This window comes from Klebsiella sp. JN_Kp126, assembly GCF_033843325.1.
Taxonomy (GTDB): domain Bacteria; phylum Pseudomonadota; class Gammaproteobacteria; order Enterobacterales; family Enterobacteriaceae; genus Klebsiella; species Klebsiella michiganensis.
In genome coordinates this window covers 114,608-158,664 of sequence record NZ_JAWXQV010000044.1, presented here as the reverse complement: position 1 = coordinate 158,664, position 44,057 = coordinate 114,608, and the positions used below count along the sequence as shown (strand labels likewise).

Genomic DNA, 44,057 nt, shown 5'->3' with positions numbered 1-44,057 from the left:
TCGGTTCGTAGCCGAGTACTCTATCCAGCTGAGCTACGGATGCATCGGGAAACTTACTTTACTGCAGATTTTGATACTGCTGCTAAAGCTGTATCAAGTAAGATGGTGCATCCGGGAGGATGACTCGCCTTGCGGCTTGCCCTTCGGGCCGTTGCTAAAGCAACGTTATCCTCCCTGGTGCTTGCGGCTAATACCGCCACCTCATTCACACCTTCGTTGCTGAAGGTATGGAGAATATGGTGCATCCGGGAGGATTCGAACCTCCGACCGCTCGGTTCGTAGCCGAGTACTCTATCCAGCTGAGCTACGGATGCAAAATGGCGGTGAGGCGGGGATTCGAACCCCGGATGCAGCTTTTGACCGCATACTCCCTTAGCAGGGGAGCGCCTTCAGCCTCTCGGCCACCTCACCACACGCCTCTTACGAGTGCTTCGAAGAACTTGTTTCTGCTCTTCGTCGCTGCGATGGCGCACATATTACTTTCTGGTACTTATAAGTCAAACCTTTTTTCGAGACCTTTTTTTCGTTTGCACACTTCCCGCGCAATTAGCCTGTGAAAACGGCAAAAAGAGTATTTTATCAACAAGAAATTGCTGATTACGCCGCGGCTAACGCAAAAGATAACTGTCGCGGATGCGGAGAAAGAGACAAAAATGAGAGGCTATCGGAGAGGAAAATTGGCAAAAACGGCGGGTGGAAGGAGGCGCCTCACAAAATAGCGAGGCGCGAAAACCTTAGTAACTGGACTGCTGGGATTTTTCAGCCTGGATACGCTGGTAGATCTCTTCACGATGCACAGAGACTTCTTTAGGGGCATTAACGCCAATACGTACCTGGTTACCCTTCACCCCTAAAACTGTCACAGTGACCTCATCTCCAATCATGAGGGTCTCACCAACTCGACGAGTCAGAATCAGCATTCTTTGCTCCTTGAAAGATTAAAAGAGTCGGGTCTCTCGTATCCCGGCATTATCCATCATATAACGCCAAAAAGTAAGCGATGACAAACACCCTACGGTGTAAGCAGTCACGGCATCACATTCTGTTAAACCTAAGTTTAGCCGATATACACAACTTCAACCCGACTTTATCGTTATCAGTGCTTCTCGCGCAAGATGCTGTAATCCGAGAATCACAGCATCTATGCAATTATAGTTATTACAGTTTTGCGCTTACCCAGCCTTTCACACTGGCTAACGCAGCAGGGAGAGCAGACGCATCGGTACCGCCGGCTTGCGCCATATCCGGACGACCGCCCCCTTTACCGCCCACCTGCTGGGCGACCATACCAATCAGTTCCCCGGCTTTCACGCGGTCTGTCACATCCTTAGACACACCTGCAATCAGAGAAACCTTACCTTCTGCGACCGTGGCCAACACGACAATCGTTGAACCCAGCTGATTTTTCAGATCGTCAACCATAGTACGCAGCATTTTCGGCTCAACGCCGGCCAGCTCGCTGACCAGCAGCTTAACGCCGTTAATCTCTTCCGCTTTGCTGGAGAGATTTGCGCTCTCCTGCACGGCAGCCTGCTCTTTCAGCTGCTGCAGCTCTTTTTCCAGCTGACGGCTGCGTTCTAACGCGGCGCGGACTTTGTCACCAAGGCTGTGGGTATCCCCTTTCAGCAGCTGTGCAATATCGCCCAGCAGATCGCTCTGCGCGTGCAGCATCGCCATCGCGCCTTCCCCGGTCACCGCTTCGATACGGCGCACGCCCGCGGCGGTACCGGATTCAGAGGTAATGCGGAACAGGCCGATATCACCGGTGCGCGAGGCGTGCGTACCGCCGCACAGCTCGGTGGAAAAATCGCCCATGCTCAGCACGCGAACGCGATCGTCATACTTCTCGCCAAACAGCGCCATCGCGCCGGATTCACGCGCAGCGTCAATATCCATGATATTGGTTTCGATCGGCAGGTTGCGACGAATTTGCGCGTTCACCAGATCTTCTACCGCACGGATCTCCTCCGGCTTCATCGCTTCAAAATGCGAGAAGTCGAAGCGCAATGCTTTGTCGTTGACCAGAGAGCCTTTCTGCGCAACGTGCGTACCGAGAACCTGGCGCAGCGCCGCGTGCATCAGGTGCGTCGCGGAGTGGTTCAGGCGGATACGCTGGCGGCGAGCCTGATCGACATCGGCCTGCACGGCGTCGCCGACTTTAAGCGAACCGCTGGTCAGTTTACCAATATGGCCAATTGCCTGGCCGTACTTCTGCGCGTCGCTGACCTGGAAGGAGAAACCGGCGCCCTTCAGTTCGCCTTTGTCACCCACCTGGCCGCCGGATTCGGCGTAGAACGGCGTCTGGTCGAGGATAACAACCGCTTCCTGGCCGGCGTTCACCGCGTCAACCGCTTTACCATCGATAAACAGCGCGGTGACTTTGCCATTCAGTTCCAGGCTGTCATAGCCTTTAAACTCAGAGGCGCCGTCGACGCGGATCATCGCATTGTAGTCCGCGCCAAAGCCGCTGGATTCGCGCGCGCGACGGCGCTGCTCTTCCATCGCGGCTTCAAAGCCGGCTTCGTCAACCTTGATGTTGCGTTCGCGGCAAACGTCCGCGGTCAGGTCAACCGGGAAGCCGTAGGTGTCGTACAGGCGGAAAGCGGTTTCGCCGTCCAGCGTGTCGCCCTGCAGTTTAGCCAGCTCTTCATCCAGCAGCGCCAGTCCGCGCTCCAGCGTACGGGCAAACTGCTCTTCTTCGGTCTTCAGCACCTGCTCAACCTGAGCCTGCTGCTGTTTCAGCTCTTCGCCGGCGGAACCCATCACGTCAATCAGCGGGGCAACCAGTTTCCAGAAGAAGGTCTCCTTCGCGCCCAGCATGTTGCCATGGCGAATTGCGCGACGAATGATGCGGCGCAGCACGTAGCCGCGGTTTTCATTCGACGGGATAACGCCATCGGCAATCAGGAACGCGCAGGAACGAATGTGGTCAGCGATAACGCGCAGCGACTTGTTCGAGAGATCGGTCGCGCCGGTAACCTTCGCCACGCTCTTAATCAGATCGCGGAACAGGTCGATATCGTAGTTGGAGTTGACGTGCTGCAGCACGGCGGCAATACGCTCGAGGCCCATACCGGTATCTACGGACGGCTTCGGCAGCGGCTCCATGGTTCCGTCAGCCTGACGGTTGAACTGCATGAAGACGATATTCCAGATCTCAATATAGCGATCGCCGTCTTCTTCCGGCGTTCCCGGAGGGCCGCCCCAGATATGGTCGCCATGGTCGAAGAAGATTTCGGTGCATGGACCGCACGGCCCGGTGTCACCCATCTGCCAGAAGTTATCGGAAGCAAACGGCGCGCCTTTGTTGTCGCCGATGCGGATAATACGCTCGCGCGGTACGCCAACTTCATTTGCCCAGATATCGAACGCTTCATCGTCGGTTTCGTAGACGGTCACCCACAGTTTTTCTTTCGGCAGGGCGAACCAGTTTTCACCGGTCAGCAGTTCCCATGCGTATTTGATGGCATCCTGCTTGAAGTAATCGCCGAAGCTGAAGTTACCCAGCATTTCAAAGAAGGTGTGGTGACGCGCGGTGTAGCCGACGTTTTCCAGATCGTTGTGCTTACCACCCGCACGAACGCAACGCTGCGCGGTGGTCGCGCGCGAATAATTACGTTTGTCGAGACCAAGGAAAACATCCTTGAACTGGTTCATCCCGGCGTTGGTAAACAGCAGGGTCGGGTCGTTATGCGGCACCAGGGAGCTGCTCGCAACTACCTGATGTCCTTTACTATGGAAAAAGTCGAGAAACGCCTGACGGATCTCAGCGGTGCTCTTGCTCATAATTATCCTGAAATCAAGCTAACGAAATGTCGCTGGCAGCCACTACCCAGTATCGACCGGCAGGCTACTCACGAAAATAAAGTGGGAATAAGATAAGTTTTCTTCACGGGGAAGTAAAATCCCGGATGGGTCAATCTGCAAAATTTCGCCAGATTTCCTGAATATCCTCCATCAGATAGCCGCGGTAGAGCAAAAAGCGCTGAATTTTAACTTTTTCTGCAAATACGCTGGGCAGGGGTTCGCCATATTTTCGCTGCGCCTGCTCTTTGGCAAGCCGCGCCCAGTCGATTTCGCACTCGCGCATGGCTGCCTCTGTCGTCTCGCGGGAGATCCCCTTCTGCTTTAGCTCCTGGCGGACGCGCGCCGGGCCGTACCCCTTGCGGCTGCGGCTGGCAATGAACTGACGGACAAAGCGTTCGTCGTCCAGATAGCGGTTCTCAATGCACCATTCAACGACTTTATCGACCTCTTCCGGCGTCACATCTAACGCTTCAGGGCCGTTTTTGCTCATGACCGGTGCAGCCAGCTTTCGCCTTAGCTCCTGTTCGCTGTGGTCGCGCATTGCCAGAATGCGAATCGCGCGATCCAGCAGCCTGGCGTAGTCAGAGCGGCGGGATGAAGTTTCAGTCACGGTCAGCCTCGCTAATCAAAAAAAGCAAAAGGGCCGCATAAGCGGCCCCTTGTTAGTCTGTTCAGACGATATCAGAAATCTTGTTCGGTTTCCGCTTCGCTGTTGCCATCAACCGCGAAGTCCGGCGTGGAGTCCTGATTGCTCAGCAGCAGTTCTCGAACTTTCTTCTCGATCTCTTTTGCCGCAGCCGGGTTCTCTTTCAGCCAGGAGATGGCGTTCGCTTTACCCTGACCGATTTTATCGCCGTTATAGCTGTACCATGCGCCGGCTTTCTCAATCAGCTTCTCTTTCACGCCGAGATCGACCAGCTCACCGAAGAAGTTAATCCCTTCGCCGTAGAGAATCTGGAATTCAGCCTGTTTAAACGGCGCGGCAATTTTGTTTTTCACCACTTTAACGCGGGTTTCGCTGCCGACAACGTTGTCGCCCTCTTTCACCGCACCGATACGACGGATATCCAGACGCACGGAGGCGTAGAACTTCAGCGCGTTACCGCCGGTGGTGGTTTCCGGGTTACCGAACATCACGCCAATTTTCATACGAATCTGGTTGATGAAGATGAGCAGGGTGTTGGACTGCTTCAGGTTGCCCGCCAGTTTACGCATCGCCTGGCTCATCATACGCGCCGCGAGGCCCATGTGAGAGTCGCCGATTTCGCCTTCGATTTCCGCTTTCGGCGTCAGCGCCGCAACGGAGTCAACGACGATAACGTCTACCGCACCGGAACGCGCCAGCGCGTCACAGATTTCCAGAGCCTGTTCGCCGGTATCCGGCTGGGAGCACAGCAGGTTGTCGATATCGACGCCCAGCTTGCGTGCGTAAACCGGGTCCAGCGCGTGTTCCGCATCGATAAACGCACAGGTTTTGCCTTCGCGCTGCGCGGCGGCGATAACCTGCAGCGTCAGCGTGGTTTTACCGGAAGATTCAGGCCCGTAGATCTCGACGATACGGCCCATCGGCAGGCCGCCTGCGCCCAGGGCGATATCAAGGGAAAGCGAGCCGGTGGAGATAGTTTCCACATCCATGGAACGGTCTTCACCCAGGCGCATGATGGAGCCTTTACCGAATTGTTTTTCGATCTGGCCCAGTGCTGCCGCCAACGCTTTCTGTTTGTTTTCGTCGATAGCCATTATTACTCCTCTCATGCCGGGTGTAACCGGGTAGTGAATTCTGTTCTGTTGAAGCAATTATACTGTATAGTCATACAGTATCAAGTATTTTGTAGAAATTGTTGCCAGAGGAGATTTAGCGCGTAGGCCGTGGCCTGGCGGCGTACCGACTCGCGGTCTCCGGCAAAGCATTCGCACCGGGTTACGCCCTGTCCGCTGGCGCTGGCCACGCCAAACCAGACGGTTCCCACCGGCTTTTCCGCGCTGCCGCCGTCCGGCCCGGCGATGCCGCTGACCGAAATGGCATAGTCCGCGCGAGCCGCACGCAGCGCGCCGATGGCCATCTCCACCACCACCGGTTCACTCACCGCGCCATGGCTAAGCAGCGTCGCTTCGCTGACGCCAATCATCTGCGATTTCGCTTCATTGCTGTAAGTGACGAAACCGCGCTCAAACCATGCCGAACTGCCGGCGATATCGGTAAGGGTTTTGGCGACCCAGCCGCCGGTGCAGGACTCCGCCGTGGTCACCGTCGCACCGCGCGCTTTCAGCGCCATCCCCACCTGCTCGCTCAGCTGCATTAATTCCGAATCTGTCATTCGTCGCCCCACGTAAGCTGTACAAAGAGGCCATCAAAGATAGCACTTTCAACGAAGATATGGGGACGAGGTAACGAATTTACGAGTCGGCTGGCGAAAAACATCGGCTATAGCCAACGCTGCATTTTCGGATAGCCGCCCGGGGGCGCCGGTGTCACAATTCACCGCACATATAAGGAAGAGTTAAATGAGAGGTTACCAGGAATGGCCAAAGCAACGCTTACCTCAGAGCAGAACGTGAAAAAAATTCGCCAGGTGCGCCTGTGCCTGTTTGTATGCGGCACAGTTTCACTGCTAACCGCGCTACTGCATATTTTCACCCGCTCATTCAACCCGCTGTTCGAAGGCGTACAGATCCTGCTGGGCGTGGGCTGTATTGCCAGTGGATTCACATTGAACAAGAAAATCAAGCAGATACTCGCAGAACCATAGCGGCGGGTAACCGGCCCATCGCGGGCCGGTTTTTATTTATTTCATACTCGCCGCGATCAGCTCCACGTTGTGACGCAGCATTTTCACGTAGCTGTCCGCCACGCCGCCCGGTTGAGAGAGGGCTTCAGGGTAGAGCTCTCCTCCCGGCTGCGCGCCCGTCGCGCTGGCAATCTGTTTAACCAGTCTTGGATCCAGCTGATTTTCCATAAACCAGGTATGCACCTCGTCGGCTTTAATTTGTCGAATTAATGCCGCCACCTGCGCCGCGCTGGCCTCACTTTCCGAAGATAGCCCCTGTGGCGCGAGGAAGGTCACGCCATAGGCGCGGCCAAAATAGCCGAAAGCATCATGGCTGGTCAGAACCTTACGCTTTGCCTGTGGAATGGCGGTGAACTGGCTTTTAGCCCAGCGTTCGATCTCGTTAAGCTGGCTGATATAGCGTTTGCCGGAAGCCTCCAGCGCCAACTTATCTTCCGGGTCGGCTTTCACCAGGCCGTTGAGGATATTCTGCGCGTACAGCGCACCGTTCGCGGCGCTGTTCCACGCATGCGGATCGGTTACCGTTGCGCCATCTTCTTCAAGCGTGTGGGTTTTGACTCCGCGGGAAGCCACCACCAGCTCGCCTTTGAACCCGGATGCTTTAATCAGCCGGTCCAGCCAGCCCTCCAGCCCCAGGCCGTTGACCACCACCACATCGGCGTTGTTCAGCAGCGCGCTGTCTTTCGGCGAGGGCTCGAAGGTATGCGGATCGCCGTCCGGCCCCACTAGCGTATCCACATGCACATGTTCGCCGCCAATCTGCTGCACCATATCGCCCAACACGGAAAAACTGCTCACCACGTTTAGCGTTTTCGCCATCACCCCGTGCGATGCCAGACCCAGCGCCAGCGCCAGCCATATCCCGGTACGTTTCATCATTGTCCTTACCCCATTAATTTACGCCAGCCGACAACCAGCCGGCTGCGCGAGCCAAAAAACACCGATACAAAAAAGAGGCCGCTGGCGGTCAGCACAATGGCGGGTCCGGCAGGCAAATTCGCCGCCCACGACAGGCTCAGCCCCATCCACGCGCAAAAACCGCCCATCAGCGCCGCCAGCAGCAGAATGCCCGGCAGCGTCCGCGCCCAGCAGCGCGCCGCGACCGCGGGCAGCATCATGACTCCCACCGCCATCAGCGTGCCGAGCACCTGAAACCCGGCCACCAGATTGAGCACCAGCAGGGCGAGGAACAGGCCGTGCAGCAGCGCAGGCACTCTTCGCGCGTTCACCTGAAGCCAGACGCTGTCGAAGGCTTCGCTGACCAGGCCGCGATAAAACAGGGCGATGCAAATCAGCGTCAGGCTGGCAACGCCGGTCACAAACAGCGCCGAATCGCGGTCTACCGCCAGAATCGAGCCGAACAGCAGATGCAGCAGGTCGACGTTAGAGCCGCGCAGCGAGACCAGCGTGACGCCCAGCGCCAGGGAGCCGAGATAAAATCCGGCAAAGCTGGCATCCTCTTTTAAAAGCGTGCGTCGGCTGACCCACCCCGCCACCAGCGCCACCGCAATGCCGGCAATAAAACCCCCGACGGTCATCGCCAGCAGCGACATCCCGTTAAGCAGGTAGCCCACCGCCACGCCGGGCAAAATCGCATGCGAGAGCGCATCGCCCATCAGGCTCATGCGGCGTAAAAGTAGGAAGACGCCGAGCATGGTCGTGCTCAGCGAGAGCGCCAGGCACACCACCAGCGCGCGGCGCATAAAGCCAAACTCGATAAAGGGCTGAATGAAGGTGTGCCAGATCATGCCAGCCTCGCGGAGTGAAAGGCGGGCAGCACATCAGGCGTACTGCCCCAACGGGCGCGCTGCGGCGTCAGCAGCATCGTTTCCGGGAAATAGTCGGCGACCCGCTGGTTATCGTGCAGCACCGCCAGAATCGTCTGCCCCTGCTGATGCATTTCCAGGATCAGCGCCATCAGCTCACGGCAGGTGGCTTCGTCGATGCCGGTAAACGGTTCGTCGAGCATCACCAGCGGCGCGCGCTGCACCATCACCCTCGCGAAGAGCATGCGCTGAAACTGGCCGCCGGAGAGCGCCTCAATCGGCGTTTTCGCCATCGCTAGCAGCCCCACCCGCGCTATGGCCGCGACGATACGCTGGCGCACCTCCCCCCCGAGCCCGCGCAGCAACGATACCTGCGGCCAGGCCCCCTGGCTGACGACATCCTGCACCGTGAGCGGAAACTGCGACTCCAGCGCATGCCGCTGCGCCAGCCAGCCGATAACCGGCCGTCCGTCGCGCCAGTGCAGTCGGCCGCTGACCGGCGGGATAAATCCGGCCAGCGTCTTTAACAGCGTCGATTTCCCGCAGCCGTTCAGGCCGACGATAGCCGTCATACTCCCCGTTGCAATCGTGCCGCTAAGGGACGGCGCGATCGCCAGCCCTTCATAGCCAGCCACCAGATGATCGAGCTCTATCATGGCAGCGATACCGCCCACCAGGTTGCCAGCCACAGGGCGGCCAGCAGCACGCCGGCCATCGCCAGCCGGGCGATGCCTGAAGTCATCAATAAGGAAGTCAATGTTTACGCCTCAATAAAACGTTATAACATAACAATATTAAAAGAGGCGCGGAATGTAAATTGGCGTCAACAAAAGGAAATGCTGCAAAATGTTACAGACTCCTCTCCGGACGGAGAGGAGCACAGAAGATGGGGTTACTGCATCCGGGCCTGAGAAACCGCCAGACCGAGCTGCCAGACGGCCATCGCGTAATGGGTGCTGTGGTTATAGCGGGTAATGGTGTAGAAGTTCGGCAGACCGTACCAGTACTGGTAGCCTGTGCCGATATCCAGACGCAGCAGGCTCGCCTGCTGGTGGTTACCCAGCGGCTGAGTCGGGGTAAGTCCCGCCGCCGCCAGCTGCGAGACGCTGTATTTGGTTTTGAACCCATTGTTCAGCCCAGGCGCCTGGCCCAGCGCCTGTACCGCCACCAGATCGCCGCTCACCCAGCCGTGCTGCTTGAAGTAGTTCGCTACGCTGCCGATCGCATCGACCGGATCCCACAGGTTGATATGCCCGTCGCCGTTAAAGTCCACCGCGTACTGCCTGTAAGAAGAGGGCATAAACTGACCGTAGCCCATCGCGCCGGCGAAGGAGCCTTTCAGATCGAGCGGGTCATCCTGTTCGCTGCGCGCCATCAGCAGGAACGTTTCCAGCTCGCTGGAGAAGTACTCGGCGCGGCGCGGATAGTTAAACGACAGCGTCGCCAGCGCATCAAGGATGCGGGTTTTCCCCATCACCCGGCCCCAGCGGGTCTCGACGCCAATAATCCCGACGATAATTTCCGGCGGCACGCCGTAAACCTGGTACGCGCGGTTGAGCGCATCCTGATACTGGTTCCAGAACGCCACGCCGTTCTGCACGTTATCCGGGGTAATAAACTGTTTTTTGTAGCGCAGCCAGGCGCCGTTTGGCCCTGACGGCGGCAGCCCGGTGGGCGCCTGACGGTCCATCAGACGCAGCACATAGTCCAGGCGTTTGGCCTGGGAGAGAATTTGATGCAGCTGCTGTCGGTCGAAGCCGTGCTTGCTCACCATTTTATCAATGAACTGTTCCGCCGCCGGGTTATTGGCGAAATCGCCGCTCATCTCCATCACGTTATGCTGCGGCTCGAGTAAAAAACCGCCCGTGCCGCCCGCCATTTCCTTTTCCGCAGGAGTTTGAGGTTTGCTGCTGCAGGCAGCGAGGAGAACGCACAGGGGGAGTAAAGCCAGGGAACGACGCTTCAACATGGGACATCCATTTAACAAATCGGCAAGGGGTAATTATGGTAAAGCATGCGCCCGCTCACAAGGAAGCGGCGGCAATGTAAATTCTTTTTTATCGCCCTTTTTCCTCTCTCCCCGCCGGATCCTTCGTTCACTCCAGCCACAATCTTTCAAAATAAAATATTTATCTTTCATTTTGCGATCAATATAACAATTTCAAACCTTTTAAAATGATTAAAATTAGCTGCCAGTTAGCAAGAAAAATAACACGCTGAAGGAGAGAACAATGATTGAAGTCGTTACCCACGGCGCCGAATGGTTTATCGGCCTGTTTCAGAAGGGAGGCGAGGTGTTCACCGGTATGGTCACCGGGATCCTGCCTTTGCTGATCAGTCTGCTGGTGATCATGAACGCGCTGATCAACTTTATTGGTCAGCAGCGGATCGAAAAGCTGGCGCAGCGCTGCGCCGGTAATCCGATCTCCCGCTACCTGCTGCTGCCCTGCATCGGCACCTTCGTTTTCTGTAACCCGATGACCCTGAGCCTTGGGCGCTTTATGCCCGAGAAATACAAACCGAGCTACTACGCGGCGGCCTCCTACAGCTGCCACTCAATGAACGGCCTGTTTCCGCACATCAACCCCGGCGAACTTTTCGTCTATCTGGGGATTGCCAACGGGCTAACCACCCTCGGTCTGCCGTTAGGGCCGCTGGCGGTGAGCTATCTGCTGGTGGGCCTGGTGACGAACTTCTTCCGCGGCTGGGTGACCGACCTGACCACGTCGATTTTTGAGAAAAAAATGGCCATCCAGCTTGAGCAGAAAGTGCATCTGTCAGGAGCGACATCATGACTCGTATTCGCATTGAAAAAGGCGCCGGCGGCTGGGGCGGCCCGCTCGAACTGGACGCCGTTGCCGGTAAAAAGATTGTCTATATCACCGCGGGCACCCGCCCGGCGATCGTCGATAAAATCGCCCGCCTCACCGGCTGGCAGGCGGTCGATGGCTTCAAAGAGGGCGAACCGCCGGAAGCGGAAATCGGCGTGGCGATTATCGACTGCGGCGGCACCCTGCGCTGCGGTATCTACCCGAAGCGCCGCATCCCGACCATTAATATCCACGCGACCGGCAAATCGGGTCCGCTGGCGCAGTACATCGTCGAAGACATTTACGTTTCCGGCGTCAAAGAAGAGAACATTTTCGCGCTGGAAGAGGGGCTCTCCCCGGCCCCGCAGGCCTCGCCAGCCCAGCCGGCGGCCCGCGACTATGACACCAGCAAGAAAATAACCGAGCAGAGCGACGGCCTGCTGGCCAAAGTTGGTATGGGGATGGGCTCGGTCGTGGCGGTGCTGTTCCAGGCCGGGCGCGATACCATCGATACGGTGCTGAAAACCATTCTGCCGTTTATGGCCTTCGTCGCGGCGCTGATCGGCATCATCATGGCCTCCGGCATCGGCGACTGGATTGCCCACGGCCTGGCGCCGCTCGCCAGCCATCCGCTGGGCCTCGTGACCCTGGCGCTGATCTGTTCTTTCCCGCTGCTGTCGCCGTTTCTCGGCCCCGGCGCGGTCATCGCCCAGGTTATCGGCGTGCTGATTGGCGTACAGATTGGCCTTGGCAATATTCCGCCGCATCTCGCCCTGCCCGCGCTGTTCGCCATTAACGCCCAGGCCGCCTGCGACTTTATCCCGGTTGGCCTGTCGCTGGCGGAAGCGCGCCAGGACACCGTGCGCGTCGGCGTACCGTCGGTACTGGTGAGCCGCTTCCTGACCGGCGCGCCAACGGTGCTGATCGCCTGGTTCGTTTCCGGATTTATTTACCAATAAGAGGTGCCTGAAGATGACCGTGATTTACCAGACCACCATTACGCATATCGGCGCCAGCGCGGCGATGGCGCTGGACGAGCAGATGCTGATCACCTTCCGCGAAGGCGCCCCGGCCGATATCGAAGAGTACTGCTTTATTCACAACCACGGCGAGCTCTCCGGCGCGCTGGTGCCGGGCGCTGAGCTGCAGCTCGGCGAGCTGCGCTACCCGGTCACCGCCGTCGGCGACGTCGCCGAGCAGAACCTGCGCGAGCTGGGCCATATCACGCTGCGCTTTGACGGCCACCGCGAAGCGGAATTCCCCGGAACCGTACACGTGGCGGGGCCGGTGCCGGAAGGCATCGCCGCCGGCTGCGTACTGAAATTTGTTGCTTAAGCTGTAAGGAGAAAATTATGAATCAGGTTGCTGTTGTCATCGGTGGGGGACAAACCTTAGGGGAGTTTCTGTGTCGCGGGCTTGCCGCAGAAGGCTATCGCGTGGCGGTGGTCGATATTCAGAGCGATAAAGCGACCCGCGTCGCGCAGGCCATCAATGCAGAACATGGCGAAGGCACGGCGTGGGGCTTCGGCGCGGACGCCACCAGCGAAGCCAGCGTGGTCGCCCTCGCCCGCGGGGTAGACGAAATATTTTCCCGCGTCGACCTGCTGGTCTATAGCGCCGGGATCGCTAAAGCGGCGTTTATCAGCGACTTCGCGCTGGGGGATTTCGACCGTTCGCTGCAGGTGAATCTGGTGGGCTACTTCCTCTGCGCCCGCGAGTTTTCCCGCCTGATGATCCGCGACGGCATTAAAGGTCGCATCATCCAGATCAACTCTAAATCCGGCAAAGTGGGCAGCAAGCATAACTCCGGCTATAGCGCGGCGAAGTTCGGCGGCGTGGGGCTGACGCAGTCGCTGGCGCTGGACCTCGCGGAGTACGGGATTACCGTGCACTCCCTGATGCTCGGCAACCTGCTGAAGTCGCCGATGTTCCAGTCTCTCCTGCCGCAGTACGCCACCAAGCTGGGGATACCGGAGGAGCAGGTCGAGCAGTATTACATCGACAAAGTCCCGCTGAAGCGCGGCTGCGATTACCAGGACGTACTTAACGTGTTGATGTTTTATGCCAGTCCGCAGGCTTCATACTGCACCGGGCAGTCTATCAACGTCACCGGCGGGCAGGTGATGTTTTAAAACAGGATTCCCGGATTGCGCTGCGCTTACCCGGGCTACAAAACCGGCAACCCGCGCCGGTCCGTAGCCCGGGTAAGGCGCACGCGCCGCGACCCGGGTCTTCCCTACACCACACTTTATGGAGACTTTTATGGTTACCGCACTTATCACCGTCGCCGCCATCGCCTGGATAACCCAGCTCGCCTTTGGCGGCTGGCAAATCCGGCAGTTCAATCGCGCGTTCGACCGGCTGTGCCAGCAGGGCCGCGTCGGCGTGGGCCGTTCCTCGGGGCGGTTCAAGCCGCGGGCCGTCGTCGCCATTGCCGTCGACGAAGACGACCGCATCCGCGATACGCTGTTAATGAAAGGCCTCACCGTCTTCGCCAGGCCGCAAAAAATTCCCGCCCTCACCGGTAAGCATCTCAAGGAATTGCAGCCTGATGTGATCTTTCCCAATGATCCGCTCTGTCAGAATGCACTATCATTAGCGCTTAATCCGAAACATGGATAATTTCGTTGTGAACGTTAATATCTTGCGAAATTATCATTTCGAAACTTTAAACGCAGGATACAACGCCTATGAAACCACGTCAGCGCCAGGCAGCCATTCTCGAGCACCTGCAATCGCAGGGCAAATGCTCGGTCGAAGAGCTGGCGCAACACTTCGACACCACCGGCACCACCATCCGTAAGGATCTGGTGATCCTTGAGAATGCCGGTACCGTTATCCGCACTTACGGCGGCGTGGTGTTAAATAAAGACGAGGCCGATCCGCCCATCGACCACAAAACGCTGATCAACACCCATAAAAAAGAGCGGATTGCCGAAGCCGCGGTCAGCTTTATTCACGATGGCGACTCGATCATTCTTGACGCCGGCAGTACGGTGCTGCAAATGGTGCCGATGCTCAGCCGCTTCAATAACATTACCGTGATGACCAACAGCCTGCATATCGTCAACGCCCTCTCCGAACTGGATAACGAACAAACCATCCTGATGCCGGGCGGCACGTTCCGCAAAAAATCGGCCTCCTTTCACGGCCAGCTGGCGGAAAACGCCTTCGAACACTTCAGCTTCGATCGACTGTTTATGGGCACCGACGGCATTGATTTAATCGCCGGCGTCACCACCTTTAATGAGGTTTATACGGTTAGCAAAGCGATGTGCAATGCCGCCCGCGAAGTTATCCTGATGGCTGACTCGTCAAAGTTTGGCCGCAAAAGTCCCAATATCGTCTGCGGCCTCGAGAGCGTGGACAAACTGATTACCGATGCCGATATCAGCCCGGAATTTAAGCGGGCGCTGGAAGACAAAGGCATCGAAGTCATTATTACTGGAGAACATCATGAGTAACTTTCTGTTAGAAGCCGGACGCCAGACCCTAATGCTGGAGCTTCAGGAGGCGAGCCGCCTGCCTGAACGCCTGGGCGACGACTTCATCCGCGCAGCGGAAACCATCATCCACTGCGAGGGCAAACTGGTGGTCTCCGGTATCGGCAAATCGGGCCATATCGGTAAAAAGCTGGCCGCCACCTTCGCCAGCACCGGCACCCCGGCATTTTTCGTCCACCCGGCGGAAGCGCTGCACGGCGATCTCGGAATGCTCGACAGCCGCGACGTGATGCTGTTTATCTCCTACTCCGGCAGCGCCAAAGAGCTGGATCTTATCGTCCCGCGCCTGGAGGAAAAATCCATTCCGCTGCTGGCGATGACCGGTAAATCCACTTCGCCGCTGGCGCTGGCGGCTAAAGCGGTGCTTGATATTGCCGTAGAGCGTGAAGCCTGTCCGATGCACCTCGCGCCGACCTCCAGTACCGTCAATACCCTGATGCTCGGCGACGCGCTGGCCATGGCGGTGATGCAGGCCCGCGGCTTTAACGAAGAAGATTTCGCCCGTTCGCACCCGGCCGGCGCGCTGGGCGCGCGGCTGCTGAACAAAGTTCACCATCTGATGCGCCGCGACGGCGACGTGCCGCGCGTCGCCAACGACACCAGCGTGATGGACGCGATGCTCGAACTCAGCCGCACCGGCCTGGGGTTGGTGGCAGTCTGCGATGAACGTAATCACGTGCAGGGCGTGTTTACCGACGGCGACCTGCGCCGCTGGCTGGTGGGCGGCGGCAGCTTACAGGATATCGTCAGCCAGGCGATGACCCGCAACGGCGTTACTCTGCAGGCGGAAAGCCGCGCGATAGAAGCCAAAGAGCGCCTGATGAAGCACAAAATCAGCGCCGCTCCGGTGGTGGATGAAAACGGCCAACTGGTCGGCGCGATTAACCTGCAGAATTTTTATCAGGCCGGGATCCTTTAAGCCCCAGACGCTTCGCCAGCCGGTGCAGGTTGGCGACATCGAGCCCCAGCGCGCGGGCGGCGCCGGCCCAGCTGCGGCCATTAGCCGCCAGCGCGCTGGCTATCGCTTCGCGCTGGAACGCCTCCGTCGCCTCGCGCAGGCTCACCGCTTCCGCCGCCGGATGCGGACTGACGCTCGGCAAGACCGGCGCTTCCCCGGCCAGTTGAAAGTGCTGCGGCTCCAGCGCGATGTCATTACCCGCCTGCGTCGCCCGCGCCAGCACCACCGCCCGATGAATAGCGTGCTCCAGCTCGCGCACGTTGCCCGGCCATGGCCAGGCCAGCAGTCTGGCCCGCGTCGCCTCGCTTAAAATCACCTGCGCCAGCCCCATGCGTAAACGGCACTGTTCGCAGAAATAACCAGCCAGCAGCACCACGTCATTTTCCCGTTCGCGCAGCGCCGGAACCGACAGCGGAAACACGCTCAGACGATGATACAGGTCGGCGCGAAAACGCCCCTCCACTACCTCCTGACGCAGGTCGCGGTTGGTGGCCGCCAGCACCCGCACATCAACCCGCAGGCTGCGATCGTCGCCGACGCGCTGAATATCGCCATACTGCAGCACCCGCAGCAGCTTGGCCTGCAGCGCCAGCGAAAGCTCGCCGATTTCATCGAGGAACAGCGTCCCGTTGTCCGCCATTTCAAATTTGCCGCTGCGGTTGCTGATCGCCCCGGTAAACGCCCCTTTGACGTGGCCAAACAGCTCGCTCTCCGCCACGCTCTCCGGCAGGGCCGCGCAGTTGAGATAGACCAGCGGATTGGCCGCTCGTGGCGATCCCTGATGTACCGCTTTCGCCACCAGCTCTTTGCCGGTGCCGGTCTCGCCGCTAATCAGCACGTTTAAGTCGGAAGCCGCGACGATGTCGATCTCCTTCTTGAGCTGCAGCATCGGCGCCGACAGGCCAATGATCTCCTGACGTTCGGCCGGCGGGTAAACGATAGCCTGCTCCGGCAGCACGTTTTGGTTCTCCAGCCGGGCGATCAGCAGCGCGTTATTGAGCGCCCCGGCCACCAGGGCGGCAATCAGGCGCAGCTCCTCGTCGCTGAAGCTGTCAAAACGGTCCGCATCCATGCCGTCGAGGGTGAGCGCGCCAATCAGGGTTTGCCCGGCAAACAGCGGCAGGCCGACGCAGGCGTGTACCTTCAGGCTCTCCTGACCGGGGATCAGGCCATCGTAAGGGTCCGGTAGATCGCTGTCCGCCGGGAAACGCACCACGTCCCCCGCGCGGGCAATCGCCTCCAGCCGCGGGTGGCCTTCAAGGGCAAAGCGCCTGCCAAGCACGTCCTGGGCCAGGCCATCAATCGCCAGCGGCACAAACTGGTGCGCTTCGTAGCGCAGCAGCGCCGAAGCATCACAGCCAAGTATCTGCCGCAGGGTGGTAATCAGCCGCGAAAAACGGTCGGCGTGGCCGAGATCGCTTTGTAAATCAATGGCTATTTTCGCCAGGGCCTCGACGGAGAAACTCATTGTCGCCTCATAGTCATTCTGACAACCTACATAGTCATATCGACTATTTTAACCATTGTCATTTTGACATCAACAGATTTAACAAAAAACATAAAATACCTTAAATTCAATTGGTTAAAAATTTGGCACGCAACTTGATATAAGCAAAACAACTTATTTGAACACTGCTGAATTAATTGAGGTTGCTATGTCTATTCTGGTTAAAAATAACATTCATTGGGTTGGCCAGCGCGACTGGGAAGTGCGTGATTTCCACGGGACGGAATACAAAACGCTGCGCGGCAGCAGCTACAACAGCTATCTCCTCCGCGAAGAGAAAAATGTGCTGATCGATACCGTCGATCATAAATTCAGCCGCGAATTCGTGCAGAACCTGCGCGGCGAAATCGATCTCGCCGATATCGATTACATCATTATTAACCATGCGGAAGAGGACCATGCCGGCGCGCTGACCGAACTGATGACGCAGATCCCGGACACCCCGATTTACTGTACTGCCAACGCCATCGACTCTATCAACGGACACCATCATCACCCGGAGTGGAATTTTAAGGTGGTGAAAACCGGCGACAGCCTGGATATCGGCAACGGCAAACAGCTGATTTTCGTGGAAACCCCGATGTTGCACTGGCCGGATAGCATGATGACCTATATGACCGGCGACGCGGTGCTGTTCAGCAATGACGCCTTCGGCCAGCACTACTGCGATGAGCATCTGTTTAATGATGAAGTTGATCAGATTGAACTTTATGAGCAGTGCCAGCGCTACTATGCCAACATTCTGACTCCGTTCAGCCGCCTGGTGACGCCGAAAATTACCGAAATCCTCGGCTTTAATCTGCCGGTGGATATGATTGCGACCTCCCATGGCGTGGTCTGGCGCGATAACCCGACGCAGATCGTCGAAAAATATCTCGAGTGGGCGGCGGATTATCAGGAAGACCGCATCACCATTTTCTACGACACCATGTCCAACAACACCCGCATGATGGCTGACGCGATAGCCCAGGGCATTACCGACGTGGATCCGCGCGTGGCGGTGAAAATTTTCAATGTCGCCCGCAGCGATAAAAATGAAATCCTGACTAACGTGTTCCGCTCGAAGGGCGTGCTGGTCGGCACCTCAACCATGAATAACGTGATGATGCCGAAAATCGCCGGGCTGGTGGAGGAGATGACCGGCCTGCGTTTCCGTAACAAGCGCGCCAGCGCCTTTGGCTCCCACGGCTGGAGCGGCGGTGCGGTTGACCGCCTGTCCACGCGTTTACAGGATGCGGGCTTTGAAATGTCCCTGAGCCTGAAGGCCAAATGGCGCCCGGATCTCGACGCGCTGGAAGTGTGCCGCGAGCACGGCCGCGAAATCGCCCGCCAGTGGGCCCTCTCCCCGCTGCCGGCGAGCCCGGCTAAACACGCCGCGCCTGTGGCAACGCCTTGCGCCGCGCCAGCGGCAGCCGATCTCGGCCCGAAAATGCAGTGCAGCGTTTGCCAGTGGATTTACGACCCCGAACAGGGCGAACCGAACCAGGACGTCCAGCCGGGTACGCCGTGGAGCGAAGTCCCGGATAACTTCCTCTGCCCTGAGTGTTCGCTGGGTAAAGATGTGTTTGACGTTCTGGCATCGGAGGCAAAATGAGTGATGGCATCGTCATCATCGGCTCGGGCTTCGCGGCCCGTCAGCTGGTGAAAAATATTCGCAAGCAGGACCCGAATATCCCGCTGACCCTGATCGCCGCCGACAGCATGGATGAGTACAACAAACCGGATCTCAGCCATGTGGTCAGCCGCGGGCAGAACGCCGACGACCTGACCCTGCAAACGGCGGGCGAGTTTGCCGAGCAGTACAATCTGCGCCTGTTTCCGCATACCTGGGTCAGCGATATCGACGCCGATAATCAGGTTGTGAAGAGCCAGGACCGCGAGTGGCGCTATGACAAACTGGTGCTGGCCACCGGCGCAACGCCGTTTATCCCACCGGTGCCGGGCCGCGAACTGATGCTGACCCTCAACAGCCAGCGGGAATACGGTGCGGCGCAAAGCCAGCTGCGCGATGCAAAAAGAGTGCTGATCGTCGGCGGCGGGCTGATTGGCTGCGAGCTGGCGATGGATTTCTGCCGCGCCAGCAAAGCGGTGACGGTGGTGGATAACTCCGCCAGCGTACTGTCGGCCCTGATGCCGCCCGAGGCCAGCAGCCGACTGCAGCATCGTCTGACCGACATGGGCGTGCATCTGATGCTGAAGTCCCAGCTGGAAAGCCTGGCGCAGAGCGCCGACGGGATTCGCGTCACTCTTGACCGCCAGCGTACGGTGACGGTGGATGCGGTGATCGCCGCCGCCGGTTTACGCCCGGAAACGGCGCTGGCGCGGCATGCGGGTCTGAAAACTCACCGTGGCGTGGTAGTGAACAGCCAGCTGCAAACCAGCCATCCGGCGATTTACGCCCTCGGCGACTGCGCGGAAATCAACGGCATGGTCCTGCCTTTTCTGCAGCCGATTCTGCTAAGCGCCATGTGCCTGAGTAAAAATCTGCTGGCCCAGCAGGGAGAACTGAAGCTGCCGCCGATGCTGGTGAAGGTCAAAACGCCGGATTTACCGCTGCACCTGGCGGGCGATACCCGGCGCGAGGATCTGACGTGGAATATCGTTGCCGCCAAAGACGGCCTGGTCGCGAAAGGCGTTGACGCCGAGAACCAGCTGCGCGCTTTTGTGGTCAGCGAGGATCGCATGAAAGATGCTTTTGCCCTGCTCAAGCAGCTGGTGAGTTAACCTCGATGAAATGAGGTTATTCCCGGGTCGCGGCGTAAACGCCTTACCCGGGCTACCCAACTTGCGAGGCGCTCGGGTTTGGTAGCCCGGCTAAGCGCAGCGCAAGCCGGGGAAATGCCCAACCTACCGCGCCAGATTATCGTACCCGCGCCAGCGGTAGTTGAGCACCGACAGCACCCAGCAGGCCACGAACAGCCCGACCACCACAAAACCGGCGTCGCCGAGATGGTCGTTCAATGCGCCGACCCAGCGCCAGACGCCTCCGCTGAGGGAGAACTTATCCATCAACAGACCCAGCGCTTCCAGACCGCCGATAAACAGCGCCACCACCACCGAGGTGCCGGTAATGGTCATATTGTAATAGAGCTTACGCTGCGGCTTACTGAACGCCCAGCCGTAGGCGCCGACCATCAGCACGTTGTCGAGCGTATCCACCAGCGCCATCCCGCTAGCGAACAGCGCCGGAAAAATCATAATCGACCAAATCGACATCCCGCTCGACGCGCTGGCCGCCGAAATCCCCAGCACGCCGATTTCCGTCGCCGTATCAAAGCCGAGGCCAAACAGAAAGCCCACCAGATACATCTGCCAGCTGCGGCTAATCAGGCGGAAGGTTTTACCGAACAGCCAGCTCATCATGCCGCCGCCGGTCATGACCTCATCGCTCACCTTTTCGCCCTGCTTCCACGCCCGAAAGCTGCGCCAGACGCTGCGCAAAATAACCAGGTTGATAAAGGCCATCACCAGCAGGAACAGCGCCGATACGGCGGTACCGATAACGCTGCCGGTCTCGTGAAACCAGCTCATCTGCTGACCAAACGCGGTGGCGGTCGCGGCAATCGCCGCCGACGCCAGCACCACAATCGACGAATGACCCAGCGAGAACCACGCGCCAACGGCAAAAGGTCGCTTCCCCTGCTGCATCATTTTGCGGGTCACGTTGTCGATCGCCGCGATATGGTCGGCGTCCACCGCGTGGCGCAGACCGTAACCCCAGGCCAGCAGGCTGGCGGCCATCAGCGCGCCGCTACCGCCGAACGCCGCAAATGCCCAGCCCCAGGTCAGCAAATTGGCGGCAATCAATGCCAGCACCAGCGCCGCTGCGCGCGGCTGCTGACGCAAAATCGTCACTATCATATCGGTGTCCTTTAAGCCTGCAGGCGGGCCGCAGCGATAACCGCCTGACCGAGGGCAATCGCGCCATCGCCTGCGGGCAGCTGCTGCGGAAAGAGCAGAGTAAAATCGGCCAGATAAAAGGTCAATCGCGCCGTCAGCAGGCGGTTGTGCAGTACCCCGCCGCCGAAGGCCAGCGTGTGAATATTCCGCGCGTTCGCGCAATCGCGCATCATCGCCGCCAGCCCGCGGGCCAGCGCATCATGAAAGGCCCACGCTTTTTGCGCCGGGCTCGCCTGCCAGCTCAGCCACTGCTGCCAGAACGTCGCCAGATCCAGTTTTCCATCGCGCCACGGCAGGGTCACCGGATGATCCACGCCTTCGCAGGTCGCCGCCAGCGCCTCCAGACGGCACGCCGCTTCCCCCTCATAGCTCAGAGTTAGCGGCGCGCAGCCCAGCGCGCAGGCGACGGCGTCAAACAGACGGCCGCACGACGATGCCTGCGGCGCATTAATACCGCGCTCGATTGCCCGCGCCAGCAGCGGCCAGCTTTGCTGGCGCAGCGCGGCGGTGTCGGCATAATTCTGCCACTCGGGGACGAAGGCCAGGCAGTGGGCGAGCAGATTGCGCCACGGCTGACGCGCCGCGAGGTCGCCGCCGGGCAGCGCCACCGCCGGCAGACCGCCGAGATGCTCGCACTCGCGATAGTTGACCCGCAGGCACTCGCCGCCCCACAGCTCGCCGTTTTCCCCCATCCCGATACCGTCGAGGATAAGGGCAATCACGTCGCCTCCCTCCCGCGGCCAGCGGTGCTCGGCCAGGCAGGCGGCCGCGTGGGCATGATGATGCAACACGCGGTCCACCGGCAGCATAAGCGACGCCGCCCACCGCGAAGCGCGGTAGCCGGGATGGGCGTCGGCAACCATCCGCTGCGGGGTAAAAGCGTAAATCTCCTGCATCAGACGCAGCGCCTGCCGCCACTGCGCCTCGACGCCCTCCTCGTCGAGATCGCCAAAATGCTGGCTGAGCACCGCTTCATCGCCGCGCAGCAGGCAGAACGTATTTTTCATATCCGCGCCGAGAGCCAGCAGCGGCGGTACGTCGTGGAAACCCGGCGGCAGCGCCAGCGCGTCAGGCACGTAGCCGCGGGCACGGCGCAGCATCTCACCGCTTTGCCGCACCACGGAATCATCCATCCGCTGCACAATCTCGCGATTATGCAGCAGAAATCCGTCGGCAATTCCGGATAAATCCGCCAGCGCCTCGGCGTTGGTTAACGCCGGCGGGCGGCCGCTGAGGTTGCCGGAGGTCATCACTAATGGGCGCGCCAGCGCCTGCGAAAGTAAATGCTGCAGTGGATTAGACGGCAGCATCCCCCCTACTTCCGCAAGCCCTGGCGCAATCTGGTCGCACAGGCCGGCCACCTGCGTTTTCTCCAGCAGCACGATCGGCGCGGCGGGAGAGGTCAGCAGCGTCAGCGCCGGTTCATCGAGACCCGCCGTTGTCGCCAGCATCACCGCCAGCGGTTTCGCCGGGCGATGCTTACGCGCCCGCAGCTTCGCCACGGCCTCGCGGTTTCCGGCGTCGCACAGCAGATGGAAACCGCCCAGCCCCTTCACCGCCACAATATCGCCCGCCAGCAGGCGAGCAATCGTCGCATCTAAGGCGGCCTCGCCAAATAAATGCTCCTGCGGGCCGCGCCACTCCAGCTGCGGGCCGCACTCGGCGCAGGCTACCGGCTGCGCGTGAAAGCGGCGATCGGCGGGATCGCCATATTCCGTCGCGCAGGCGGGGCAAAGAGGAAACGGCGACATAGAGGTCAGCGGGCGGTCGTAGGGCATAGCGCGAATAATGGTAAAGCGCGGCCCGCAGTGGGTGCAGTTGATAAACGGATAGCGGTAGCGGCGCTCCCGCGGGTTGTTCATCTCCGCCAGGCATGCCGGGCAGGTAGCGGCATCGGGCACAATCTGCGTGCGCATGCTTCCGGCCCCGCTTTGGCGGATGGTAAAGCCCGGCGGCGGCGCGGCCCAGACAAAAGGCGCCGCTGCCGCGCTGTCGATACGCGCCAGCGGCGGGCAGCGCCGGGTTAACGCGGCGAGAAATGGCGCATCATCGCCGACAAGGCGCACCAGCACGCCGTCGCCGTCGTTGCACACGTCGCCGCGCAGCTCCAGCTGCTGCGCCAGCTGCCAGACGAAGGGGCGGAATCCCACCCCCTGCACTTTACCGCGAATGCGGATTTGCACCCCGTTCATTGCGCGACCGGCTTACCAGGCCAGCGCGGTGCGGCGGCGTTTTTCGATATTCATCTGTTCGAGCTTGTTGCGGTCGACGCAAATCAGCGCGTGGGTCGGACAGGCATCCATACAGGCCGGGCCTTCCTCACGGTGGTGGCAAAGGTCGCATTTGTTGGCTTCGGCTTTTTCCGCCATCACGTTCAGCCCCGCGCCGCTGTGGCGGATAACCGGGCGCACCACCACTTCCATGGCGCCGTAGGGACAGGCCACCACGCAGGTTTTGCAGCCGATGCAGCGCTCCTGCATCACGTGGACGAAGCCCCGATCGCGGCCGATCGCGCCGTTCGGACAGACGTTGGCGCACGGGGCGTCCTCGCACTGACGGCAGGCGGTGGCCGTCGACACGTTGACGCCTTTGATCACGTGAATACGCGGTAAAAAGCTTTTTGGCGTCAGCGCGGCGCAGTCCTGATTTTCCTGATGAGAGACCACGCAGGCCACTTCACAGGTGCGGCAGCCGATGCATTTGCTCGCGTCGGCGATAATGAAACGGTTCATCCATTTCTCCAGCTGTAAGAAGGTTACGCGCCGGAGTATGCATAATGCGTTCCAACTTTTATCTAACTGATATTAAAGAAGATAAATACGGGAGATGCTGTCATCGTCAGTTGTGACGATGACAGCTGACGACGTCAGGCGTGCGGGCCGGGAACCATCGAGTCGCGTTCAATCAGCTCGCCGGAAAAGGTTTGCTGAAATTTAAAATCGCCGCCGTCGAGCATAAAGATCAGCCGGTTGATGCTCTCTTTGATCATCTCCGTCACCGGGACTTTGACGCTGGAGAGCGCCGGCACCATAAACGGCGCCAGCGCGATATCGTCAAAGCCCACCACCGAAACCTGCTCCGGGACCTTGACGCCGAGCTGGTGCAGCTGCTTCATCGCGCCAACCGCCATATCGTCGTTGCTCGCCACCAGCGCGCTGTAGCCGACGCGGCGCTGGCGCAGCGTCTCGACTCCCGCCGCGCCGGTTTCCGGCGTCCAGCGGCCTTCGACGACCAGATCGTTATTCAGGGCAATGCCGCCGCGGGCCAGCGCGTCTTTATAGCCCGAGAGGCGCTCTACGCCGGTTGGCGAATCCAGCGAACCGGTAATAAACGCGATTTCCCGATGGCCCAGCGCGATAAGCTTTTCCACCGCCATCATCGCCGAGGCCTTTTGATCGGACCAGACGCAGTGGCTGGCGTTGCGGCGCAGGCGGCGGTTGAGCACCATGATTGGCCGCTCATGATTTTCGATAATCTCATCCATCTCATCAACGCTGAGAAAGCGCGGATAGATAATAATCGCATCGCAGCGCAGATCGAGCAGATACTGAATCGCCTCGCGCTCCTCCTCCGCGCTGTGCTTGCCGTCGGCGAGGATCAGCTGCCGCCCTTTGTCTTCGGTCATCCGCGCCACGTGGTAAAGCAGTTCGCTGAAATAGACGCCGTGATAAAGGGTGTTGGTCACCACCAGCCCGAGGGTCTGGGTCTTTTTCGTCGCCAGGTTGCGCGCCAGCAGATTCGGCCGGTAGCCGCTTTCGGCCACCGCCTGGAAGACGCGATCTTTGGTCTCCTGGCTGACATAGCCGTTCCCCGACAGCACCCGCGAAACGGTGGCCTTTGACACCCCCGCGCGCTTCGCTACCTCCAGCATCGTTGCCATGTGGTTATTCCTGTTGCCAATGTTGCCCGCAGTGTACTGCACGCGCTGCGCTTTTTCAGCATTTGCGCGTCGCCCGCGCTGATGCGCACACAGCGATCAAAATCACAAAATCGAGATCTTATTTTTTTATTTCTTGTATGCATTCATGAAACTAATCATGATTTTGTGGAACCGGTTTCCTATGTATGCATGATGCCGCTCCGCTTTCCGGCGCGGCGACAAGCCAGTACCCCATTGATAAACAGGATAAAATCCGATGTCTAAAAATTATGCAGCTCTGGCGCAGCAGATTATCGCGGCAATTGGCGGCGCAGATAACGTTGCCGCCGTCACCCACTGCATGACCCGCCTGCGTTTCGTGGTCAAAGACAACGAGCGGGTCGACAGCGCCACCCTCAAAGGGCTGAAAGGCGTGCTCGGCGTCGTGCGTAGCGATAACCAGTGCCAGGTGATCGTGGGCAATACCGTCTCCCAGGCGTATCGTGAAGTGGTTGCGCTGCTGCCGGGGGATCTGCGACCCGCCGAACCGCAGGGGAAACCGCCCATTACCCTGAAACGCATCGGCGCCGGGATCCTCGACGCGCTGATCGGCACCATGTCGCCGCTGATCCCGGCGATTATCGGCGGATCGATGGTTAAGCTGCTGGCAATGATCCTCGAGATGACCGGCGCGCTGCCCAAAGGCGCGCCAACGCTGACTATTCTGACGGTGATCGGCGACGGCGCGTTCTTCTTCCTGCCGCTGATGGTCGCGGCCTCCGCGGCGGTGAAGTTCAAAACCAATATGTCGCTGGCGATTGCGATTGCCGGGGTACTGGTACACCCGAGCTTTATCGAGCTGATGGCCAAAGCCGCCCAGGGCGAGCACGTGGAGTTCGCCTTTATTCCGGTGACGGCGGTGAAATACACCTATACCGTGATCCCGGCGCTGGTGATGACCTGGTGTCTCTCCTATATCGAACGCTGGGTCGACCGTATCACCCCGGCGGTGACAAAAAACTTCCTTAAACCGATGCTGATCGTGCTGATCGCCGCTCCGCTGTCGATTCTGCTGATTGGCCCGCTCGGCATCTGGATCGGTAGCGCCATTTCCGCGCTGGTCTATACGATCCACAGCTATCTCGGCTGGCTGTCGGTGGCGATCATGGGCGCGCTGTGGCCGCTGCTGGTGATGACCGGGATGCACCGGGTCTTTACCCCGACTATCATTCAGACCATCGCCGAAACCGGCAAAGAGGGCATGGTAATGCCGTCGGAAATCGGCGCTAATCTGTCGCTGGGCGGTTCGTCGCTGGCGGTGGCGTGGAAAACCAAAAACCCGGAGCTGCGCCAGACGGCGCTGGCGGCCGCGGCTTCCGCGATTCTGGCGGGGATTTCCGAACCGGCGCTGTACGGCGTGGCGGTGCGGCTGAAGCGACCGCTGATCGCCAGCCTGATCAGCGGCTTTATCTGCGGCGCGGTGGCCGGTATTGCCGGGCTCGCCAGCCACTCAATGGCGGCGCCGGGGCTGTTTACCAGCGTCCAGTTTTTCGACCCGGCCAATCCGATGACCATCGTCTGGGTCTTCGGCGTCATGGCGCTGGCGGTAGTGCTGTCGTTTGTCCTGACGCTGATGCTTGGCTTTGAAGATATTCCGCAAGAAGAAGCCGCCGCCGACGCCAGACAGCGCCAGGCCGGCACCCAGGCTTCTCACGCCTGAACACCATTTTGTTAACGAGGTAACGCATGGCGACTTTTCCACAGGGATTTTTATGGGGCGGCGCACTGGCCGCCAACCAGTCCGAAGGGGCATATCTGGAGGGTGGCAAAGGGCTGACCACCGTCGATATGATTCCCCACGGCGCGCACCGCCTGGCGGTCAAGCTGGGGCAGGAGAAACGCTTCGCGCTGCGCGACGATGAGTTCTACCCGAGCCACGAGGCGATCGATTTTTATCATCGTTATAAAGAAGATATCGCCCTGATGGCGGAGATGGGCTTTAGCGTCTTCCGCACCTCTATCGCCTGGAGCCGTCTGTTTCCTGAGGGCGATGAGCTGGAACCGAACCCGGAAGGGATCGCCTTTTATCGCTCGCTGTTCGAGGAGTGCAAAAAGCACCGCATCGAGCCGCTGGTGACGCTGTGCCATTTCGACGTGCCGATGCACCTGGTCACCGAGTACGGCTCCTGGCGCAATCGAAAAATGGTGGAGTTCTTCACCCGCTACGCCCGCACCTGCTTTGAAGCCTTTGATGGCTTGGTGAAATACTGGCTTACCTTCAATGAAATCAACATCATGCTGCATAGCCCGTTCTCCGGCGCCGGTCTGGTGTTTGAAGAGAGGGAAAATCAGGAGCAGGTGAAATACCAGGCCGCCCATCACGAACTGGTCGCCAGCGCCTTAGCGACCAAAATCGCCCACGAGGTGAATCCGCAAAATCAGGTCGGCTGTATGCTGGCGGGCGGCAACTTCTACCCCTACTCCTGTAAGCCGGAAGACGTGTGGATGGCGCTGGAGAAAGATCGCGAGAACCTGTTCTTTATCGATGTCCAGGCGCGCGGCGCGTATCCGGTATGGGCGGCGCGGGTATTCCGCGAGAAAGGCGTGACCATCGCCAAAGAAGCGGGCGATGATGAGATCCTGCGCCATACCGTCGATTTCGTCTCCTTCAGCTACTACGCTTCACGCTGCGCGTCGGCGGAGATGAACGCCGGCAACACCAGCGCCGCCAATATCGTTAAATCGCTGAAGAACCCGCATATTCAGGCCAGCGAATGGGGCTGGGGCATCGACCCGCTCGGCCTGCGCATCACCATGAATATGATGTATGACCGCTACCAGAAACCGCTGTTCCTCGTGGAAAACGGTCTCGGCGCGCGGGATGAGATTGACGCTAACGGCGAGATTAACGACGACTACCGCATCAGCTATCTGCGCGAGCATATTAAAGCGATGGGTGACGCCATCGAGGATGGCATTCCGGTGATGGGCTACACCAGCTGGGGCTGTATCGATCTGGTGTCCGCCTCCACCGGCGAGATGAGCAAGCGCTACGGCTTTGTCTACGTCGACCGCGACGATGCCGGACGCGGCACGCTGGCGCGAAAACGCAAAAAGTCGTTCTGGTGGTATAAGAAGGTGATTGCCAGCAATGGGGAAGATTTGGCGTAGTGTGCCCCGCAGACTGAGGGAGCTTCAGCTTAACAAACACCTGCAACACGGAAATTTTCCCGGCTTGCGCTACGCTTAGCCGGGCTACAGGTTCATCAACGCCCGCGGACCGGTAGCCCGGGTAAGGCGTTTACGCCGCGACCCGGGAAAAAAGTACGCTTGCTCCCCCTGGCCGAACTTCCGGCTACAGGTTCATCAACGCCCGCGGACCGGTAGCCCGGACAGATGCGCAGCATCGCCTCCGGGACTGGCAAACGCTACGGGTGACAAAAGTCGTCGTAGCCCGGGTAAGGCGTTTACGCCGCGACCCGGGAAAAAATTACGCTTGCTCCCCCAGGCCGAACTTCCGGCTCGCGCTGCGCTTAGCCGGGGAACGCCGGCTCCTCTGCGGCTTCAAGTGCCGCAAAACCGCCATTCCCCTGCCAGCCATCAAGCCGCGCGTACACCACCTCGACCGCGTCCTTAATCGGCTGGGTCATCGGGTAATAAAAGCCGACGATATCCGGCTGAATACCCAAGAAAATCACCTCGCCGATATCCTCTTTTAGCTGATCGATCAGATAGTTGAGCGGCATATTGTGGGTGGTCATCATAAACATCTCGGCGATATCGTCCGGATCGACGATGCGGATCTCGCCGGGATTCAGGCCCATATCGGTGGCATCGACGATCAGCAGGCGCTCGGGGCGCAGCTCGCGAATGGCGACGATATCGTTCTCCGGCGCGCTGCCGCCGTCAATCACCACCCATTCGCCGACGGGGTTAGCCGCGCACATCTCCGCCAGCAGCGGACCTGCGCCGTCGTCGCCCATCATACTATTGCCGACACAGAGTAAAACGTCAGTCACGGAGTCTCCTCACCATCAGATAGATGGCGCTTTCCTGGTGAATATCATGCAGCATGCTGAGCAGCGTTTTGCTCCACGCTTGCTGCTCGGGGGTCTGCCGGGCCTGCGCTTTATCAAAAGCGTTGGCCAGCATCGTCACATGATTGCTGTCGATAACAATCTCGCCGTACTTCGGCACGCCTTCCATTTTGCGCCGCGCGGTGCTGCCCTCTTCGAGGGTCGCAATCCACGCCAGATACGCCTGCCACGGACAGCTCAGCGCCGCCTCAAGGCAGTCGATGACGCCGAGGTGGTGGCCAATCGCCAGGCTGTAATAGACCACCTGCTGCGCCTGGTCGGGCGTCGCATCGTTCTCATCAATAAATTTACGGCTCAGCTGACTGAACACCACCGTCTCGCTCATCGGATACGCGCTCCCTCGACCACCTGGTTCAGATGGGTGACGATCTCGGTCAGGCGCGGATCTTTTTCCGCCTCCAGCCAGCGCACCACTTGGCTATCGCCCTGCCCCAGCAGGCGCATATAGTCGTCGGCTATCTGGCGACCGTAGCGATAGCCCGCCAGCCGGCGCGCTTCGCGGTCGATGCGCACCCGCAGCGGCTGTACCATATCCGGGTGCAGAAGCTCGGTCGGCCGTTCGTCCTGTTCGCCCGGCAGACGACCATGGATTTTCTGTTCCAGCAGGCCCAGCGCCATCGCGAAGCCGTACAGCGTCGCGGCGGGGGTCGGCGGGCAGCCGGGAATATAGACATCCACCGGCACGATTTTATCGGTGCCGCCCCATACGCAGTAGAGGTCGTGGAAGATGCCGCCGCTGTTGCCGCAGGCACCGTAGGAGATACAGATTTTCGGGTCCGGCGCGGACTGCCACGCGCGCAGCGCGGGAGAACGCATCGCCCGGGTTACCGCCCCGGTAAACAGCAGAATATCGGCGTGACGCGGCGACGGCACCACTTTGATCCCAAAACGCTCGGCGTCGAACAGCGGCGACAGGGTAGCGAAAATCTCGATCTCGCAGCCGTTGCAGCCGCCGCAGTCCACCCTGTAGACGTAGGCGGAACGCTTAATTTTCTTCAGCAGCGATGCCTTCATGCTGGCGATGGACTCATCCACCGTCATCGGCACCGGAATGCCGTTTTCATCGCGCGGGCCTAATAAGTTGCTCATCAGCTGGCCTCTCTCATATGGCGAGTCAGTTCAATACGGTCGGACGGCACCAGGCACTTCTGGCGTTTACACTCCGGGCAGGTCTCAAAGCTTTCGCGATGCAGCTCGGCGCGGCTGTCGCCGTTGTGTTTGAGCAGCGCGATGGCGTAGTCGATCTCTTTCTGTACGGCGAACGGCCGTGCGCATACCCGACAGTGGCAGATGGCAAAACGCGACTGCTGGAGGAAATCCTCTTTTTTCCACACCGCCAGCTCGTACTCCTGAGAGAGCCTAATCGCCGCCGTCGGGCAAACCTCTTCGCAGCGTCCGCAGAAAATGCAGCGTCCGAGGTTGAACTGCCACGCCAGCTGGTTGGTGGCCAGATCGGTCTCCACCGTCAGGGCGTTCGACGGACAGGCGTTAACGCAGGCGGCGCAGCCGATGCACTGCTGCGGGTTATGCTCCGGTTTGCCGCGGAAGTTTTTATCCACCGGCATCGACTCCAGCGGGTATGAGTGCGTCGCGGTGCCGGTTTTGATGACTTTTTTAATAAAGGTAAACATGGCGATTCCTTATTTCAGCGGCGAGTTCTTACGCTCGATGCTGTAGCGCTCCAGCTCTTTGTACGGCACCACTTTGCTTTTCTTCTTGCGCACGTCGACCACGGTCATGCGGTCGGTGCAGGAGTAGCACGGGTCGAGGCTGCCGATAATCAGCGGCGCGTCGGAGACGGTATTGCCGCGCAGCATATAGCGCAGAGTCGGCCAGTTGGCGTAGGTCGCCGCCCGGCAGCGCCAGCGGTACAGCTTCTGGTTGTCGCCGGTCATGCTCCAGTGGATATCATCTCCGCGCGGCGCTTCCGAGAAGCCCAGCGCGAAGCGGTGCGGAATATAGGTGAACCCTTCGACCATCAGCGGGCCGCCCGGCAGGTTATCGAGGCCGAAGTCGATCATGTTCAGCGCGGTGTAGACCTCGTTGATGCGCACCTTCAGGCGCGAGATGACGTCGCAGCCCTGTTCGCTGTGCACTTCCATCGGCAGCAGGCCGTAGCCGACAAACGGGTGATCGGCGCGGGTATCGCGGGCGTGCCCGCTGGCGCGCACCATCGGGCCAACGTTGCTGAAGTCGCGGGCGATTTGCGGGTCGAGACGACCGATGCCCACGGTACGCTGCTCCATATTCGGCGTGCTGAGCAGCATATCCACCAGCTCCTGCACGTCGCGGCGCATCTGCTGCGCCAGCTGGCGGGTCTGGATCATGTCCTCTTTCAGCAGATCGCGACGAATGCCGCCAATCAGGTTCAGACCGTAGGTTTTACGCGCCCCGGTAAGAATTTCCGCCATCTTCATCGAGGTTTCGCGCACGCGGAAGAACTGCATAAACCCGGAGTCGAAGCCGGTAAAGTGGCAGGCGAGGCCGAGGTTCAGCAGGTGCGAGTGCAGGCGCTCCACCTCCAGCAGAATGGCGCGGATCATCTGCGCGCGCTCCGGCACCACGATACCCATCGCGTTCTCCACCGAAGTGGTGTAGGCGGTGCTGTGGGCGAAACCGCAGATACCGCACACGCGGTCCGACAGGAAGGTGACTTCGTTGTAGCCCATCCGGGTTTCCGCCAGCTTTTCCATCCCGCGATGCACGTAGAACAGGCGGTAGTCGGCGTCGATAATATTCTCGCCGTCAACGAACAGGCGGAAGTGGCCCGGTTCGTCGGAGGTGACGTGCAGCGGGCCAATCGGCACCACGTTGTTTTTCTTGCTGCCCAGCTCGTTGATAAACTCGTAGGTTTCGGCGTCGGTGGTCGGCGCCGGACGCTGGCGGTAGTCCATGCTGTCTTTACGCAGCGGATAGAGTTCATCCGGCCAGTCGTCCGGCAGCACCAGCCGGCGTTCGTCCGGCAGGCCGACCGGCACCAGGCCGTACATGTCGCGCACTTCGCGCTCGCCCCATACCGCCGCCGGCACCCGCGGCGTCACCGACGGATACTCGGGTTTATTGGCGTCCACTTCCACGCGCACGGTGATCCAGCACTTCGTGCCCTGCTCCATCGACAGCACGTAGTAGACGGCGTAGTGGCCGTTCAGCTTGCGTTCATCGTTGCCGAACAGCACCGACAGCCAGCCGCCCTGCTTGTAGTACAGGAACTCGACCACTTCCGGCAGATAGTTGACCTTCACCGTGACCGTCAACTGGTCTTTGGTCTGCCAGGCTTCATCCAGCACCACGCCCGGAAAGGCCTGATGCAGCGCGGCGAGATAGTGTTGACCGATTTTTTCTTCAGACATGCTCAAACTCTCTTAAATCACGCCACCAGCAAGGAGACGAAGGCTAAAAAGGCAAAACCAAACCCGGCCCAGGTGACGCGGGAGGTGGCGCAAAAGCGCAGACGCGCCATGCTGTTTTCGAACAGCGCAATCACCAGCACGCCGAGCACCAGCTTGACGACGGCAACCACCAGCGCCAGCAGCAGACCGCCGACGCTAAAGCTGGTCATCTGTCCCCACGGGATAAATACGCCGACGAACATCTGCAGGACCACCAGCTGCTTGAGGCTGATGCCCCACTTCAGCACGCCGAAGCCGCTGCCGCTGTATTCCGAGAGCGGGCCTTCCTGCAGCTCCTGCTCCGCTTCCGCCAGGTCGAACGGCAGCTTGCCCATTTCGATAAAGGTGGCGAAGGCGCAGGCGCACAGCGCCAGAATCAGCGGAAGAGTGCGGACGACAGGCCAGTGATAAATGGTGTCGGTGATGCTGCTGATATGGGTGGACCCCGCGACCTGCGCCGCGACCCACAGGCCGAGCAGCAGGATGGGCTCCACCAGCACGCCGAGCATCGCTTCGCGGCTCGCCCCGATAGCGGTAAACGGGCTGCCGGTATCAAGGCCGGAAATAGCAAAGAAGAAGCGGGCGATAGCGAACAGGTAGATCAGGGTAATCAGGTCGCCCAGCCCCGCCATCGGCGAATCAACGGTCACCACCGGCAGCGCGGTGGCGATGGTCAGCATCACGCCGACCATCACGTACGGCGTCAGGCGGAAGACCCAGCCGGAGGCATCCGGGCCAACGCTCTGGCGGCCCAGCAGTTTCAGAATGTCCCGGTACTCCTGCAACACGCCCGGACCGCGGCGATTATGCAGACGCGCGCGGGCGACGCGGGTCACCCCGGACAACAGCGGCGCGACGGCGAACAGCACCAGCGCCTGCAACAATGCAATTAATACGCTCATTCTCAGGCTCCTCGGGAAATCACAATCACCACCAGTACCGCCAGCTCCACCAGCGCCACGCCGCGAAATAGCGCAGGCGCGGAAGCGTTCTGCCAGCCGGGCACCAGGCGCACCGGGTTCAGCCAGTGGCGCAGTTTCAGAATCGGCGCAAAGGCTTCTTTCACCGGCATGGCGAAACCGTGGGCGGTCACCACCATGGATTTTTCATGGTCGTAGCCGCAGACCCAGGCCGCGCCGCGGGAGCGCGCCGGCAGGCGATCGCCCTTGAAGAAGATCATCAGCAGCAGCGGCAGGAGCGGGCAGGCAATCAGCAGAATGGCGATCATCGGCTGGGACACCGCGCTGGAGACCTCCGCCTGCACCGGAAACGCCCCGCTCACCAGCGGCAGCAGCCACGGTGCGGCAACCCCGCCAATCACGCAGCAGACGGCGGCCAGCACCACGCTAAAGGTCATCAGCCCCGGCGCGCAGGTGGCGTTTTCCGCCTCTTTGCTTCGCGGCGCGCCGAGGAAGGTGACGCCGTAGACTTTCGCCATACACATCACCGCCAGCGCGCCGGTAATCGCCAGGCCCACCGCCAGCAGTGGCCCGAGCAGGCGGCCAACAAACGCGTCGCCGGTGCTCAGCTTAAAGAAGGACTGATAGATAACCCACTCCCCGGCAAAGCCGTTCAGCGGCGGCAGCGCGGCCATCGCCATCAGGCCCACCAGCATCGCGAGCGAAATCAGCGGCATTTTCTTGCCGATCCCGCCGAGCTTTTCGATATCGCGATGGCCGGTGCGGAACCACACCGCCCCCGCGCCGAGGAACAGGGTGGTTTTAAACAGGCTATGGTTGATCAGGTGATACATGCCGCCAATAAAGCCCAGCACCATCAGGGTCGGGTTATGGGTCGCCACGCCGGTGACGAACGCCCCGAGGCCGAGCAGGATAATGCCGATGTTTTCCAGGGTGTGGTACGCCAGCAGGCGCTGAATATTGTGCTCCATCAGGGCGTACAGCCCGCCGACGAAGGCGGTGATCATGCCCAGCACCAGCAGCATCACGCCCCACCACAGCGGCGGTACGCTGCCGGCCAGCGAGACCGTCAGGATGCCGTAGAGACCGACCTTCATCACCACCGTGGAAAACAGCGCGGCGGCCGGCGCGCTGGCGCCGGCGTGAGCCTGCGGCGCCCAGCCGTGCAGCGGAATAACTCCGGCCAGCAGCGCAAAGCCGACCAGGCCCGGCAGCCACAGCAGCGCGTTCTGCGGCGCCGCCATCGCCAGCTGGGTAATCTGCGCCAGCTCAAGGGTGCCGTAGGACGACCAGACCAGCCAGCAGCTCCACGCCATCAGCAGCGTACCGAGGCGACCCAGCGCAAACCACAGTTTGCCGGACTGCGCGCAGCCGGTAAGAAACGCGGCGCAAAGGGCCATAATCTCCGCCATCACCACCAGCGCGCCGAAGTTCGTCACCACCACGGCGCAGACGGCGGCGGCCAGCAGCAGATTCACCAGCAGGCCGTTGGCTTTAACCTGCGGGTGACGATGCCAGGCGATATTGAACAGCGAAATCGGCAGCGCCGACAGGCCGATCGCCAGCAGCCACAGCGCGTTGACGCCGCCCACGCGCAGGGTCAAATGCAGCATCTGCAGCATGCCGCCGCTAACGCGCTCCGGCATCAGCAGCGCCGTTCCGCCCGCCAGCACCAGCATCGCGCTGGCGACCGCGCCGCCAATCCCGGCGATCGCCCCGCTCAGCGGTTTGCGCAGGGCGAACAGAAACGCCAGCACCGCGCTGGCGGCGTACCAGGCCACCGCCTGATTCACTAAGGAAATCACACTCATTTCACGTCCCCTTGTTGCGCCTGGAACAGCGACAGATCGCCGAGATCGGTATTAAAAGTCAGCTGCCGCTTACGCTTGCTGGCCTGGGCGATATCGCGGATATCCACCAGCAGCAGCGCTTTGGTCGGGCAGGTGCGTACGCACGCCGGGCCCTGCTCATCGAAGTGGCACAGGTCGCATTTGACGGCGATGGCGCGCACGCCCGGCACCCAGTCGAGCAGCGAGCTGACGCGGGCCGGCGCCGGCGGCGCGGCGGGGGCCAGCGGCGTATTGGCGTTAGCCGGCATATCCAGCGGACGGCTGCCGGAAAACTCAATGGCGCCGAACGGACAGGCGATGCCGCACAGCTTGCAGCTTACGCACAGGCTCTCATTGAGCTGCACCGCGCCATCGACGCGATTAATGGCGTTAACCGGGCAGACGGCGGCGCAGGGCGCATCTTCACAGTGGTGGCACATCTGCGGCGCGGATTCTTTTTCATTGCGCATTAAATGCAGCCGGGGCATGGCCTGCAGGCCCTGCTGGCGGTGAGTCTCAGCGCAGGCGGCTTCGCAGGTGCGACAGCCGATACAGACGGTGGAGTCAGCAATTACAAAACGGTTCACCGGGTCATCCTCAGGTGAAAGTCATTTTTGACGAAAACAGGTTGCGCAGGTGTCAGCTTCGACACTTGTCGACACCTGACGATTAACGGGCCAGCGTCAGGTGGCTTAAATCCACCGGCTGGTCTTGTTCGATAGCCTCGTAGAGACGGTCGTAAACGCTGGCGATAGTCGCCAGATAGTGCTCCAGAACCTGCTCGCGATCGCGGTTGCTAATCCGGCCATCAATGGTGCCGTCTGAGCCCAGCGTGGCCTGGGCAATCAGACGTCTGTCGTCGCCGTTTTTAGTTTCCACGTAATACTCGATGGTGTGGCTGTTAAACCCTTCCGCCAGCGCAACGTAGACCTGAAAATGGCCAAACAGTACGAAGCACAGTTCTTTATCCGGCGCGCAGCTCATGGCGTGATGCAGACGCGCTTTCGACAGGGTTATCCCCTGTACCAAGGAGTTGCAGTAGGTGTGCCACTGCTCCTGATGCTGACGGTGACGATCGGCGATGTAGTCCGCCTTTTCACTTAATTCCCAAATAGTCATCCCGGATCCCCCGTTGTATGAGATGCACCGGTTAAGCACTTTTCATGCCAAAATTTAATTAATTGATTTTAAAAATGTTTATAAAATTACGGGGGGCGGAAAGACATGTCGATGACGACGTCTGCAGCGTGTCATCGACATTTTCGTGACATTACCTATGACCTGGCATCGTTATTGCATTAAAGGGCCATCGCGATACGGAGGCACCATGCACGAAATCACTCTTAGCCAGCGGGCGCTGGAAATTATCGAACAGCAGGCGCTGCAGGCCGGCGCGCGTCGGGTGACCGGCGTGTGGCTGAAGGTCGGGGCGTTTTCCTGCGTGGAGGCCAGCGCGCTGACCTTCTGCTTTGAGCTGGTGTGCCGCGGCACGCTGGCGGAGGGCTGCGAGCTGCATATCGCCGAACAACAGGCTGAATGCTGGTGTGAATCCTGCCAGCAGTACGTGCATCTCATCTCCCAGCACGTGCGCCGCTGCCCGCAGTGTCAGAGCGACCGGCTGCAAATCGTGGCGGATGACGGCTTACAGATTCAGCGACTAGAAGTGGAGTAATAAGATTATGTGTACAACCTGCGGCTGCGGTGAAGGCAACCTTTATATAGAAGGCGACGAGCATAACCCGCATTCGGCGTTTCGCAGCGCACCCTTCGCGCCCGCCCCGCGCCAGATGATGAACATTACCGGCGTGAAAACCGATAACTTTTCCCCCACCCGCTCGGAGGCTGGCGACCTGCACTACGGTCACGGCGAGGCGGGTACCCATGCGCCCGGCCAGAGCCAGCGGCGGATGCTGGAAGTGGAAATCGACGTGCTGGATAAAAACAACCGTCTGGCCGCCCGCAACCGCGCGCGCTTCGCCGCTAAAAACCAGCTGGTGCTGAATCTGGTCTCCAGCCCCGGCTCCGGCAAAACCACCCTGCTGACGGAAACCCTGCTGCGGCTGAAAGAGAAAACCGCCTGCGCGGTGATTGAAGGCGATCAGCAAACGGTGAACGACGCCGCGCGCATCCGCGCCACCGGCACCCCAGCGATTCAGGTCAACACCGGCAAAGGCTGCCATCTCGACGCGCAGATGATCGCCGACGCCGCGCCGCGCCTGCCGCTGGCGGACCACGGCATTCTGTTTATCGAAAACGTCGGTAACCTGGTGTGTCCGGCGAGCTTTGACCTCGGCGAACGTCATAAAGTGGCGGTGCTGTCGGTAACCGAAGGCGAAGACAAGCCGCTGAAGTATCCGCATATGTTCGCCGCCGCCAGCCTGATGCTGCTTAACAAGGTCGACCTGCTGCCGTATCTCAACTTTGACGTAGAAAAGTGTCTGGCCTGCGCCCGCGAGGTGAACCCGGATATTGACATCATCCTGCTTTCCGCCACCAGCGGCGAAGGCATGGGCCAGTGGCTTAGCTGGCTGGAGACGCAACAATGTGCATAGGCATTCCCGGACAAATCTGCGCCATTGACGGCAATCTGGCGAAGGTCGAAGTGTGCGGCATTCAGCGCGAAGTCGACCTGACCCTGGTGGGCGCGGTTGACGATCGCGGCCAGCCGCGTCTCGGTCAGTGGGTGCTGGTCCACGTGGGTTTCGCCATGAGCGTGATTAACGAAGCCGAAGCCCGCGATACCCTCGAGGCGCTGCAAAATATGTTTGAAGTCGAGCCGGACGTCGGCGCGCTGCTGTACGGCGAGGAGCGGTAAATGCGCTATGTCGATGAATACCGCGCCCCGGAACAGGTGATGCAGCTGGTGGAACACCTCCGGCAGCGCGCGCGCCTGCTGCCGCATACCGCCGAACGTCCGCTGCGCATTATGGAAGTGTGCGGCGGTCATACCCACGCCATTTTTAAATTTGGTCTCGACCAGCTGCTGCCGGAAAATATCGAGTTTATTCACGGCCCCGGCTGCCCGGTGTGCGTGCTGCCGATGGGGCGCATCGACGCCTGTATCGATATCGCCAGCCGTCCGGGGGTGATTTTCTGCACCTTTGGCGACGCCATGCGCGTGCCGGGAAAAAACGGTTCACTGCTGCAGGCTAAATCGCGCGGCGCCGACGTCCGCATCGTCTATTCGCCGATGGACGCCCTGAAGCTGGCGCAGCAGCACCCCGAGCGTGAAGTGGTGTTCTTCGGCCTTGGTTTTGAAACGACGATGCCCGCCACCGCCCTGACCCTGCGCCAGGCCCGCGAGCGCGGCGTCGCCAACTTCTATTTTTTCTGCCAGCACATCACCCTGCTGCCGACCCTGCGCAGCCTGCTCGACCAGCCGGATAACGGTATCGACGCGTTTCTCGCCCCCGGTCACGTCAGCATGGTGATTGGCACCGACGCCTACGGATTTATCGCCAGCGACTATCATCGTCCTTTAGTGGTGGCAGGATTCGAACCGCTTGATCTACTGCAAGGCGCGGTGATGCTGGTTGAGCAGACAATAGCGCGGCACAGCGACGTGGAGAACCAGTATCGCCGGGTGGTGCCCGATGCGGGCAACCCGCTGGCGCAGTCGGCCATCGCCGAGGTGTTTTGCCTTAGCGGCGATAGCGAGTGGCGCGGTCTGGGGGTGATTAACGACTCCGGCGTGCATCTGACGGCCGCGTATCAGCGTTTCGACGCCGAAGCACATTTCCGCCCGGCGCCGCAGCGGGTCTGCGACGACCCGCGCGCCCGCTGCGGCGAGGTGCTGACCGGCCGCTGCAAACCGCACCAGTGCCCGCTATTCGGCAATACCTGCAACCCGCAGAGCGCGTTCGGCGCGCTGATGGTCTCATCGGAGGGCGCCTGCGCCGCCTGGTATCAATATCGCAGTCAGGAAATCGAAGCATGAAAAGCGTTCAGTTAGCCCACGGTAGCGGCGGTCAGGCGATGCAGCAGCTGATCGGCGACCTGTTTATGCAGGCTTTCGCCAACCCCTGGCTGGCGGAGCAGGAAGATCAGGCGCGTCTCGATCTCGCCCAGCTTAGCGCGCAGGGCGACAGGCTCGCCTTCTCCACCGACAGCTACGTCATCGATCCGCTGTTTTTCCCAGGCGGCAATATCGGCAAGCTGGCGGTCTGCGGCACCGCCAACGATGTGGCGGTGAGCGGCGCGCTGCCGCGCTATCTCTCCTGCGGGTTTATTCTCGAAGAGGGGCTGGAGATGGCCACCCTCGAAGCGGTGGTGAACAGCATGGCGCAGACCGCGCGGGAGGCCGGCATAGCCATTGTCACCGGCGATACCAAAGTGGTGCCGCGCGGGGCGGCGGATAAGCTGTTTATCAATACCGCCGGGATCGGCGTTATCCCTACCGGTATTCGCTGGGGGGCGCAGCAGATTAGCGCGGGAGACGTGCTGCTGGTCAGCGGTACGCTTGGCGATCACGGGGCAACGATCCTCAACCTGCGCGAACAGATGGGGCTTGACGGCGCGCTGTCCAGCGACTGCGCGGTGCTGACGCCCTTGATTCAGACGCTGCGCGACGTTGCTGGCGTGAAAGCCCTGCGCGATGCCACCCGCGGCGGCGTTAACGCGGTGGCCCATGAATTCGCCACCGCCAGCGGCTGCGGGATTGAACTACACGAGAATAAGCTGCCGGTGAACGATACCGTGCGCGGCGTGTGCGAGCTGCTGGGGCTGGACGCGCTTAATTTTGCCAACGAGGGCAAGCTGCTGATCGCCGTCGCCCGCGAGGCGGCGGAAAGCGTACTTGCGCATTTACGGTCTCACCCATTAGGCCGCGATGCGGCGATAATCGGCGAGGTTGTGCCGCGCGCGGGCGTGCGCTCCATCGGCCTGTACGGCGTCAAACGTACGCTGGATCTTCCTCACGCCGAGCCGCTGCCGAGAATTTGTTAACGGTGCGGGCCCCCGGATTGCGGCTAACGCCTTATCTGGGCTACAACACTGCGCGCACCTGTAGCCCGGCTAAGCGCAGCGCGAGCCGGGAAAAGCCAGCATGATTATCCAGCCCAAACCAGCGGGCACCCACGGATGGGTTAATGGCGGTCACAACCGCTTTATTAACAGACTATTATTTGTGTCATCACTTTCTTCTGCGCCGCTTTGCGGCGCTTTTGGACTTAAGCAATGTCGTATACACCGATGGGCGATCTTGGGCAGCAGGGTCTGTTTGATATCACCCGCATTTTATTACAGCAGCCGGATCTGGCCGCGCTGAGCGAGACGCTGACCGGCCTGGTGCAGCAGTCCGCGCTCGCCGACCGGGCGGCGATTATTCTGTGGCATTCCGGCAACCATCGCGCGGTCCGGCACGCCTGCGACGACGCGGGACAGCCGGTGAGCTACGAGGATGAAACCGTCCTCGCCAACGGCCCGGTTCGACGCCTGCTCTCGCGCCCAGATGCGCTGCATTGCGATAGCGCCACCTTTGCCGAAACCTGGCCGCAGCTCGCCGTAAGCGGACTCTACCCCAGCTTTGGCTATTACTGCCTGCTGCCGCTGGCGGCGGAAGGGCGTATTTTCGGCGGCTGCGAATTTATTCGCGACGACAACCGGCCGTGGACCGAAAAAGAGTACCAGCGGCTGCACACCTTTACGCAAATCGTTGCCGTGGTGACCGAACAGATCCAAAGCCGGGTCAGCAACAACGTTGATTACGACCTGCTGTGCCGGGAACGCGACAACTTCCGCATCCTGGTGGCGATCACCAACGCGGTACTCTCGCGGCTGGATATCGACGAACTGGTCAGCGAAGTGGCCAAAGAGATCCACCGCTACTTCCGCATCGACGCCATCAGCGTGGTACTGCGCAGCAACCGCAAAGGCAAGCTCAATATCTACTCCACCCACTACCTCGACGCCAGCCACCCGGTGCACGACCAGAGCGAAGTGGACGAAGCCGGTACCCTGACCGAACGGGTATTCAAAAGCAAAGAGATGCTGCTGCTCAACCTGCATGAGCACGACCCGCTGGCGCCGTACGAAAAAATGCTTTTCGAGATGTGGGATAACAAAATTCAGACCCTGTGCCTGCTGCCGTTGATGTCCGGCAATACCCTGCTTGGGGTGCTGAAGCTGGCGCAGTGCGATGAGAAAGTCTTCACCACCACCAACCTCAAGCTGCTGCGGCAAATCGCCGAGCGCGTCTCGATCGCCATCGACAACGCCCTCGCCTACCGCGAGATTCAGCGGCTGAAAGAGCGGCTGGTCGATGAGAACCTCGCCCTGACCGAACAGCTTAACAACGTCGAGAGCGAGTTTGGCGAAATCATCGGCCGCAGCGAGGCCATGAACAGCGTGCTCAAGCAGGTGGAGATGGTGGCGCAGAGCGACAGCACGGTGCTGATCCTCGGCGAAACCGGCACCGGTAAGGAGCTGATTGCCCGCGCTATTCATAATCTGAGCGGCCGCAATAGCCGCCGGATGGTCAAAATGAACTGCGCGGCGATGCCCGCCGGGCTGCTGGAAAGCGACCTGTTTGGCCACGAGCGCGGCGCCTTCACCGGCGCCAGCGCCCAGCGTATCGGCCGTTTCGAACTGGCGGACAAAAGCTCGCTGTTTCTCGATGAAGTGGGCGACATGCCGATTGAACTACAGCCGAAACTGCTGCGCGTGTTGCAGGAGCAGGAGTTCGAGCGTCTCGGCAGCAATAAGCTGATTCACACCGACGTGCGCCTGATCGCCGCCACCAACCGCGATCTTAAGCAAATGGTCGCCGATCGCGAGTTTCGCAGCGATCTCTACTATCGGCTGAACGTCTTCCCGATCCACCTGCCTCCCCTGCGCGAGCGGCCGGAGGATATTCCCCTGCTGGTGAAGGCCTTCACTTTTAAAATTGCCCGCCGTCTCGGGCGCAACATTGATAGCATTCCGGCGGAAACGCTGCGCCTGCTCAGCCGCATGGAGTGGCCGGGTAACGTGCGCGAACTGGAGAACGTCATTGAGCGCGCGGTGCTGCTGACCCGCGGCAGCGTGCTGCAGCTCTCCTTACCGGAAATGAGTATCGAGACGGAGCCGCTGGCGGCGGAAGTGCTGCCGGAGGAAGGGGAAGACGAATACCAGCTGATTGTCCGGGTGCTGAAAGAGAGCAACGGCGTGGTCGCCGGACCGAAGGGCGCGGCCCAGCGTCTGGGATTAAAGCGCACGACGCTGCTTTCGCGCATGAAACGGTTGGGTATTAATAAAGACCAGCTGCAGTAGGCACATCTTCAGAACGCTGTTTCATTTTGATTTTAATGAAACAGCGTTCTGTGAGACAACTCGCTTTACCCGTTCCTGATGAATGATAAATAAGCCTTTTCCTTAATGGAGATGCTTATGACGCGTTTACCTCTGGCCGCCGCCATCGCTTTGCTTTTGGCTTCTCAGGCTGCATTTTCCTCTCTTCCCACCTTTTCCGTCTGGCCCGGCGGTGAAGCGCCCGGCGCCAAAAACAGCCCGGCGAGCGAATCGCTGGTGGAGCGCAGCAAAGACCCCTCGCTGCCCGATCGCGCGGTCACCGGCGTTCGCGCTCCGACAATTACCGTTTACGCGCCAGAGAAGCCCAACGGTATCGCGCTGCTGGTGACGCCGGGCGGCTCTTACCAGCGAGTGGTATTGGATAAAGAGGGCAGCGATCTCGCCCCGGTATTTAACGCCCGGGGCTATACCCTGTTTGTGATGACCTATCGGATGCCGGCGGACGGTCACGCGGAAGGCAGCGAGGCGCCGTTGGCCGATGCGCAGCGCGCGCTGCGTACCCTGCGGGCGCGGGCCGCCGATTGGCATATCGACCCGCAAAAAATCGGCATTATGGGCTTTTCCGCCGGGGGACACGTGGCGGCAAGCCTGGAGACACGCTATAGCGAACCGGCTTACGCCGCCGTGGACGCGGTTGACCAGCAGAGCGCGCGGCCGGACTTCGCGGTGCTCGGCTATCCGGTTATTTCCATGGATCCGGCGATTGCCCATCCCGGATCGCGCAAGGCATTGATTGGCGAAACGCCGACGGCAGAGCGGCAGCACCGCTATTCACCGGAGCAGAACGTCACGCCGCAAACGCCGCCGACCTTTATTTTCCACGCGGTGGACGATCCTTCCGTGCCGGTGGATAACGCGCTGGTGATGTTTAACGCCCTGCGCGCGCAGCAGGTGCCGACCGAGCTGCATCTGTTCGCCGAGGGGAAACACGGATTTGGCATTCGCGGGACCCGGGGCCTGCCCGCCGCCGAGTGGCCGCAGCTGGCGATGAACTGGATAGCCTCGCTGGCGGAAATGAAAAAATAGCGCCGGTAATCCCCGGCTCGCGGCTGACGCCTTAGCCGGGCTACCTGTCCACAGACGGCGGGGACCTCGAAGCCCCGGTAGGTACGGTTTTCCGGAGGCGATGCTGCGCATCTGGCCGGCTACAAGTTCGTGCGGTTTGGTAGCCCGGACAGGCGCGTCAAGCGCCGCCTCCGGGGGATTTTGCCGAGCTATTTATCAGAACTGAAGCCGTTGCTGGTCGCCAGTTCGGCAAACCACAGCGCGTTGCGCTTTATCTGCCGCTCTCCGGTTTGCAGGTCGAGCCGCCAGAAACCGTAGCGGCGCTTGAACGAGTTAATCCACGACCAGTTATCGATAAAGGTCCACTGATGCACGCCAAAGCAGTTCGCGCCGTCGGCTATCGCGCGGTGCAGCTGCACCAGATGCTCTTCCATCAGGCCGATGCGGAACGAATCGTCAATCACCCCGTCTTCGCCCGGTTCGCCTTCCGACTCAATATCCATCGCAATACCGATTTCCGCGAGGAACCACTTTATATTGCCGTAGTTATCGCGAATATTGGCGGCAATGTCATAAATCGCCTGCGGCAGAATCTCATTATTATCGCGATAAGGATTAAAGCGCCCTTGCG

Annotated in this window: 44 protein-coding genes and 2 tRNA genes (1 of these 46 cut by a window edge); 19 read left to right on the top strand and 27 right to left on the bottom strand. The window is 60.2% G+C overall.

The genetic code is table 11. The features are described 5' to 3' along the window. Nucleotides 1-237: 237 nt before the first annotated feature. The 7 genes from SIK97_RS05105 to pncC form a co-directional block, all read right to left on the bottom strand. Nucleotides 238-314 (bottom strand) — tRNA-Arg (locus tag SIK97_RS05105). Nucleotides 315-318: 4 nt separating this feature from the next. Further along, a tRNA-Ser gene (locus SIK97_RS05100) sits at nt 319-411 on the bottom strand. 323 nt (nt 412-734) lie between these two features. Continuing rightward, the gene (gene csrA, locus SIK97_RS05095; RefSeq protein WP_000906486.1) at nt 735-920 is read right to left on the bottom strand and encodes a carbon storage regulator CsrA; all 186 of its coding nucleotides are present in this window, start codon (nt 918-920) and stop codon (nt 735-737) included. Nucleotides 921-1,158: 238 nt separating this feature from the next. Next, complete coding sequence (gene alaS / locus SIK97_RS05090; RefSeq protein ID WP_032720437.1) at nt 1,159-3,786, bottom strand: alanine--tRNA ligase; 2,628 nt, start codon at nt 3,784-3,786, stop codon at nt 1,159-1,161. Nucleotides 3,787-3,916: 130 nt separating this feature from the next. Beyond that, nucleotides 3,917-4,417 carry a recombination regulator RecX gene (gene recX, locus SIK97_RS05085; protein ID WP_009651620.1) on the bottom strand — a complete coding sequence of 167 codons (501 nt, stop codon included), beginning with the start codon at nt 4,415-4,417 and terminating at the stop codon, nt 3,917-3,919. A gap of 71 nt (nt 4,418-4,488) precedes the next feature. Beyond that, on the bottom strand, nt 4,489-5,547 hold the full coding sequence (gene recA, locus SIK97_RS05080; protein ID WP_004104808.1) for a recombinase RecA: 1,059 nt from the start codon (nt 5,545-5,547) through the stop codon (nt 4,489-4,491). A gap of 80 nt (nt 5,548-5,627) precedes the next feature. Then, nucleotides 5,628-6,125 carry a nicotinamide-nucleotide amidase gene (gene pncC, locus SIK97_RS05075; RefSeq protein ID WP_057173197.1) on the bottom strand — a complete coding sequence of 166 codons (498 nt, stop codon included), beginning with the start codon at nt 6,123-6,125 and terminating at the stop codon, nt 5,628-5,630. Nucleotides 6,126-6,329: 204 nt separating this feature from the next. Between pncC and SIK97_RS05070 the strand changes: the two genes are divergently transcribed. Next, nucleotides 6,330-6,557, top strand: a complete 228-nt coding sequence (locus SIK97_RS05070) for a hypothetical protein (protein WP_025107287.1) — start codon at nt 6,330-6,332, stop codon at nt 6,555-6,557. A gap of 36 nt (nt 6,558-6,593) precedes the next feature. Here the strand turns inward: SIK97_RS05070 and SIK97_RS05065 are convergent, their stop codons facing one another. The 5 genes from SIK97_RS05065 to SIK97_RS05045 all read right to left on the bottom strand — a co-directional run bounded on the left by SIK97_RS05065 (nt 6,594) and on the right by SIK97_RS05045 (nt 10,502). Beyond that, complete coding sequence (locus SIK97_RS05065) at nt 6,594-7,472, bottom strand: metal ABC transporter substrate-binding protein (RefSeq protein WP_057173217.1); 879 nt, start codon at nt 7,470-7,472, stop codon at nt 6,594-6,596. A gap of 8 nt (nt 7,473-7,480) precedes the next feature. Continuing rightward, nucleotides 7,481-8,344, bottom strand: a complete 864-nt coding sequence (locus SIK97_RS05060; protein WP_014226515.1) for a metal ABC transporter permease — start codon at nt 8,342-8,344, stop codon at nt 7,481-7,483. Further along, complete coding sequence (locus tag SIK97_RS05055) at nt 8,341-9,051, bottom strand: metal ABC transporter ATP-binding protein (protein ID WP_162557671.1); 711 nt, start codon at nt 9,049-9,051, stop codon at nt 8,341-8,343. Before SIK97_RS05055 ends, SIK97_RS05060 begins: the two co-directional genes overlap by 4 nt. Before the next feature lie 203 nt (nt 9,052-9,254). After that, nucleotides 9,255-10,331, bottom strand: coding sequence for a lytic murein transglycosylase B (mltB, locus tag SIK97_RS05050; RefSeq protein ID WP_009651581.1), 1,077 nt, complete (start codon nt 10,329-10,331; stop codon nt 9,255-9,257). A gap of 33 nt (nt 10,332-10,364) precedes the next feature. Continuing rightward, complete coding sequence (locus SIK97_RS05045; protein WP_157870111.1) at nt 10,365-10,502, bottom strand: hypothetical protein; 138 nt, start codon at nt 10,500-10,502, stop codon at nt 10,365-10,367. Between the two features lie 91 nt (nt 10,503-10,593). Between SIK97_RS05045 and srlA the strand changes: the two genes are divergently transcribed. The 7 genes from srlA (at nt 10,594) to gutQ (ending at nt 15,594) form a co-directional block, all read left to right on the top strand. Next, entirely contained in the window at nt 10,594-11,157 is a 564-nt protein-coding gene (gene srlA, locus SIK97_RS05040) for a PTS glucitol/sorbitol transporter subunit IIC (protein WP_004104818.1), read from the top strand. Continuing rightward, entirely contained in the window at nt 11,154-12,131 is a 978-nt protein-coding gene (locus SIK97_RS05035) for a PTS glucitol/sorbitol transporter subunit IIB (RefSeq protein WP_057173198.1), read from the top strand. The genes srlA and SIK97_RS05035 overlap by 4 nt, the downstream gene beginning before the upstream one ends. Before the next feature lie 13 nt (nt 12,132-12,144). Next, nucleotides 12,145-12,507, top strand: a complete 363-nt coding sequence (gene srlB, locus SIK97_RS05030) for a PTS glucitol/sorbitol transporter subunit IIA (protein ID WP_004132227.1) — start codon at nt 12,145-12,147, stop codon at nt 12,505-12,507. 17 nt (nt 12,508-12,524) lie between these two features. Then, the gene (gene srlD, locus SIK97_RS05025) at nt 12,525-13,304 is read left to right on the top strand and encodes a sorbitol-6-phosphate dehydrogenase (RefSeq protein WP_014226518.1); all 780 of its coding nucleotides are present in this window, start codon (nt 12,525-12,527) and stop codon (nt 13,302-13,304) included. 130 nt (nt 13,305-13,434) lie between these two features. Beyond that, complete coding sequence (gene gutM / locus SIK97_RS05020; RefSeq protein ID WP_047723034.1) at nt 13,435-13,794, top strand: transcriptional regulator GutM; 360 nt, start codon at nt 13,435-13,437, stop codon at nt 13,792-13,794. Nucleotides 13,795-13,862: 68 nt separating this feature from the next. Beyond that, entirely contained in the window at nt 13,863-14,636 is a 774-nt protein-coding gene (gene srlR, locus SIK97_RS05015; RefSeq protein WP_004104826.1) for a glucitol operon DNA-binding transcriptional repressor SrlR, read from the top strand. Continuing rightward, a complete protein-coding gene (gene gutQ / locus SIK97_RS05010; protein ID WP_004104827.1) occupies nt 14,629-15,594 on the top strand; it encodes an arabinose-5-phosphate isomerase GutQ in 966 nt (321 codons plus the stop codon). The genes srlR and gutQ overlap by 8 nt, the downstream gene beginning before the upstream one ends. Here the strand turns inward: gutQ and norR are convergent. Further along, the gene (gene norR, locus SIK97_RS05005) at nt 15,557-17,101 is read right to left on the bottom strand and encodes a nitric oxide reductase transcriptional regulator NorR (protein ID WP_057173199.1); all 1,545 of its coding nucleotides are present in this window, start codon (nt 17,099-17,101) and stop codon (nt 15,557-15,559) included. The two genes, gutQ and norR, sit on opposite strands and share 38 nt — an antisense overlap. A 187-nt stretch (nt 17,102-17,288) precedes the next feature. Here norR and norV point away from each other — a divergent pair, with 187 nt between their 5' ends. Both norV and norW read left to right on the top strand, forming a co-directional pair. Beyond that, nucleotides 17,289-18,734: an anaerobic nitric oxide reductase flavorubredoxin gene (gene norV, locus SIK97_RS05000; protein WP_004124052.1), complete on the top strand. Its 1,446-nt coding sequence runs from the start codon at nt 17,289-17,291 to the stop codon at nt 18,732-18,734. Beyond that, on the top strand, nt 18,731-19,864 hold the full coding sequence (gene norW / locus SIK97_RS04995) for an NADH:flavorubredoxin reductase NorW (protein ID WP_057173200.1): 1,134 nt from the start codon (nt 18,731-18,733) through the stop codon (nt 19,862-19,864). Before norV ends, norW begins: the two co-directional genes overlap by 4 nt. A 123-nt stretch (nt 19,865-19,987) precedes the next feature. On the opposite strand, the gene SIK97_RS04990 is transcribed toward norW, so the two are convergent. The 4 genes from SIK97_RS04990 to SIK97_RS04975 all read right to left on the bottom strand — a co-directional run bounded on the left by SIK97_RS04990 (nt 19,988) and on the right by SIK97_RS04975 (nt 24,920). Further along, the gene (locus SIK97_RS04990) at nt 19,988-21,001 is read right to left on the bottom strand and encodes a HoxN/HupN/NixA family nickel/cobalt transporter (RefSeq protein ID WP_032750975.1); all 1,014 of its coding nucleotides are present in this window, start codon (nt 20,999-21,001) and stop codon (nt 19,988-19,990) included. An 11-nt stretch (nt 21,002-21,012) separates the two neighbouring features. Next, a complete protein-coding gene (hypF, locus tag SIK97_RS04985; protein ID WP_057173201.1) occupies nt 21,013-23,232 on the bottom strand; it encodes a carbamoyltransferase HypF in 2,220 nt (739 codons plus the stop codon). Nucleotides 23,233-23,244: 12 nt separating this feature from the next. Continuing rightward, nucleotides 23,245-23,772 carry an electron transport protein HydN gene (gene hydN / locus SIK97_RS04980; protein WP_032750977.1) on the bottom strand — a complete coding sequence of 176 codons (528 nt, stop codon included), beginning with the start codon at nt 23,770-23,772 and terminating at the stop codon, nt 23,245-23,247. A gap of 134 nt (nt 23,773-23,906) precedes the next feature. Continuing rightward, a complete protein-coding gene (locus SIK97_RS04975; RefSeq protein WP_014839310.1) occupies nt 23,907-24,920 on the bottom strand; it encodes a LacI family DNA-binding transcriptional regulator in 1,014 nt (337 codons plus the stop codon). A gap of 256 nt (nt 24,921-25,176) precedes the next feature. Here SIK97_RS04975 and ascF point away from each other — a divergent pair, with 256 nt between their 5' ends. Together ascF and SIK97_RS04965 are read left to right on the top strand one after the other, a co-directional pair. After that, a complete protein-coding gene (gene ascF / locus SIK97_RS04970) occupies nt 25,177-26,619 on the top strand; it encodes a PTS cellobiose/arbutin/salicin transporter subunit IIBC (RefSeq protein WP_004104835.1) in 1,443 nt (480 codons plus the stop codon). A 26-nt stretch (nt 26,620-26,645) separates the two neighbouring features. Then, nucleotides 26,646-28,070: a 6-phospho-beta-glucosidase gene (locus SIK97_RS04965; RefSeq protein WP_057173202.1), complete on the top strand. Its 1,425-nt coding sequence runs from the start codon at nt 26,646-26,648 to the stop codon at nt 28,068-28,070. A gap of 362 nt (nt 28,071-28,432) precedes the next feature. On the opposite strand, the gene hycI is transcribed toward SIK97_RS04965, so the two are convergent. From hycI to hycA, 9 genes are all read right to left on the bottom strand, one after another. Continuing rightward, entirely contained in the window at nt 28,433-28,918 is a 486-nt protein-coding gene (gene hycI / locus SIK97_RS04960; protein ID WP_032694626.1) for a hydrogenase maturation peptidase HycI, read from the bottom strand. Beyond that, the gene (locus SIK97_RS04955) at nt 28,911-29,321 is read right to left on the bottom strand and encodes a formate hydrogenlyase maturation HycH family protein (protein WP_014226530.1); all 411 of its coding nucleotides are present in this window, start codon (nt 29,319-29,321) and stop codon (nt 28,911-28,913) included. Before SIK97_RS04955 ends, hycI begins: the two co-directional genes overlap by 8 nt. Continuing rightward, nucleotides 29,318-30,085, bottom strand: a complete 768-nt coding sequence (locus SIK97_RS04950) for an NADH-quinone oxidoreductase subunit B family protein (protein ID WP_057173203.1) — start codon at nt 30,083-30,085, stop codon at nt 29,318-29,320. The genes SIK97_RS04955 and SIK97_RS04950 overlap by 4 nt, the downstream gene beginning before the upstream one ends. Continuing rightward, nucleotides 30,085-30,627, bottom strand: a complete 543-nt coding sequence (locus tag SIK97_RS04945) for a formate hydrogenlyase complex iron-sulfur subunit (protein ID WP_057173204.1) — start codon at nt 30,625-30,627, stop codon at nt 30,085-30,087. The genes SIK97_RS04950 and SIK97_RS04945 overlap by 1 nt, the downstream gene beginning before the upstream one ends. Nucleotides 30,628-30,636: 9 nt before the next feature. Continuing rightward, nucleotides 30,637-32,346, bottom strand: a complete 1,710-nt coding sequence (gene hycE / locus SIK97_RS04940) for a formate hydrogenlyase subunit HycE (protein ID WP_014839316.1) — start codon at nt 32,344-32,346, stop codon at nt 30,637-30,639. A 17-nt stretch (nt 32,347-32,363) separates the two neighbouring features. Further along, the gene (locus tag SIK97_RS04935; RefSeq protein WP_057173205.1) at nt 32,364-33,287 is read right to left on the bottom strand and encodes a respiratory chain complex I subunit 1 family protein; all 924 of its coding nucleotides are present in this window, start codon (nt 33,285-33,287) and stop codon (nt 32,364-32,366) included. A gap of 2 nt (nt 33,288-33,289) precedes the next feature. Next, nucleotides 33,290-35,116: a formate hydrogenlyase subunit 3 gene (gene hycC, locus SIK97_RS04930; RefSeq protein ID WP_025107276.1), complete on the bottom strand. Its 1,827-nt coding sequence runs from the start codon at nt 35,114-35,116 to the stop codon at nt 33,290-33,292. After that, the gene (locus tag SIK97_RS04925; protein ID WP_014839318.1) at nt 35,113-35,721 is read right to left on the bottom strand and encodes a 4Fe-4S dicluster domain-containing protein; all 609 of its coding nucleotides are present in this window, start codon (nt 35,719-35,721) and stop codon (nt 35,113-35,115) included. Before SIK97_RS04925 ends, hycC begins: the two co-directional genes overlap by 4 nt. An 82-nt stretch (nt 35,722-35,803) precedes the next feature. Beyond that, the gene (hycA, locus tag SIK97_RS04920) at nt 35,804-36,253 is read right to left on the bottom strand and encodes a formate hydrogenlyase regulator HycA (protein WP_004134329.1); all 450 of its coding nucleotides are present in this window, start codon (nt 36,251-36,253) and stop codon (nt 35,804-35,806) included. A gap of 208 nt (nt 36,254-36,461) precedes the next feature. On the opposite strand from hycA, the gene hypA reads away from it, so the two are divergent. The 7 genes from hypA to SIK97_RS04885 all read left to right on the top strand — a co-directional run bounded on the left by hypA (nt 36,462) and on the right by SIK97_RS04885 (nt 43,447). After that, on the top strand, nt 36,462-36,806 hold the full coding sequence (hypA, locus tag SIK97_RS04915; protein WP_004114752.1) for a hydrogenase maturation nickel metallochaperone HypA: 345 nt from the start codon (nt 36,462-36,464) through the stop codon (nt 36,804-36,806). A gap of 7 nt (nt 36,807-36,813) precedes the next feature. Next, a complete protein-coding gene (gene hypB / locus SIK97_RS04910; protein WP_049083798.1) occupies nt 36,814-37,686 on the top strand; it encodes a hydrogenase nickel incorporation protein HypB in 873 nt (290 codons plus the stop codon). Continuing rightward, entirely contained in the window at nt 37,677-37,949 is a 273-nt protein-coding gene (locus tag SIK97_RS04905; protein WP_004104861.1) for a HypC/HybG/HupF family hydrogenase formation chaperone, read from the top strand. The genes hypB and SIK97_RS04905 overlap by 10 nt, the downstream gene beginning before the upstream one ends. Then, nucleotides 37,950-39,071, top strand: a complete 1,122-nt coding sequence (gene hypD, locus SIK97_RS04900; RefSeq protein WP_014839321.1) for a hydrogenase formation protein HypD — start codon at nt 37,950-37,952, stop codon at nt 39,069-39,071. Further along, nucleotides 39,068-40,078, top strand: a complete 1,011-nt coding sequence (hypE, locus tag SIK97_RS04895) for a hydrogenase expression/formation protein HypE (protein WP_057173206.1) — start codon at nt 39,068-39,070, stop codon at nt 40,076-40,078. Before hypD ends, hypE begins: the two co-directional genes overlap by 4 nt. Before the next feature lie 231 nt (nt 40,079-40,309). Next, the gene (gene flhA / locus SIK97_RS04890; RefSeq protein ID WP_057173207.1) at nt 40,310-42,382 is read left to right on the top strand and encodes a formate hydrogenlyase transcriptional activator FlhA; all 2,073 of its coding nucleotides are present in this window, start codon (nt 40,310-40,312) and stop codon (nt 42,380-42,382) included. A 117-nt stretch (nt 42,383-42,499) separates the two neighbouring features. Further along, nucleotides 42,500-43,447: an alpha/beta hydrolase gene (locus tag SIK97_RS04885; RefSeq protein ID WP_032750987.1), complete on the top strand. Its 948-nt coding sequence runs from the start codon at nt 42,500-42,502 to the stop codon at nt 43,445-43,447. A gap of 188 nt (nt 43,448-43,635) precedes the next feature. On the opposite strand, the gene SIK97_RS04880 is transcribed toward SIK97_RS04885, so the two are convergent. Beyond that, nucleotides 43,636-44,057: the final stretch of a glycoside hydrolase family 1 protein gene (locus SIK97_RS04880; protein WP_057173208.1), read on the bottom strand. The gene runs 979 nt beyond the window's last position; only the last 422 of its 1,401 coding nucleotides appear in the window; its start codon lies beyond the right edge, outside the window; the stop codon is at nt 43,636-43,638.

Excerpts from the sequence above, each read along its gene's own strand:
- SIK97_RS05035 (WP_057173198.1), top strand. The coding sequence starts at position 11,154 with ATGACTCGTATTCGCATTGAAAAAGGCGCCGGCGGCTGGGGCGGCCCG.
- gutQ (WP_004104827.1), top strand. The coding sequence starts at position 14,629 with ATGAGTAACTTTCTGTTAGAAGCCGGACGCCAGACCCTAATGCTGGAG.
- hycE (WP_014839316.1), bottom strand. The coding sequence starts at position 32,346 with ATGTCTGAAGAAAAAATCGGTCAACACTATCTCGCCGCGCTGCATCAG.
- alaS (WP_032720437.1), bottom strand. The coding sequence starts at position 3,786 with ATGAGCAAGAGCACCGCTGAGATCCGTCAGGCGTTTCTCGACTTTTTC.
- csrA (WP_000906486.1), bottom strand. The coding sequence starts at position 920 with ATGCTGATTCTGACTCGTCGAGTTGGTGAGACCCTCATGATTGGAGAT.
- SIK97_RS05070 (WP_025107287.1), top strand. The coding sequence starts at position 6,330 with ATGGCCAAAGCAACGCTTACCTCAGAGCAGAACGTGAAAAAAATTCGC.
- SIK97_RS05060 (WP_014226515.1), bottom strand. The coding sequence starts at position 8,344 with ATGATCTGGCACACCTTCATTCAGCCCTTTATCGAGTTTGGCTTTATG.
- SIK97_RS05045 (WP_157870111.1), bottom strand. The coding sequence starts at position 10,502 with ATGAAAGATAAATATTTTATTTTGAAAGATTGTGGCTGGAGTGAACGA.
- mltB (WP_009651581.1), bottom strand. The coding sequence starts at position 10,331 with ATGTTGAAGCGTCGTTCCCTGGCTTTACTCCCCCTGTGCGTTCTCCTC.
- norR (WP_057173199.1), bottom strand. The coding sequence starts at position 17,101 with ATGAGTTTCTCCGTCGAGGCCCTGGCGAAAATAGCCATTGATTTACAA.
- hypB (WP_049083798.1), top strand. The coding sequence starts at position 36,814 with ATGTGTACAACCTGCGGCTGCGGTGAAGGCAACCTTTATATAGAAGGC.
- norV (WP_004124052.1), top strand. The coding sequence starts at position 17,289 with ATGTCTATTCTGGTTAAAAATAACATTCATTGGGTTGGCCAGCGCGAC.
- pncC (WP_057173197.1), bottom strand. The coding sequence starts at position 6,125 with ATGACAGATTCGGAATTAATGCAGCTGAGCGAGCAGGTGGGGATGGCG.
- hycA (WP_004134329.1), bottom strand. The coding sequence starts at position 36,253 with ATGACTATTTGGGAATTAAGTGAAAAGGCGGACTACATCGCCGATCGT.
- SIK97_RS04885 (WP_032750987.1), top strand. The coding sequence starts at position 42,500 with ATGACGCGTTTACCTCTGGCCGCCGCCATCGCTTTGCTTTTGGCTTCT.
- srlB (WP_004132227.1), top strand. The coding sequence starts at position 12,145 with ATGACCGTGATTTACCAGACCACCATTACGCATATCGGCGCCAGCGCG.
- SIK97_RS04975 (WP_014839310.1), bottom strand. The coding sequence starts at position 24,920 with ATGGCAACGATGCTGGAGGTAGCGAAGCGCGCGGGGGTGTCAAAGGCC.
- hypD (WP_014839321.1), top strand. The coding sequence starts at position 37,950 with ATGCGCTATGTCGATGAATACCGCGCCCCGGAACAGGTGATGCAGCTG.
- SIK97_RS04950 (WP_057173203.1), bottom strand. The coding sequence starts at position 30,085 with ATGAGCAACTTATTAGGCCCGCGCGATGAAAACGGCATTCCGGTGCCG.
- srlA (WP_004104818.1), top strand. The coding sequence starts at position 10,594 with ATGATTGAAGTCGTTACCCACGGCGCCGAATGGTTTATCGGCCTGTTT.
- SIK97_RS05065 (WP_057173217.1), bottom strand. The coding sequence starts at position 7,472 with ATGAAACGTACCGGGATATGGCTGGCGCTGGCGCTGGGTCTGGCATCG.
- SIK97_RS04965 (WP_057173202.1), top strand. The coding sequence starts at position 26,646 with ATGGCGACTTTTCCACAGGGATTTTTATGGGGCGGCGCACTGGCCGCC.
- gutM (WP_047723034.1), top strand. The coding sequence starts at position 13,435 with ATGGTTACCGCACTTATCACCGTCGCCGCCATCGCCTGGATAACCCAG.
- norW (WP_057173200.1), top strand. The coding sequence starts at position 18,731 with ATGAGTGATGGCATCGTCATCATCGGCTCGGGCTTCGCGGCCCGTCAG.
- SIK97_RS04990 (WP_032750975.1), bottom strand. The coding sequence starts at position 21,001 with ATGATAGTGACGATTTTGCGTCAGCAGCCGCGCGCAGCGGCGCTGGTG.
- SIK97_RS04945 (WP_057173204.1), bottom strand. The coding sequence starts at position 30,627 with ATGTTTACCTTTATTAAAAAAGTCATCAAAACCGGCACCGCGACGCAC.
- recA (WP_004104808.1), bottom strand. The coding sequence starts at position 5,547 with ATGGCTATCGACGAAAACAAACAGAAAGCGTTGGCGGCAGCACTGGGC.
- SIK97_RS04935 (WP_057173205.1), bottom strand. The coding sequence starts at position 33,287 with ATGAGCGTATTAATTGCATTGTTGCAGGCGCTGGTGCTGTTCGCCGTC.
- srlR (WP_004104826.1), top strand. The coding sequence starts at position 13,863 with ATGAAACCACGTCAGCGCCAGGCAGCCATTCTCGAGCACCTGCAATCG.
- hycC (WP_025107276.1), bottom strand. The coding sequence starts at position 35,116 with ATGAGTGTGATTTCCTTAGTGAATCAGGCGGTGGCCTGGTACGCCGCC.
- hypF (WP_057173201.1), bottom strand. The coding sequence starts at position 23,232 with ATGAACGGGGTGCAAATCCGCATTCGCGGTAAAGTGCAGGGGGTGGGA.
- hydN (WP_032750977.1), bottom strand. The coding sequence starts at position 23,772 with ATGAACCGTTTCATTATCGCCGACGCGAGCAAATGCATCGGCTGCCGC.
- ascF (WP_004104835.1), top strand. The coding sequence starts at position 25,177 with ATGTCTAAAAATTATGCAGCTCTGGCGCAGCAGATTATCGCGGCAATT.
- hypE (WP_057173206.1), top strand. The coding sequence starts at position 39,068 with ATGAAAAGCGTTCAGTTAGCCCACGGTAGCGGCGGTCAGGCGATGCAG.
- SIK97_RS04905 (WP_004104861.1), top strand. The coding sequence starts at position 37,677 with ATGTGCATAGGCATTCCCGGACAAATCTGCGCCATTGACGGCAATCTG.
- srlD (WP_014226518.1), top strand. The coding sequence starts at position 12,525 with ATGAATCAGGTTGCTGTTGTCATCGGTGGGGGACAAACCTTAGGGGAG.
- flhA (WP_057173207.1), top strand. The coding sequence starts at position 40,310 with ATGTCGTATACACCGATGGGCGATCTTGGGCAGCAGGGTCTGTTTGAT.
- hypA (WP_004114752.1), top strand. The coding sequence starts at position 36,462 with ATGCACGAAATCACTCTTAGCCAGCGGGCGCTGGAAATTATCGAACAG.
- SIK97_RS04955 (WP_014226530.1), bottom strand. The coding sequence starts at position 29,321 with ATGAGCGAGACGGTGGTGTTCAGTCAGCTGAGCCGTAAATTTATTGAT.